A 55587-nucleotide genomic window follows, 5' to 3' on the forward strand; every position below is an offset into this window, starting at 1 on the left:
GTCATCACCTCCGACCGCGGCCTCGCAGGGTCCTACTCGGCGACCGTGCTCAAGCAGGCGGAAGGTCTCACCGAGCTGCTCCACGAAGAGGGCAAGGAAGTCAAGACGTACGTCATGGGCCGCAAGGCGCAGGCATACTTCGAGTTCCGTAACCGCCCCTACGAGCGGGTGTGGACCGGCAACACCGACGCACCGTTGTTCGAGACTGCGCGGGAGGTCGGCGAAGCCTTGCTGGCTGACTTCGCTACGGCTTACGAAGAGGGCGGCGTCGACGAGATCCACGTTGTCTACACCCGCTTCAAGTCCATGGTGACTCAGGAGCCGACGGTTATCCGCCTGCTCCCGCTTGAGGTCGTCGAAGAGCAGGCTGCTTCCGAGTCGGAACTCCTGCCGCTCTACGAATTCGAGCCGGAAGCGGAGCAGGTACTCGATGCCCTGCTGCCGCGCTACATCGAGTCACGCATCTTCGCCGCCATGTTGCAGGCAGCAGCTTCCGAGCTCGCAGCCCGCCAGCGTGCGATGAAGTCCGCCGGCGATAACGCCACGGACCTCATCAAGAAGTACACGCGTCTGCGCAACACTGCCCGCCAGGCTGAAATTACGCAGGAGCTTTCCGAAATCGTGGCAGGCGCCGACGCGTTGAACGCGTCCTAGCCGGCCCGCTACGGACCCAGCTGTACCTGCACCAAAGAACAAACTTAACCGCCCACGCCATCTACTGAGTGAAGTGAGAGAGATGACTGCCACTGCTACCGAACACGTAGCCGCAACGTCCGGTGCCACCGGCCGTATTGCACGTGTTATTGGCCCGGTTGTCGACGTCGAATTCCCGGCTGACGCAATCCCCTCGATTTACAACGCACTCACCACGGAGATTACTCTCAACGGTGAGACCAAGACCATCACCTTCGAAGTTGCGCTGCACCTTGGCGACAACCTCATCCGCGCCATCTCGCTGCAGGCGACCGACGGCCTGGTCCGCGGTACCAACGTGGTTGACACCGGTGCCCCGATCTCCGTCCCCGTCGGCGACGGCGTCAAGGGCCACATCTTCAACGTCCTGGGCCAGCCCCTGGACGTGGCCGAGTCCGAGCTGCAGATCAGCGAACGCTGGCCGATCCACCGCAAGGCTCCCGCGTTCGCGACCCTCGAGGGTTCCACCGAAATGCTGGAAACCGGCATCAAGGTGATCGACCTCCTCACCCCGTACATCAAGGGTGGCAAGATCGGCCTGTTCGGCGGCGCCGGCGTGGGCAAGACCGTGCTGATCCAGGAAATGATCACCCGTGTTGCCCGCAACTTCGGTGGCACCTCGGTGTTCGCCGGTGTCGGCGAGCGTACCCGTGAAGGCAACGACCTCTGGGTCGAAATGGAAGAGGCCGGCGTCCTCAAGGACACGGCGCTTGTCTTCGGCCAGATGGATGAGCCGCCGGGAACCCGTCTCCGCGTGGCCCTGTCCGCACTGACCATGGCGGAGTACTTCCGCGATGTGCAGAACCAGGACGTGCTGCTCTTCATCGACAACATCTTCCGCTTCACCCAGGCAGGCTCCGAGGTTTCCACCCTTCTCGGCCGCATGCCTTCGGCCGTGGGCTACCAGCCCAACCTGGCCGACGAGATGGGCCTCCTCCAGGAGCGCATCACGTCCACCAAGGGCCACTCCATCACCTCGATGCAGGCCATCTACGTTCCCGCAGATGACTACACCGACCCGGCTCCGGCCACGACCTTCGCACACCTCGACGCGACCACGGAACTTTCCCGTGAAATCGCTTCCCGTGGTCTGTACCCGGCCGTTGACCCGCTGACGTCGACCTCCCGCATCCTGGATCCGCAGTACATCGGACACGACCACTACAACACGGCCGTCCGCGTCAAGCAGATCCTGCAGAAGAACAAGGAACTCCAGGACATCATCGCCATCCTTGGTGTCGATGAGCTCTCCGAGGAAGACAAGATCGTCGTGTCGCGTGCACGCCGCATCCAGCAGTTCCTGTCGCAGAACACCTACACGGCCAAGCAGTTCACCGGCGTCGAAGGCTCCACCGTGTCCATCAAGGACACCGTGGAAGGCTTCACCGCCATCTGCGACGGCGACCTCGACCACATCGCAGAGCAGGCGTTCTTCAACGTCGGCGGCCTGGACGACGTCGAGCGCCAGTGGGCCAAGATCCAGGAACAGACCAAGTAATATGGCTGAGCTTGAGGTTGAGATTGTCGCAGCGGACCACTTCGTGTGGTCCGGAGCGGCCAAGATGGTCAAGGCCCGCACCAGCGATGGTGAAATCGGAATCCTGCCCGGCCACTCGCCCCTGCTGGCGATTCTGGCCGAAGGTGAACTGGCGATCGAGCCGGTGTCCGGTGACCGCATTGCTGTAGTTGTCGACGGCGGGTTCTTCTCCGTCGACAACAACAGGGTCGTCATTGTTGCTGACAACGCCCAAATGGGTGACGCGGCTACTGCGGGGATCCGCTAGCCCTACCTTGATGAACGTTACTGGTTTTCCGTTCATCGTCCTGGCAACCGTGTTCGCGTTGCTGGTCTTTGCACTGTGCCTTTCCGGGGTGCGCCGCTTCAATCTGCGGCGCGCCCTGGGCACAGTGGACGCCTCCATCTGCGTGGCTGGAAACAGCTGGCAGATGGGGGTTTGTCGTTATCAGGACAACGACCTTGAGTGGTTCCGGCTGGCCTCGCTCAGCGTGCGCCCCAAGCACACCTTCCGCCGGAGTTCGCTCGAACTCGTCGGCCGACGCGAACCCACCGAGTCCGAACTCGTCAAGGTGCAGCCCGAGTCCGTCATCGTCGAACTGCGCTACGAGGGCCAGGACGTCCTGCTGGCCATGAGGTTCGACGCCTACACCGGCCTCTCCTCCTGGCTCGAGGCCGGACCGGTCATCGGCGTCGGCACCTGGCGCTAGCCCCGGTGGACTTCATCGAGGACATCCGGCTCGTCGACGGGCCGGTGCTATGGACCGCCTGGGTGACCGGTATTGCCGGCCTTTCCTATCTGCTGTGGCGCAGCGGACGGCGCCATACAATCAGCGCCTCCGCCGTTGTCATCACCGCGGCGTTGATGCTCTCCGCCGGCCTCGTGGCCGGCGTCCACCTGCTGCTGATCTACGTCCTGTCAGTTTTCCCCGAGGAACTTCCCTGGGAGACCCTCGTCTGGAGCGTTCCGGCCGTCGCGGCGCTGCTGCTGTGGCTGCTGCGGCTTCATGGCATCTGGGGCCGGCGGCCGTTCCTCGCAAGCATCCCGCGCCCCACCCGGCCGGTGGTGCACCGCCTGCGCTCGACTACGGTGGCGGTGGGCGCCCTGCTGGGGGTTGTCGCGCTCTCTGCGGTCCAGATCAACATTTATTTCGGGCTGAACCAGACCGTCAGCGACCTTGCGGGCACAGCGGTGGCCCGGATCCAGCCGCTCGAGGCGAAACTCACCCGGGCTGCCGGCGGCCCGGGAGCCCGCGACCTGGCTGGCTGGAAAGCTCCGGGACCTCTGCCCGAGGGGACAATGCGCCGCGCCGGGATCCCCGGCACGAGCTCTGGATTCCAGAGCCGGGAGGCCTACATTTACCTGCCGCCGGCGTACCAGAGCTCCCCCCGCCCCGCCCTTCCCGTCCTGGTCCTGTTCTCCGGCCAGCCAGGCGGTCCGGCAGACTGGCTTGCCGGCGGCGCCCTCCGGAGCCGCCTGGACCGCTTCGCCTCGGCCCACGCCGGCGTCGCGCCGGTGGTCGTCGTCGTCGACCCGAACGGAACCCCCTCGGGCAACTCCCTGTGCATGGACAGCCGGATCGCGAAGGCGGACACTTTCCTCTCCCGCGACGTTCCGGACTGGATCAACAAGACGCTCGATGTCGATCCGGACCCGCACCAGTGGGCGGTTGGAGGCTTCTCCTACGGCGCCACCTGCGCGATGCAGATGGTGACGCGCCACCCCGACGTCTACGGATCCGCGCTGGCGTTCTCCAGCGAGAAGGAGCCCGCCCTAGCCAAGGAACGCGACAAGACGATCCAGGGTTCCTTCGGCGGCGACGTTGCCGCTTTCGAACGGCAGACGCCGCTGCACGTGATGAAGGAGCGCCGTTATAACGGCAACGGCGTCTACTTTGCGGCCGGCGAACGGGACCCGGAGTTCATCGGCTACATGGATCTGCTCTCGGCGGCGGCACGATCCGCCGGATTCGCCGTGGAGGCCCACCGGATTTCCAACGCGGGCCACTCCTGGGAAGCAGCATCCAAGGGCCTGCCGGGGGGCCTGGACTTCCTCGCCGCCCGCTGGGGGATCACGCCATGACGGGCCTGCGCGGCATTTGGAACCACTTCCGGCAGCTGCCCTTCACCCTGTCGGTCCTCGTCCTCTTCCTGGCCGCCGCAGTGTCCACGGGCAGCTTCCTGGACGGACCGCCGGAGTCGCTGCTGGACTTCGCCTCGGTCAGTGTCCAGGGTCTCCAGGCCGGCCGCTGGTGGACGATGTTCACCTCGCTGTTCTTCGCGACCAATCCCTTGGCCTACCTGGCCGCCTCACTGATGATTCTGGGCCTGCTGGGGGTCGCCGAACGGCAGCTGGGGTCGGTCCGCACCGCCGTGTTCTACTTCGCGGGGCAGTTTGCGGCGGTGACGATCTTCCTGCTCCTGACGCAGCTTGCCCGCTACGCCGGGGACGGCTGGCTCGGGCTGATGGTGGACGCCGAGCTGATCGGGCCCTATGCGGCCATCCTGGCGGTCACCCTGGCGGCCTGCGGGCTGCTGCCAACCCTGTGGCAGCGCCGGCTGCGGACCGCCGTGGTCTCCACCGCCCTCCTGCTGGTCCTCTACGTGGGGCATGCGGAGACCGTCGTGGGCCTGGCCGGTGCACTGGTCGGCCTGATGGCCGGCTGGTGGCTCCAGGGGGACAAGGGGACCCTGCACCGCCACCGCTCCACCGGCCGGGAGACCCGCAACCTGCTCGCGCTGACGGTGGCGATCTTCGCCGTCGGGCCCATCCTCACAGCCGCCGTGCGGACGCCCACCGGCCCGCTCGCGCTGTTGCGCGACGTCGTGCTGAACCCGCTGCCCACCCTGAACCAGCTGGAGCAGAATTGCGGCGGCACCGTCGACGTGAACTGCCTTGAAGCCGGACGGGCAGGCTTCGCCGGCCCGCTGGGACTGGCGCTGGCCGTGGTCCCCGTGGTGCTGCTGCTGATCTGCGCCGACGGCATGCGGCACGGGCGCCGGCTGGCCCTGCGCATTGCCATTCTTGTCCAGCTTGGGGTCACCGGCCTCTCCGCGGTCTACCTGGCGCTGTTTGCCAGGATCCCGCACTACCCGAACCGGCCGCACACGGCGGTGATGGGTTCGGGCTTCGTCCACGTCCTGCCCCTCGTTGCCGTGCCGCTGGCCCTGGTGCTGCTGCTCTTTGCCTTCCGGCGCCTGTTCCGGGTGGAGACCACTCGGCGTGCCCGCCTCATCCTCGCCATCGTGGTCGCAGGAACCTTTGTGGTGCTGGCCGGCAGCTACACCGCAGCCTGGTTTGCCGCCGGCGGCCTGGACCGCGACGGCGGCTGGCTGGGCCTCGCCGCCGAACTGGCCCGGCAGTACCTGCCGCTGCCCATCCCCGGCACGTACAACCGCGTCTTCCAGAACCGCAACGCCGTCGAGGCGTTCTTGTTCGCCTCCTCGGGGGTCGTGTTCTGGGTGGTAGCGCTGGCAGGGGTGTGGCTCGTGCTGCTCCGCCGGCACCACGGCACGGACGCGGGAACCGGGGACCGGGACGTGGCGCGCCGGCTGATCAGGCAGGGCGGCGACTCGCTGTCCTGGATGGCGCTGTGGGAACCGAACAAGTACTGGTTCAGCACGGGGCAGCGCGGGGGAGTGGCCTACCAGCAGCACGGCAACGTGGCGCTGACGCTGGCCGGCCCGCTCGGCCCGGCGGACAACCGGGAGGAGACAGCCGCGCAGTTCCTGGAGTACTGCGCCGAGCACGCCCTCATTCCCTGCTTCTATTCCTGCACCGACGAGCTCTGGCCCATGCTCCAGACGCGGGGTTACCGCCGGCTGGCCGTGGCTCAGGAGACCCGGCTGGGACTCGGCGAGCTCACCTTCAAGGGCAAGGAATGGCAAAACGTGCGGACAGCACTCAACCGGGCCGCCAAAACCGGGGTTAAGGCTGTCTGGGGCCGCTACAGCGAATTCTCGCCCTCGCTCCGCGCGCAATTGAGTGAGGTCTCGGAAGAATGGGCGGCCCAGAAATCCGTCCCGGAAATGGGATTCACCCTGGGCGGCCTCGACGAGCTCGAAGACGACGAGGTGCTGTGTTGCCTCGCCGTCGACGCCGAGGGCCGCGTGCACGGCGTCACCAGCTGGCTGCCGGTCTACGACGCCGGCACCCTGGTCAGCTGGACCTTGGACTTCATGCGCCGGCGCGCTGACGCCTTTCCCGGCGTCATGGAATTCCTGATCGCTTCCGCAGTGCTGGAGCTGCGTGACTCCGTGGAGGTCATCTCACTCTCGGGCTCCCCGCTGGCCAAGGACGAGACCCGAGGGGAACCCGGGGACGGACCGAAGGCGGGCGAGGGGCTCGCCGGAATCCTGGACGTGGTGGGCCGGGCGCTGGAACCGGTCTACGGTTTCCGCTCGCTGGCCACCTTCAAATCGCGGTTCAAACCGGAATACCGCACCCTCTATCTGTATTACCAGGATCCGCTGCAGCTGCCGGCCATGGGGCGCGCACTGAGCCGGGCGTATCTTCCGGACCTTTCGGTTCGACAGAGCGCGCGCCTGCTCCGGACGCTCGTGCGCTAAACAAATTCCGCACGGCTTTACCTTTAGCGGCAAGACGGAATAGGCATTCCGGCCGGCGCAATTCCCTCCCAGGGGGCGCCGGGGCGCGGGGGCGGAAACGCGCCGTGAACAAAACCAAAAAAATGATCCCCGGCGATATCGCCGGGGATCATTTTCTAGCGGGGGCGCCCTGGGGCAGCCCTGCCGGGGAGACTAGACCAGCGTGACGCCGGTAGCCTGGGGGCCCTTGGCGCCCTGGCCGATCTCGAACTGAACGCGCTGGTTCTCGTCGAGGGTCTTGAAGCCGCCGGTCTGGATTTCGGAGTAGTGAACGAAGACATCGCCATCGGAGTCATCCGGGGTGATGAAGCCGAAGCCCTTTTCAGCGTTGAACCACTTGACGGTTCCCTGTGCCATTTAATTCTCCTCATTGTGGATCTTTAAGAAGTCCGGCGCACTTTACATCGGACTTGGTCACTCTGCGAGAAGAACCTTGGCTTCCGCCCGGATTGTCCCGGGCCTTGGCAGGAGCTTCGCGCTCGCAACATGTCTTGCGAGCATGAAAAACACCTACACAAAGACTGGTACAAGAATTTCATGCCCCTCCCGTCAGGTCAACGGGCCCGGCGCATAATTGACCGAAATTTTATCTAAAGAGTGCATGAACGGCGCCGCCGCCGCGCAATGGACCGGCGCAATGGCGGAGTGCAATGGTGCCGGGCCACCAGTGTGAACCGGAGATTAGGAAAGCGGCGCCAGCCATTCCCCGCTTCGCATTACGCGGTAAAGGACGAGGTCGGAATTGACCACGACGGCGTCGGCGCGCAGCCCGGGGCGCAGCGAGCCAAGCTCGGCGCCGAGGCCCAGGACGGCGGCCGGAACCGCGGTGGCCGAGCGGACGGCGTCCGGCAGCGGCACGCCGGCGGCCACGGTGCAGCGCACGACGTCGAGCAGCGTGGCGGTGCCGCCGGCGAGGGTGCCGTCGGTGGCCAGGCGGGCAACGCCGTCGGCGACGGTGACGGCGGAGCGGCCCAGGGTGTAGCCGCCGTCGGGCAGTCCTGTTGCGGCCATGGAGTCGGTCACGAGCGCGATGTTGGCCGCTCCGGCCAGTTGGAACACCGTGGCCACGACCGCGGGATCCAGGTGCGTGCCGTCGGCGACGAGTTCCAGGACCGCTTCGCCGGCCGCCGCGCTGCGCAGGCACGCGGCGACCGGCCCCGGCGTCCGGTGGTGCAGGGGCGCCATGGCGTTGAAGAGGTGGGTCACGGTGGGCCGCCGGCTGCCGGGGGCCGCCCGCAGTGCCGCCCCGGCCGAGTGCAGCGCGGCGGCTGCCGTGGCGTCGTCGCAGTCGGTGTGGCCGAGGGAGGGGACCACACCGGAGCCGGCCAGGAGCCGGACCAAGACGTCCGCGCCGGCAAGCTCGGGGGCGAACGTCATGACGGCGAGGGTGCCGCGTGCGGCGGCGAGGAGTTCGGCCAGGAGCTCCGGATCAGGATCGCGCAGGAATGCGGGGTCCTGCGCCCCGCACCGGGCCGCCGAGAGGAACGGGCCCTCCAGGTGGATGCCGGCCACCAGGCCCTCCCGGCTCAGTCGGGCGTACAGCACGATCGCGTGCAACAGCGACTCCGGTGGGCCCGTGACCAGGCTCGCCAGCAGGGTGGTGGTGCCGGAGCGGTGCAGGAAATCGATCGCCCGCCGTGCCGGGGTTTCCTCGCCGCTCGGAAAATCGCCGCCGTACGCTCCGTGGCAGTGCAACTCCACCAGCCCGGGCAGGATCAGGGCGCCGGGCGGCAGTGGGATTGCCGGGGCGTCGGCGAAGCCGGCCGGGCCGCTCCTGAACCCGGCCGCGGGGCCGGCGTAGGCGATCCGGTCCCCGTCGACGGCCACGACCGCGCCCTCGAGCAGGGCGCCGTCGCTGACGACCGTGCCAAACAGGAGCTGCCGGCCGGGAGGTACGTGGTTCATTATCAGAGTCTAGGGCGCAGCGGCGGCCGGGCCTTGGAAGAACCGGGCCTTGGAAGAACCGGGCCTCAGAAGAGCCGGGACTCGCTGTCATCGACGCCTCGCATGGCGTCGTAGTCCAGTGTGACGCAGTCGATGCCGCGGTCGTTCGCGAGCACCTTCGCCTGCGGCTTGATCTGCTGGGCGGCAAAGATCCCGCGCACGGGCGCGAGCAGGGGATCTCGGTTCAGGAGCTCCAGGTAGCGGGTGAGCTGCTCGACGCCGTCGATGTCGCCCCGCCGCTTGAGTTCGATGGCGACGGTGCCGCCGTTGGCGTCGCGTGCCAGGATGTCCACCGGGCCGATCGCCGTGAAGTACTCGCGGCGGATCAGGGAGAAGCCGGCGCCGAGGGTTTCGATCTGCTCCGCGAGCAGCCGCTGCAGGTCCGCCTCGACCCCGTCCTTGATCAGGCCGGGGTCCTGGCCCAGCTCATGGGAGGTGTCGTGCAGCTGCTCATGGATATTGATGATCAGCCGGTCATCAGTCTTCGCGGACTGCACGGTCCACTGCTCGATCACGCCGACTTCGACGTCGACCTCGTCAGGGGTGGAGACGCTCAGACGCGCCGGCGGACTCATCCAGTTCAGCGGCTTGTAGGATCCGCCGTCCGAGTGGACCAGGACCGAACCGTCGGCCTTGACCAGCAGGAGCCGAGTGGCGAGCGGAAGATGGGCTTTGAGCCGGCCGACATAATCAACGGAGCAACGGGCTATGACTAAACGCACCCGGACAACACTACCGCCACTGCGGCGCTGCGCGGTGCTGTGCCGGCCTCGTGGTGGCGGGGGAGCGGCCCGGCTGGGGCAGAATGGAGTCATGCCGCGTTCCAACCGACCCCGCCGCGCCGTGTCCGGAAAAGCCCGGTCCGGTAAGGCCTCCTCCGGACAGGGGGCCGGACGGGCGGCCGGCGGCAAACACGCCGCAGGTCCCGCCCCGGAACTGGACCTGGAGCGCGCCCGCACCGGGATCGCGCGTCGGGAGAGCGCTCCCGACGGCGAATGGATGGTCCGCTCGATCTCCGCCAGCCGGGCCGGGAAGACCTACGTCTGCCCGGGCTGCTTCACCGCCGTGACGCCGGGCACCGCACACCTCGTGGTCTGGTCCGAGGACCACATCTTCGGTGCGGCCGCGGGCCTCGCCGAGCGGCGGCACTGGCACTCCAACTGCTGGACCTCGCGCAGTTACCGGTACCGCTGACCGGCTCCGCGCTCCGCCACCGCCGGCCGGTTTCGCTAAGCTGGAGGGCATGACTTTCGACCCGGCGTCCTACGTGTTCAGCCAGCCTTCCGAACCCACCGCAATCCGTGCCTCGACCGTTCTCCCGGCACGCCGCGAAAACGTGGAACTCCGCACCGAGGACGGGCACCGGCTGGTCGGCGAACTGGCGCTTCCCGAGTCCGGGGAGATCAGGGCCACCCTGATCACCCTGCATCCGCTGCCGACGCACGGCGGGTTCATGGACTCCCACGTCTACCGCAAGGCCTCCTACCGGCTGCCTGCCCTGGCCGGCATTGCGGTGCTCCGGTTCAACACGCGCGGGACCTCCTCGCCGCGTGGGACCAGCCAGGGCTCCTTCGAGGAGGGCATCGGCGAACGGCTCGACGTCGAGGCGGCGGTCCGCTTCGCCGTCGAACGCGGACTGCCCAACCGCTGGCTGGTGGGCTGGTCCTTCGGCACCGAGCTCGCCCTGATGTACGGCGCCACCGAGCCGGTCGCCGCCGAAACCGAGGGTGCCATCCTGCTTTCGCCGCCGCTGCACCGGGCCACGGACGTCCACCTCAAGGAATGGGCCGCCTCGGGCAAGCCGTTGAAGGTCCTGGTCCCCGAACACGACGACTACCTGCAGCCGGCGGCCGCCGCGGAACGCTTCAGCCTGGTGCCGCAGGCCGACGTCGTGGGCGTCGACGGCGCCAAGCACCTCTGGGTGGGCGAGAAGTACGCCGGGCGGGTGCTCAACGAGATCGTGGCCGAGGTGCTGCCGGGCGGCGCGGCCGCGGCGCTGCCCGAGGAATGGGACGGCCCGGTCGCCACCGCGCACTCGTGAGTCGTTAGTGCTTGTCCTGGCGCACGATGAAGATTTCCTTCACCAGCAGCATGATCGCGGCTGCCGTCGGGATGGCGATCAGGGCGCCGAGCACGCCGAGCAGGCTGCCGCCGGCGATGACCGAGATCACGGCCACCGCGCCGGGGACCGCCACGGCCTTCTGCATGATGCGCGGGGAGATGAAGTAGGCCTCGAACTGGAGGTAGGCGAAGTAGCAGATCGCGAAGACCACTGCCGTCTGCCAGCCCGCGGTGAGCGCGATCAGGGTGACCAGGACGCCCGCGATCATGCCGCCCACCAGGGGGATGAAGGCCAGCAGGGCCACAACGAAGGCGAGCAGGACCGCGAACGGGACACCCACGACCGACATCACAATGAAGGCGAAGGTTGCGTTCAGCAGCGCCACGCAGACCTGGCCGATGACGTAGTTGCCGACGGATCCGGTGATTTCCTCGGACAGCGCCTCGACCCGGGCTCGGCGTGACCGCGGCGCCAGCCGGTAGCCCCACTTCTTCATGGACGGCATGGCGGATAGGAAGTAGAGGCTCAGGACCAGGACGATCAGGGCGCCAAACAGGCCGTTGGCCACGGTGGAGCCGAAGCCCACAACGCCGCCGAAGATGCCACCCATGGCTTCGGGGTTGTTGACGAACTTCTCGAGTTCCTGGCTGATGCGTTCACGCACGCCGAACTGGTTGTCGAGCGTGCGGAAGAAATCGGAGTCGATGAAATCCTGGACCCAGTGCGGTGCTTCCTGCACGATCTGGGTCACCTGCTGGACGATCGTGGGGATCAGGGTGGCGAAGAAGCCCGTGACGGCCAGGGCCAGGACGGCGACTGAAACCAGGATGCCCGCCGGCCGCGGTACCTTCCGGCCTTCGAGCCAGCGGACCACCGGATCCAGGCCGAGGGCAATGAAGAGCGCGGTGACGATCCAGAGCAGCAACTGGGTGGTGTTCGAACCGATCCAGTAGACCAGCAGGGCCGCGCCGACGCCGACGGTGCCCATAAAGCCGACGTACAGCGGGTGCTGGGCGGACATCCGGGGACCAGGGTCGCCGAAGCGCGCGGTGTTCCCGCCGTCGGCGCTGGCCGCCTCCTCCTCTTGCTCGGGGGGCATCTCGAAACGCAACCGGGGCTGGGCTCCGGGCAACGGCTGGCGCAGGCGGCGCGCCATCGAGATCAGGAAGCCGGCTGCTGCCGCCCGCGGGGCGGAAGGTTGCGGGGCCGGCTCGAGCGGGCCGCGTGGCTGGCTACCGGATTCCTGGGTGGCTGCGTGTCCTGAAAGGGACGGATCCGTGGGTTCAGTCACTGCGTTAAATGCCCTTATTCTCTGGTATTTCCCTGCAAATCCGCGGTTGCGGGCCGGGTGTGACGATCACCGCAAACACTATCAGCAGCCTTGTTATACAGCGGGCCAGCGGGGCCGGGGGAGGCCTAACAGGGGGCGGGCGCGGCCGCCGATCTGACTCGCAGGTAACAAAACGGTTACTGTTAAAGCTACGTGTCCGCTGATGATAGGTATTATTTTGCGTTTCAAGACTGCAGTTGCACTAGTGCTGCTCGGCCTCCTGACACTGCTGGCCGGAATCGGCCAGAAGACCGTGTGGGCGCCGCCCGCCACCGTCACCGCCGTCGCGCCTGCCGGCGCAACCGCCGCCCCGCTGACCGTCATCGACGAGAAACTGCGGACCCTGCACGGCGGCACGGTGAAGATCACGGTCAAGGGCGAGGGCAGCTTCATGCTGGCGTCCGGCCGGCCGGACGACGTCAACGCGTGGGTCGGGAAGACCGCCCACAACACCGTTACCGGCGTCTCCGGGGACGGCAAGGCACTGCAGCTTGACCACGCCGACGGCGAAGCCACGGCTCCCACCCCGGCAGGCTCGGACCTCTGGGTGACGACCGAGAACGCCAACGGCGAGATGAACTACAACTGGACCCCGCCGGCTGACGGCGACTGGTCGCTGCTGTTGGCAGCGGACGGCACGAAGCCGGCCCCGTCCTCGATCTCCATGACGTTCCCCAATGACACGTCCACCCCATGGGCCATCCCGCTCATGGTGCTCGGCGGGCTCCTGATCCTGGCCGGCGCGGCCCTGCTGCTGCTCAAGCCCCGGCGGGGCGCCACGGACGACGACGACTCCGCCGGGACCGGCGGGACCGGCGGCAACCGCAAGGGCAGCCTCTTTGCCCGCCGCGCGCGTGCCCAGGCCGCCGCCAGGGCCCGGAACGCAGACGCGGCCCCGGAAGGCACCGTCGAACGCGGCGGCGCGGAGAGCCGGGTTGCAACCGCCGCCGCCCGCCGTGCCTCCGGCGCCGCAGTCGCCCTGCTGACCGCCGCCGCCGTCGCCGGTACCGGCGTCGCGGCGCACGCCAGCCAGGCTCCCTCACCGTCCCCGAGCGGTTCCTCCGCCGCGGCCAAGGGCGCCGGTGTCCCGGTGCTGCTCGATGCCCAGTTCCGCCGCATCCTCGAGCAGGTCGCCGGCGCGGTCGATGCCGGGGATGCCGCTAAGGACGCCGCCAAGCTGGCGCCCCGGGTAGCGGCGACCGAGCTGGACGTGCGCACGCAGAACTACAAGATCCGTTCCCAGGTGGGCAGCTACGAACCCCGCATGCCGGTGCGCGCCACGAAGCTCCTGACCACTGTGGTGAGCAGCAAGCGCGACTGGCCGCGGTCGGTCATGGCCGTGACACAGGGTGACGGCAACGTCGTCCCGGAGCTCCTGACCCTGGTCCAGGCTTCCCCGCGGGAGAACTACAAGCTCGTCGGGGCCACTCCGCTCCAGCCGGGCACCACCTTCCCGGCCATCAACCGCGGGGGCACCGAAACCCTGGCGGCTTCGGACAAGTCGGGGCTGCTCTACAGCGGCGAGGAAGCCCTCGCCGGGCTCGGCGACCGCCTGTCCTCCGCCGACTCGGCCTTCAAGGACAAGCTCGCCGAAGGGCAGTCCTCGCCGTACATCGCGGACACCCTGGCCTACCAGGCCGACGTGGTGAAGTCCGGCGCGAACGGCACCTTCGCCTTCAGCCACAAGGTGGTTCCCGAGAACACCGTGGTGTTCCGAACCGCCGACGGCGGCGCGCTGGTCCTGGGCCGGCTGACCTTTGGCTTCGACGGCACGCCTAAGAACTCGGGCGACAAGCTGACGATCGGCGACGACGCGGCGGCGCTGGCCGGCGGCAAGGACACCAGCACCGGCATGGTCCTGAACTTTGCCGAATCGGTGGCCGTCTACGTGCCCCCGGCCGGTTCCAAGGACCCGATGAAGCTGGTCGCCGCCACCCGCGGCCTGGTGGGGGCCAAGTTCAAGTAATCCCGCCGGAGGCCGCCCCGCCGGCGGCCGAACAGCTGACGCAGCAGGACAGACGACCGGGCCGCCACCGCGGTCCGGTCGTTGCTGCGTGGGGCGTAGTGGATAGAGTGGAGTCATGACTTCGCCAGCTTCCCGCCCGGTCCCTCCAGCTGCCGCCAATCCGCTCAACCTGCGGGGCGCCGTCGACCTTTCCTCGCTGAAGCAGCGTCCCGCCCCGCCTGCGGGCGCCGGTGCCGGCCAGCCCCCGGTCCCCGGAACCGCTCCCGGCGGCCCGGACGGCTCCGCCGCGGCGCCGCTGCGGGTGGACGTCACCGAGGCCAACTTCCAGGAACTCGTGGACCTCTCCGCCCAGGTTCCGGTGGTGATCGCCCTCTGGGCCGGCTACTCGCCCGGCTCCGCCCAGCTTGTTGATGTGCTGGAACGGATCGTGGAGAGCTACGGGGGCCAGCTGGTGCTCGGCGCCGCCGATATCGAGGCCTTTCCCCAGCTGGCGCAGGCGTTCCAGGTCCAGGCAGTTCCGACCGCCGTCGCCGTGGTCAAGGGCCAGCCCGTGCCGCTGTTCCAGGGCGGGGCGGACGAACAGCAGGTGCGCAGCCTGTTCGACGAACTCCTCAAGGTCGCGGCAGCCAACGGCGTGACAGGCCGGATCGGAGCCGGCGGACCCGGCGCGGCAGAGCCCGAGGCTCCGCCGCTGCCGCCGCTGCATCAGAAGGCCTTCGACGCCATCGAAGCCGGCGACTACGCCGGAGCCGCGGCGGCCTACCGGCAGGCGCTGACCGAGATGCCTGCCGACGCCGAGGCCAAAGCCGGCCTGGCCCAGGTGGAACTGATGGGCCGCCTGCAGGCATTGTCCGCAGCAGAAACTGAAGCCCTCCGCGGCCGTGCCGCCGACGATCCGGACAACCTCGAGGCCCAGCTGGCCGTCTCCGACCTGGACATCGCCGGCGGCCACGTCGAGGACGGCCTTGGCCGGATCGTGGCGTTCATTGGCCGGAACTTCGGGCCGGAACGCGAAACCGCCCGGGTGCGCCTGCTGGAGCTGTTCGACGTGGTGGGAACCTCGGACGACCGGGTCGCCAAGGCCCGGCAGAACCTCGCGCGGGTGCTGTTCTAGTGGGGTCGGCCCTGTTTAGCCCGCTGGAGCTGCGCTCGCTGCGGTTGGAGCACCGCGGCTGGGTGTCGCCGATGTGCCAGTACAGCTGCGAGCCGGAGACCGGCGAGGGCGTGCCCAATGACTGGCACCTGATGCATCTCGGCTCCTTTGCCACCGGGGGAGCCGCGCTGATCCTGACCGAGGCTGCCGCCGTCAACGCCGCGGGCCGGATCAGCCCGCGGGACGCGGGCCTCTACAACGATGCTCAGGCCGAGGCCTGGGAGCGGATCGTGGCTTTTGTGCACCGCCACGGCTCAGCCAATGCCAAGATCGGCACCCAGCTCGCGCATGCCGGACGCAAGGCGTCGTCCTACTGGCCGTTCTCCGGCAAGAGCGGCACGGTCCCGGCTTCCGACGGCGGCTGGAGCACCGTGGGCCCGGGCACCGGAGCCTTTGACGGCTACGCGCCGCCGTCGGCCATGACGGAGGAGGAGATCGACGGCGTGATCGCCGACTTCTCCGCCGCAGCCGTCCGCGCCGTCGGGGCCGGTTTCGACACGATCGAAATCCACGGTGCCCACGGCTACCTGCTGCACCAGTTCCAGAGCCCCTTGGTCAACGACCGCACGGACGGCTGGGGCGGCAATGAGCAGGGACGAAACCGGCTGACCCTGGCCGTCGTTGACGCGGTGCGGGCCGTGATCCCCGACTCGATGCCGCTGCTGCTGCGCATCTCCGCCTCCGACTGGGCCGAGGGCGGCATAGACGCCGAGGCTTCGGTGCGGCTGGCCCGGGCTGCGGGCGAACACGGGGTGGACCTCGTGGATGTCTCCAGTGGCGGGGCCGTGGCGCACCAGTCGATTCCGGTGGGCCCCGGATACCAGACGGGATTCAGCGCCCGGATCCGGCGCGAAGCAGGGGTCCGGACCGGCACCGTGGGGCTGCTGACCTCCGCGGGCCAGGCCGAGCACGCCGTCGCGACCGGCCAGGCCGACGGCGTCTTCATCGCCAGGGCCGCGCTCCGGGACCCGCACTGGTGGCTGCGGGCTGCCTTCGAGCTGGGCCACGAGTTGGCCTGGCCGCCGCAGTACGAAAGGGCCATCCCGCGTCATTCGTTCTAGGCGCCGCGGCGGTTAGTCTAACGACATGACATTCGTTCAACCGCCCGTTCCGGCGCTGGCCCTGCGCGGGCTGGCCAAACGCTTCGGCACCAAGATCGCCGTCGACGGCATCAGCCTTGACGTGCCGGCTGGGTCCTTCTACGGTATCGTCGGGCCCAACGGTGCCGGCAAAACGACCACGCTGTCGATGGCGACCGGGCTGCTGCGGCCGGACTTCGGCACCGCACTGGTCCACGGGGTGGATGTCTGGCAGCACCCGCTGCAGGCCAAGAAGCTGATGGGTGTGCTGCCGGACGGGGTGCGGCTCTTCGACCGGCTGACCGGCGAACAGCTGGTGAGCTACGCGGGCCTGCTGCGCGGCATGGAACGGGACGTCGTGGCGTCGCGGGTGGCGGAATTGCTGGCCGCCCTGGACCTCAGCCAGGACGCCGGCACGCTGGTGGTGGACTACTCCGCCGGCATGACCAAGAAAATCGCGCTGGCCTCGGCGCTGATCCACGCCCCGCGGCTGCTGGTGTTGGACGAGCCGTTCGAATCGGTGGATCCGGTCTCCGCGGCCAACATCCGTGACATCCTGGACCGCTACGTGGCCTCCGGGGGCACGGTCATCGTTTCCAGCCACGTTATGGACCTCGTGCAGCGGATGTGCGACCACGTCGCCGTGGTGGCGGGCGGCCGCGTGCTGGCAGCGGGCCGCCTCGACGATGTCCGCGACGGCCAGTCGCTGGAGGACCGCTTCGTCCAACTGGTGGGCGGCCGCAGCCACGCGGAAGGGCTGGAATGGTTGCGGACCTTCTGAGGCTCAAGCTGACACTGCTGCGCAACAGTCTCCGGCGCAGCCCCTGGCAGCTGGTGGGCCTGGGCATCGGGGCGCTGTACGCCCTTGGCATCGTGGGCGTCGGCGTCGCGGGGCTGCTGCTCCTGCGCCAGGCCGAGGTCGCCACGGCGCAGACGGTCGTGGTGCTGGGCGGCGCCGCCGCGGTGCTGGGCTGGGCCGTCATCCCGATTGTGGCCTCCGCGGCGGACCTGACACTGGACCCCGCCCGCTTCACGACCTTCGCCGTGCCGATGCCCCAGCTACTGGCCGGGCTGGCCCTGGCCGGGCTGATCGGCATCCCGGGAGCATCGACGGCGCTCGTCGCCCTCGCCACCGTGGGCACCTGGTCGCGGGGCCTTCCCGCCGTGGCCGGGGCGCTGGTCGGCGCGATCCTCGGCGTGCTGACCTGCGTGGTGCTCTCCAAGGTGGTGACGGCCGGCACAGTGGGTCTGGCCAGTTCCCGGCGCTTCAAGGACGTCAGCGGCGTGGCCCTCCTCATCCCGCTGGTGCTGATGGGCCCGATCGTGGCCGGCGTTGCCCGCGGGATCGCCGGCTCCGCCGGGTTCGTGGCGGAGCTCGCGCGCTTCCTGGAATGGACGCCCGCCGGGGCAGCCTGGGCCCTGGGCGGAGACCTTGCCGCCGGCCACTACGGGGCCGCCGCCCTCAAGCTGCTCATCGCCCTCGCCAGCCTGGCCGGGCTGGCGCTGTGCTGGAAGGTGCTGCTGCAGCGGGCACTCGTCACCCCGCCCTTCGCCGGCACCGCCAAGAAGAAGACCTCCGGCCTGGGAGTGTTCGGAATCGTCCCGGCCACGCCCACCGGGGCGATCGTGGCTCGCTCCCTGACGTACTGGCTGCGCGATCCGCGCTACGCCGGGGCGCTGGTCGTGGTTCCGCTGCTGCCCGTGCTGCTGCTGTTTCAGGCGAGCCGAACGGGGTTCTACGGCATCCTGCTGTTCGTCGGGCCGCTGGCCGCGTTCCTGCTCGCCTGGTCCATTTCATCGGACGTCTCCTACGACAGCACGGCCTTCGCGCTGCACGTCTCCGCCGGGGTGCGCGGCTTGCATGACCGGCTGGGACGGGCCGTGGCCTGCTTGGTCTTCGCGCTGCCGGTGGTGCTGGCCTTCAGCGTCATCCCGTTGTTCTTCATCGGGGAGTGGGCGCTCCTGCCCGGAATCCTGGGCCTGTCCCTGGGCGTGCTGTTCAGCGGCCTGGGCCTGTCCTCGGTGGTCTCGGCGCGCTACACCATGCCCGTGCCGCTGCCCGGCGAGAGCCCGTTCAAGAAGCCGCCGGGCAATGTGGCGCAGACCCTGGCCGTACAGTTCGGCGGGATGGCGGTCCTGCTGCTCCTGGTCAGCCCCGAGGTTGCCCTCGTGGCGCTGCAGCTCGCCGGCGGCGGTCCGGTGACCGGCTGGATCTGCCTGGGCGTGGGCCCGGTCCTGGGCATCGCCCTCTTCGCTGCCGGGGTGCGCCTGGGCGGCAAATGGTTCGATGCGCGCACTCCCGAACTCCTCGCGCAGCTGGCCGTCAACCGCTGACCGGGTCCGACGGCCCGGGCAGGGATGGCCGGAATGGGATAGCCTGCGGTTCATGGAAGTTGTGATCCTTCCGGGCGGCAGGCCAATCGCCGTCCTCGCCGCGGACGCGATAGAGGCCCTGCTGAGGAACAAGCCCGACGCCGTCCTGGGCTTGGCCACCGGATCCTCGCCGCTGCCGGTGTATGAGGAGCTCGAGCTGCGGCACCGGCGCGGCCTGGATTTCAGCCGGGTCCGGGCTTTCACCCTGGACGAGTACGTGGGGCTCCCTCCCGGCCACCCAGGGTCCTACCGCGAAGTGATCCGGCGCGAATTCACCGGGCGCGTCAACATCAGCCCGGAGAACGTCCATGGTCCGGACGGGGAGGCCTCGGACGTCCCCGCCACCTGCCGGGCCTTTGAGGAGGCCATCCGGGCCGCCGGGGGAGTGGACCTCCAGCTGCTGGGACTGGGGACCGACGGCCACATCGGTTTCAATGAGCCGGGCTCGTCGCTGGCCTCCCGGACCCGGATCAAAACCCTGGTGGAGCAGACGCGGCGCGACAACGCCCGCTTTTTCAGCAACCTCGCGGAGGTGCCCCACCATGTCATTACCCAGGGCCTGGGCACCATCCTCGAAGCCCGGCATGTGATCCTACTCGCCACCGGGGCGCAGAAGGCGCAGGCGGTCCGGGACCTGGTGGAGGGCCCGGTGGCCGCGATCTGCCCGGCCTCGGTGCTGCAACTGCATCCGCACGTCACGGTCCTGCTGGACGAGGCCGCGGCGTCCTCGCTGCGACTCGCCGACTACTACCGGCACAGCTACGACAGCAAGCCGCGCTGGCAGGGCCTGTAACGGCGCCGAAATGCCCGACGGCGGATGCCGCCGTCGCGATTCTGTCCGATCCAGCGGCTAAGATGGTTGGCATGACCAGCATGACGGATCCAGCCCTCGAAAATGACCCGGCAAACGACCCGATGCGTGAGCTCTCCGGAGCCGGGACGTCTACGGCCACCATTGAACGCGAGGAACTGCGGCAGGAAGTGGAGCCGGGCGACCGGGAGCGCTTCTCGCACTACGTCCGCAAGGAAAAGATCATGGAATCGGCCCTGTCGGGGGAGCCGGTTATCGCCCTCTGCGGCAAGGTGTGGACGCCCGGCCGCGACCCGAAGAAGTTCCCCGTCTGCCCCGAGTGCAAAGAGGTCTATGAGGGCCTCCGTCCGGGAAGCGACGGCGGAGACTCGGGCAAATAAGGCCTGCGAGCTAAGGTCCCCCGCGGCGCGGCTTTGATCCGTCGCGGGCAGAAACCGGCTGGGTTGCATCCCTGCTGTCCGGTTCATCCGAAAAAGATTGGTGTTTTTGTGCTTACTAGGGTTTCTCCGGAACCGGCTGACGTGCGCGGAAGGGAGGGGTCCTAGGTGACTGAGACACTCTTCGGCGGCCCAGTGCTGCCCCCGGCCTATCCCGAGCGGGCCGCCTGGGGGACCGCGCCCAAGCTCCGTGCCTGGCAGCAGGAAGCCCTGGACAGCTACTTCAGCACCCACCCCAAGGACTTCCTCGCGGTCGCCACCCCCGGCGCCGGTAAGACCACCTTCGCCCTCCGGGTGGCCTCGATGCTGATCGAGGCCGGGGTGGTGAACCGGGTGACCATCGTGGCCCCGACGGACCACCTGAAGCGCCAGTGGGCCGACGCCGCCGCCAAGGTCGGCATCGCCATCGATCCCAACTTTAAGAACGCGGACGGGGCGCACGGCCGCGGCTTCATCGGCGTCGCCGTCACGTACGCGCAGGTGGCCAGCAAGCCGATGCTGCACCGGGCCAAGACCGAGGCAGCGCGCACGCTGGTGATCCTCGACGAAATCCACCACGGCGGCGAGGCGCTGTCCTGGGGCGACGGGCTGCGCGAAGCCTTCGATCCCGCCACCCGGCGCCTCTCGCTGACCGGTACGCCGTTCCGCTCGGACACCTCGCCCATCCCGTTCGTCGAGTACGCCGAGGACCGCGACGGGATCCGCCGTTCCAAGGCCGACTACACCTACGGCTACGGAAAGGCCCTGCGCGACCACGTGGTCCGCCCGGTGATGTTTATGGCCTACTCCGGCCAGATGCGCTGGCGCACCAGTGCCGGCGACGAGATGGCCGCCTCCCTCGGTGAGGCCGCCGTGACCAAGGACATCGTGTCCCAGGCCTGGCGGACCGCGCTGAACCCGGCCGGCGAGTGGATCCCGGCCGTGCTGGCCGGCGCGGACAAGCGCCTCAGCGAGGTGCGGCGCACCGTGCCCGACGCCGGCGGCCTGGTCATTGCCACCGACCACGACGACGCGCGGGCCTACGCCGGCCAGTTGAAGAGGATCACCGGCGAGTCCCCCACGGTCATCCTCTCCGACGACGCGAAGGCCTCGTCCAAGATCGAGGAGTTCTCCGCCGGCGAGAAGCGCTGGATGGTCGCGGTCCGCATGGTGTCCGAAGGCGTGGACGTCCCGCGGCTTTCCGTCGGCGTCTACGCGACCTCCACGTCCACGCCGCTGTTCTTCGCCCAGGCCGTGGGCCGCTTCGTGCGTGCCCGCAAGCGCGGCGAGACGGCGTCGGTGTTCCTGCCCTCCGTGCCGCAGCTGATGGCGCTGGCGAACTCGATGGAGGCCGAACGCGACCACGCCCTGGACCGTCCGGAGAAGGAGGACTCCGACGGGCTGTTCAACCCGGAGGACTCGCTCATGGACGAGGCGAACCGCGAGGAAAAGGCCTCCGACACCCTGATGAAGGGCAAGTTCGAGGCGCTCGACTCGCAGGCCTCCTTCGACCGCGTCCTGTTCGACGGCGGCGAATTCGGCACCGGCGGCGAAGTGGGCTCCGAGGACGAGCTCGACTTCCTCGGTATCCCGGGCCTGCTCGACGCCGAACAGGTGGGCACCCTGCTGCGCCAGCGCCAGCACGAACAGCTCAACCGCAAGAACAAGCGCGCGCCGCAGGGAGCGGCCTCCGGGCCGGCGCCCGCAGTGCCGGACCACCGGATGCTGATGGACCTGCGTACCGAACTGGCCAAGAACGTCGCGGCCTGGTCCGCGCGCACGGGCACCCCGCACGGCGTCATCCACACCAAGCTCCGGACCGTGTGCGGCGGCCCGGCCGTGGCGCAGGCCAACGAGGAGCAGCTGCAGACGCGGCTGCGGAAGCTCCAGGACTGGTTCATCGGCCGGAAGTAGGGCCGGCGCAGAACGCAGGCATGAAAAAGGGACCGGGTGACCGGTCCCTATTTCGTGCGCTGGTACGGCCGCCGTTACTGGGCGGCGCCGCAGGCCTGGGAGAAGGTCTGGCCGGCCGAGGTGTACTTGGCCTTCAGATCCTCCAGCTTGGCCGAATCCGGGTCCTTCTTCGCGGACTCGTCGAGGTAGTCGACAATCGACTGCAGCGGGGCCTGGAGCTCTTCGGAGGCGTTCGCCTCGATGGGCCGGATCTGGTTCGCCAGCCGGGTCATGCCGAACTTGTCGGAGCTGGAGGTCGGCGAGGCGGTGATGGTCTTGATGCGCGCGCAGGTTTCCTCGCTCGTCATTTTCGGGGCCGAGCAGGCGGCAGCGCCGAGCAGGGTCCCGGCAGCGATCAGGACGGTCAGGATCTTCTTCATGGTGTACTCCGGGGCTTTACGGGTCAGACGTTTACTGGCAAGCATTCCGAGTCTACTGTGCGGGCGGACGCCGCGACGAGCTCAGGCGATGTCGACGCCGCCGAGTTCCATCTCGGCCAGGGCGTCGTCGAGGTCTTCCGCGATGCCCACGGTGAGCCCGCGCAGCACGGTGACGGAGTATCCGGCCTGGACGGCGTCAAGCGCGGTGGCCCTGACGCAGTGGTCGGTGGCGATTCCCACCACCACAACCTCCTCGACGTCGTGGCTCTGCAGCCAGTCGTCCAGGCCGATGGCATCCTCGCCGGCGGCGAAAGCCTCGGCGGCATCGGCGCCCCCGACGGGCAGCGAGCCGGGCGTGCGGTCGCCGGTGGGGACGGCGTCGTCCGGGGCGAGCAGGCCCTCGAAACCCGAGTAGGCCGCGGTGAACTGTCCCTTGCGGAAGTAGGCCTGGATGTATTCCGTGTCGAGGTCCGGGTGGAGCTCGGCCCCCCGGGTTCCGGCGACGCAGTGCCTGGGCCAGCTGTCGACGAAGTCCGGCTCGTCCGAGAAATGCGCGCCGGGCTCGATGTGCCAGTCCTGGGTGGCGACAATGTGGTCGAACTGCCCGTGGTGGGCGTCGACGTATTCGCTGATTTCGGCGGCCAGGGCGGCCCCGCCCTCGACCGGGAGCGTCCCGCCCTCACAGAAATCGTTCTGCACGTCAACAATGATCAAGGCGCGTGACATTCAGTCCTCCTCGTAGATGGTGGGGATGGCTGCTTCGCCGCGCTGGAGCCGGTTGACCACGGCCGGAAGCTCCCGCATGCTGTCCGCGTGGCGCTGCCGTGCCCGCACCACACCTTCGGGCCCGGTCCATCCTGGCAGCAGCTCGCCGTTCTTGATGAACTGCTGCAGCAGCGGCCGGTCGTTGCCGTCGTCGTTCGGGCGGTGCCCGATCCCGACGATCTCCTGGCTGGCAGTGCCGCGTTCGTTGAGCCTGCGAAGGGCGTACTTCCGGCCGCCCTTGCTGGTCTTGTTCTTCGCCGCCTTGGCCACCGCAACAAAGTCGCCGTTGTCGTCGGTGCGGCTGACCAGCTTGTAGACCATGCTGGCCGTCGGCGCGCCGGAGCCCGTCACCAGCGAAGTGCCGACGCCGTAGGAGTCCACCGGGGCGGACTGCAGCGCGGCAATGGCGAATTCGTCCAGGTCCGAGGTGACGATGATCCGGGTGTTCTCGTTGCCGAGTTCGTCGAGGAGCTGCCGGACCCACTGCGCCTGGGCGACGAGGTCGCCGGAGTCCAGGCGGACGGCGCCCAGCTTGGCGCCGGCCAGTTCGACGGCGGCGCGCACCGCCGCCTCGACGTCGTAGGTGTCCACGAGCAGCGCGGTGCCGGCGCCCATCGAGGCGATCTGCGCCTCGAACGCCTCGCGCTCGGTGTCGTGCAGCAGGGTGAAAGAGTGGGCCGCCGTGCCCACGGTCTTGATCCCGTAGCGGCGGCCGGCCTCGAGGTTGGAGGTGCTGTCGAAGCCCGCGATCACGGCGGCCCGGGCGGCAGCGACGGCGGATTCCTCCTGGGTCCGGCGGGAGCCCATCTCGACGCAGGGCCGGGTGCCGGCGGCGGTGATCATGCGGGAGGCCGCGGAGGCGATGGCGCTGTCGTGGTTGAGGATCGAGAGGATGTACGTCTCGAGGATGCACGCCTCGGCGAAAGTGGATTCGACGATCAGGATGGGGGAGTTGGGGAAGTACGCCTCGCCCTCCGCGTAGCCCCAGATGTCACCGGAGAAGGAGAAGTTCGCCAGGTACTCCAGGGTTTCTTCGTTGACCACCTTGGTGCGGCGCAGGAAGTCGAGCTCGGGCTCGCCGAAGCGGAAGTCGGCGATCCCTTCCAGCAGCCGGCCGGTTCCGGCCACGATGCCGTAGCGGCGTCCGTCCGGCAGTCGCCGGGCGAAGGCCTCGAACACCGACTTGCGGTGCGCGGCGCCGGAGTGCAGCGCGGCCTGCAGCATGGTCAGCTCGTAATGGTCGGTGTAGAGGGACGTGCGGGGATGGTCCCAGCCGGCGGAGGTACTCACAAATTCACTCTAGTCCCCACCGGCTCCCTCGTCTCGCTTCGCTTCGCCGCGGGGCCCTCGCCGGTGTGGGCCCACCCACCGGCTCCCTCGTCTCGCTTCGCTTCGCCGCGGGGCCCTCGCCGGTGTGGGCCCACCCACCGGCTCCCTCGTCTCGCTTCGCTTCGCCGCGGGGCCCTCGCCGGTGTGGGCCCACCCACCGGCTCCCTCGTCTCGCTTCGCTTCGCCGCGGGGCCCTCGCCGGTGTGGGCCCACCCACCGGCCCCCTCGTCTCGCTTCGCTTCGCCGCGGGGCCCTCGCCGGTGTGGGCCCACCCACCGGCCCCCTCGTCTCGCTTCGCTTCGCCGCGGGGCCCTCGCCGGTGTGGGCCCACCCACCGGCTCCCTCGTCTCGCTTCGCTTCGCCGCGGGGCCCTCGCCGGTGTGGGCCCACCCACCGGCTCCCTCGTCTCGCTTCGCTTCGCCGCGGGGCCCTCGCCGGCGTGGGCCCACCGCCCCATAGAATGGACAGATGACCCTTAGCGTTGCGCTCGGCCCTGACACCCAGGAGAGCACCCAGACCGGAACAGCGGCGTCCACCGACGTCCTGACCGCCCCGGACATCCCCTGGAACCTCGTGATCTGGAATGATCCAGTGAACCTGATGAGCTATGTGAGCTACGTCTTCCGCAGCTACTTCGGCTACTCCGAGGCGAAGGCCAACAAGCTCATGCTCGAGGTGCACAAGAAAGGCCGCTCCATCGTGGCGCACGGCAGCAAGGAGCAGGTGGAGCAGCACGCGGTCGCCATGCACGGCTACGGCCTCTGGGCCACCGTGGAGAAGGCAACCGGCGGCCACGGCCGCGGCACCGGATCAGGCAAGGGCAAGGGTAAGCGTGGCTAAGGCATTCAAGTACGGGCTCAAGGGCATCACAGGCTTCCTGGAGCCGGCCGAACGGGATCTGCTGCGCAGCCTCTTCGATGACGTCATTTCCATGCTGGAACCGGAGGAACGCCCCAACCAGGATCCCCTGGCCGCGCTCGTCGGGCTCGACAGCGAGGCCCGCGAACCGTCTGACCGGGCCCTGCGGCGCCTGCTGCCCAACGTGATGAAGGACGACGACGAGGCCTCCCTCGAGTTCCGCCGTTACACCGAGCGCTCGCTGCGCGAGAACAAGATCGGCGCGCTGAAGGCGGCGGCCCTCGGCCTGGACAAGGACGAGCTGGTGCTCACGCCCGCGGACGCCCGGCACTGGTCCACGGCGCTCAACGACGTCCGGCTGGTGCTCGCCGAACGCCTCGACATCCGGGACGACGCCGACGCCGAGCATGTCCACCGGATGCAGGACTGGTCCCAGGCGGAGGACGTCGAAAGCTACCTGGCCCTGGTGTACAACTTCACCACCTGGCTGCAGGAGTCTTTGGTCCAGGCGATGCTGGCCTCGCTCGAGGCCTAGCGGTCCGCTGAAGGCTAGGCGACGGTGGTGACGCCAGCGACTGGCACCGAGAGAATCTGGGGAAGCGCCTCGAAGGCCGGCTTCGCGAACCAATATCCCTGAAACAGGCGGATCCCCGCCCGCCTCAGGACCAGGAACTCTGCCTCAGTCTCGATGCCCTCTGCGAGCACCGTGATGTCGAGCTCCCTTCCGATGCCGACGATGCCGGCGATCACGGCCTGACGGGCCGGGCTCGTGTCGATTCCCCGGATGAGCTTCATATCGATCTTGATCAGGTCCGGCTGGAAGTCGACCAGGAGCCCCAGGCCCGCATGCCCGGCACCAAAGTCGTCGATGGCGGTGGTGAAGCCGTGCTTGCGGTACTCGGTGATGATGTTCGTGAGGTGGGCGGTGTCCGAAACCTCTTCGTTCTCGGTGAACTCGAACATGATTGACGACGTCGGAAAGCTGCAGCGCCTGGCTGCCAGCAGCGTCGCACGCAGGCACGCCGCCGGTTCGTAGACCGCATTCGGCATGAAATTGATGGAAAGAATCAAGTCCTCACCGGCGGGAAACAGCCGCGAGGCCAGCTCGATTGCCTTGACCCGGCAGTCCTGGTCGAAGCGGTACTTCTGCTCCGGGGCGACTCGTGAGAGGACGCTGAAGGCGCCCTCTCCCGCCGAGCCCCTGACCAGTGCCTCGTAGCCCCAGACGCGGCCGGCAGCTGCGTCGTAGATCGGCTGGAAAGCCATGCTGAAATCGAAGTCGAGTTTTGACGACGTCGTGCAGCCATCGCATGCCATTGTGCGGTCCCTTCCCCCTGGTTGCGCCCACCGTGGGGCACGACGGTCGCCGTCGACAACTCGACGGAGCCAAAAGCATATCGGCCGGTGCAGCGGCAGGCCGTCACCGACGAACACCGGCCCTCCGCGCGTCGCTCTGCCGGAGGAGCGCGGTGTGACCCATTAGACACGAGTTGCGCGACACAATGTGATGGCCGCACCTGTAGTGAAGCCCTATCCTCGAATAATCATGACTTCAGCATCGAGCACGGATCCGGCAGCGCCAGCTGCGGCGGAGACCGCAGCGGGCAGCACCGGAAATGCCGGGCTGGGGGAGCGCCCGATCGGCGTCTTCGACTCCGGCGTCGGCGGCCTCACGGTCGCACGGTCCATCATTGACCAGCTGCCCAACGAATCCATCCTGTATGTCGGCGACACCGCGCATGGGCCCTACGGTCCGCTGCCCATCGCCGAGGTCCGCGCCAACGCACTCGGCGTGATGGACGAGCTGGTGGATTCCGGCGTCAAGCTGCTCACCATCGCCTGCAACTCCGCGTCCGCCGCCGTGCTCCGCGACGCCCGGGAACGCTACACCGCCCGGTACGGCATTCCGGTCATTGAAGTGATCCAGCCGGCCGTCCGGCGCGCGGTTGCCGCCACCCGCAGCGGCAGGGTCGGCGTGATCGGCACCTCGGCCACGGTCGGCTCCCGCGCTTACGAGGACACCTTCGCGGCGGCGCCGGACCTGCACATCACCTCCGTGGCCTGCCCGGCCTTCGTGCCCTACGTGGAGGCGGGCATCACCACGGGCCCGGAGCTGCTCGCCGTCGCCCGCGAATACCTTGAGCCGCTGAAGGCCGCCGGGGTGGACACCGTGGTGCTCGGCTGCACCCACTACCCGCTGCTCACCGGAGTGATCTCCTACGTCATGGGCGAGGATGTCACGTTAGTGTCCAGTGCGGAGGAGACCGCCAAGGACGTTTACCGTGCGCTCGCCTCCCGCGGCCTGGAACGCACCGGGACCTCCGCTCCGGAGTACCACTTCATCGCCACCGGCGACGCCGCGCAGTTCGAGCACCTCGCCCGGCGTTTCCTCGGCCCGGAGGTTCTCAGCGTCCGCCACGTCGACCACGTCGCGGCGCAGTACCCCACCGGCAGCCTGGCCCGGATCACCCCGGAAATGCTGGCCGCCGCCCAGGCCGGCGCGAATCGGCCGCGCCTCTCCAACTTTGTCTCCCCCGATGTTGTCTCCGCCGACGGGGCGCCGCTGAACGGCCTCCGGGGGTCCGGCCTGTGAAGCTGACCATTGTGGGGTGTACCGGGTCCTTTCCCGGTCCCGGCTCGCCGGCGTCGTGCTATCTGCTGACCGCGCACGACGGCGAGCGGAGCTGGAAGATCGTGCTGGACCTTGGCAGCGGCGCCCTCGGCGCGATCCAGCGCTACACCGACCTTGAGGACATCGACGGGATTTTCCTCACCCACCTGCATCCGGACCACTGCATGGACCTGTGCGGACTGCACGTCGCGGTGCGCTGGAAGCCCGGCGGCTGGGGGCGCGGCAGGATCCCGGTCTGGGGGCCGGCCGCGACCGCGGACCGGATGGCCACCGCCTACGGCCTGGACCTGGATCCGGGCATGCACGAGGAATTCGACTTCAGTAACTGGTCCGAGCGCAAACCGGTCACCATGGGCCCGTTCACCGTTACCCCGTTCGCGGTGAACCACCCGGTCGAGGAGGCCTACGCCCTGCGGGTGGAGGTGACCGAGCCGGGCAAGGACGGCACCCCGCTCACCCGCGTGCTGAGCTACTCGGGGGACACCGACTCCTGCGGCGGCCTGGAGGACGCCGCCCGGGACGCCGACCTGTTCCTGTGCGAGGCGGCGTTCGAAGAGGGCCGCGACGACGGCATCAAGGACGTCCATCTGACCGGCAAGCGTGCCGCCGAGGCCGCAGTGGCTGCCGGGGCGCGCCGGCTGCTGCTGACCCACATCCCGGTGTGGACGTCCCCGACCACCGTGATGGCGGAAGCCAAGGAGGTCTTCGGCCAGCACGTGGCCGTTGCCGTGGCGGGCGTGCACTACACCGTCTGAACGTACACCGCCTGAAAAGCGGGCCCGGGGAGAAGCCCCGCGCCGAGTCGATATGCTGGAAGGCATGACTTCCGAAGCCCTCACTGCCCCCGTCATCCGTGCCGATGGCCGCACCCCCGACCAGCTCCGCCCGATCAGCATTACCCGCGGCTGGTCCAAGCAGGCCGAAGGCTCGGCGCTCATCGAGTTCGGCAACACCCGGGTACTCTGCACGGCGTCGCTGACCGAGGGGGTGCCGCGCTGGCTCAAGGGTGAGGGCCGGGGCTGGGTCACGGCCGAATACGCCATGCTGCCGCGGGCCACGAACACCCGCTCCGCCCGCGAGTCCGTCAAGGGCAAGATCGGCGGCCGCACCCACGAGATTTCCCGACTGATCGGCCGCTCGCTGCGCTCCATCATCGACACGAAGGCCCTCGGCGAGAACACGATCGTGCTGGACTGCGACGTCCTGCAGGCCGACGGCGGCACCCGCACCGCGGCGATCACCGGCGCCTACGTCGCCCTCGCCGAAGCGATCCGCTACGCCCGGGAGAACAAGCTGATCGCCCGCAACGCGCAGCCGCTGGTGGACACCATCGCAGCCGTCTCGGTGGGCATCATCGACGGCGTGCCGATGCTGGACCTGCCGTACGTGGAGGATGTCCGGGCCGAGACCGACATGAACGTCGTGGTCACCGGTTCGGGCAAGTTCGTCGAGGTCCAGGGCACCGCCGAGGGGGCCCCCTTCGACCGCGACGAGCTCAACAAACTGCTGGACCTGGCCCTGCTGGGCACGGAACAGCTCGCCGCGATCCAGCGCGAAACCCTGGCCGAGGCCCCATGAGCGGCGCTGCGTCCGCTCAGCCGGAGGCCCGCCCGGTGCTGGTACTCGCGACCCACAACCAGGGCAAGCTGCGGGAATTGCGGGAGCTGCTGCGCGGGCAGCTGCCCGGTCTCGACGTCGACACGCAGGTGGTGGACGCAGGCGCCGTTGGTGCCCCCGACGTCGCCGAAACCGGGGTGACGTTCGCGGAAAACTCGCTGCTCAAGGCCCGGGCCGTGGCAGAAGCCACCGGCCTGGTCGCGATCGCCGACGACTCCGGCCTGGCCGTGGACGTCCTGGGCGGCGCCCCCGGCATCTTCTCGGCGCGCTGGGCGGGACGGCACGGGGACGACGCCGCGAACCTGCGGCTGCTGCTGGACCAGCTTTCCGACGTGCCGGACGAATTCCGCGGCGCGGCGTTTGTCTGTGCCGCCGCGCTGGCCGTGCCCGAACAGGCCGGCGGGGTGGCACGTGAGGTGGTCGAGTACGGCCAGCTGGAAGGTACCTTGCTGCGGGAGCCGCGCGGCGCCGGCGGCTTCGGCTACGACCCGGTGCTCCAGCCCAGCGGCCTGGACCGCAGTTGCGCCGAGCTGAGTCCCGAGGAGAAGAACGCCATCAGCCACCGCGGCCACGCCTTCCGGGCGCTCCTTCCGGCGATCGTGGAGGCGCTGGCGGGAAAGTAGCCAGCGCCGTTCCTGAAGCTTAGGGCGTCTTGCGCTCCTCTTCGGGCTCGTGCTCCTCAAGGAACTCTTCCACGACATCGGTTCCGTACTTCTCTGCCTGGCGCCGGGCGATGAAACCGCGGACCAGCTCAATGCCGATCGGAATGACGGAGAGCAGGACGATCGCGATGAAGATGATGTCCAGGTTGTTGCGCACCCACGGCACGCTGTCGCCCAGCAGGTAGCCGAGCAGAGTGACGCCGCCGCCCCACAGCACGGCGCCGATCACGTTGTAGATGAAGAACTTGCGCTTGCTCATCTGGGCCACGCCGACAATCACCGGGACAAAGGTCCGGATGATGGGGACGAAGCGGGCCAGGATGAGTGCCTTGCCGCCGTGCTTCTCGAAGAACGCGTGGGCGCTTTCCACGTTCTCCCGCTTGAACAGCTTGGAGTCGGGCTTGTTGAAGATGGCAGGACCGGCCTTGGAACCGATCAGGTAGCCGGCCTGGTTGCCAATGATCGCGGACACGACAATCAGGGCGGCGAACGCCCAGATGTTGAACTTGATCGTGTCCGTCGCCACGAGCAGTCCGGCCGTGAACAGCATTGAATCGCCGGGCAGGAAGAAGCCGATCAGCAGGCCGGTCTCGGCGAAGATGATGCCGCAGACCAGCACGACAACCCATGGCGCCAGGGCCGGGTCCGCCAGGAAGACCTGGGGATTGAGCCAGTCGGGCAGGAACGAGGACAGGTGCGGTTGGACCGGTCCGGCGCCCGCAAGCGTGGTCACGGCGACGTCGTGCAGAGTATAAAGGTTCACCTATCTAGGGTACTTGACGGGCCAGGGCCGGTTCCGACGCTAAAGTTGGAGCGTGGGTTTGGACTTTACGGCGATCGACTTCGAGACCGCGAACGGCTTCCGCGGCTCGCCGTGCGCCGTCGGCCTGAGCAAGGTGCGCGGCGGCGTCGTCGTCGAGGAAGCCTCCTGGCTGATGCGCCCGCCTGCCAACCACGACGCCTTCGACCACCACAACGTCCGCATCCACGGGATCCGGCCCGAGCAGGTGGCCGGCCTGCCCCGATTCGGTGAGCTGTTCCCGGAGATCGGCGCTTTCATCGGCGACGACGTGCTGGCCGCCCACAACGCCGCCTTTGACCTGGGCGTGATCCGCTCCGGCCTGGAGGTGTCCGGATTGCCTGGTCCCGCCTACGACTACGTCTGCACCGTCATGCTCTCCCGGCGCTGCTACTCGCTGGTGTCCAACTCGCTGCCCTACGCCGCCGCCGAAGCCGGGGTTCCGCTGCTGAACCACCACGACGCTGCCGAGGACGCGCGCGCCTGCGCCGGCATCCTGATCGACATCGCCGCCCGCAACGGCGCCGCCAGCATTGCCGAGCTCTACCTCTCGCTGGGGCTGGCCGTGTCCCGGCAGCCGGCCTTCGACCCGCGCCGCGACCCGCTCTCCAAGGCCACCCAGTCGGCCCTCGAAGCGCTGGCAGCGGGCCAGGGCCCGGCTGCCGCGACCCGCCCGTTCCGGCCCGGCTGGCCGGAGGAGGGGGCCAACCCGGTGCCCAACGCTGCGGCCGAACCGGACCACCCGCTGTTCGGGCAGACCGTGGTGTTTACCGGGGAACTGGCGATTCCGAGACCCGAGGCGAAGCTGCGCTCGGCCGAACTGGGGGCACGGCCCGAAAGCCGCGTCACGGCCCGCACCACGGTCCTGGTGGTGGGGGACGGCTTTGTCGCGTCGGACCTGCGGTCGGGCCGGCTGACCGGCAAGGCGCGCCGGGTGCTTGAACTGCATGAGCGCGGCCAGCGGATCGAAGTCGTCTCCGAGGGGGAGTTCCTCCAGATGGTTGGCGGCCACGTGGCGGCGGCGAGCTGAGCCGGGGTCACACAGCGCAACAATCATTTCGTCCCGGCCCCGGCCGCTCCTAGCCTTGAATGATGAGCAAACTGATCTCGGCACAGGCCCGCCCGGGGGAAAACACCGTTGGGGAGACCATCTCCGAGGAGAACAGAACAGCACAGGCTCCCGCCGCTGACCCGCGGGGCGGCATCGACTGGGGCAAGGTGTTTGCCTTCCCCAACCCGGTGAACGAGTACTCTGCGCGGATCACCGCAGCCCTCGTGGTGCTGCTCTCCCTCGTGACGCTGCTGACCGGCTTCGGCTGGGGGCTGGCGGTCATCGCGGCCGGCTTCTGGCTGCGGGTGCTGTTCGGCCCCCGGATCTCGCCCTTCGGTGTGCTCTCGGTCAAGGTCCTGACGCCGTGGCTGGGCAAGAAGAGGCTGGTCCCCGGCCCGCCGAAGCGCTTCGCTCAGGGCATCGGCGCGGCCCTGTCCACGACGGCCGCCATCCTCCTCGCCGTGGGTTTGGCCCCGGCCGCTTGGATCCTGCTCGCGCTCCTGATCGTTGCCGCCTCGCTGGAGGCCTTTGCCGGCTTCTGCCTCGGCTGCGCGATTTTCGGGATGCTGCAGCGCCGCGGACTCATCCCCGAGGATGTCTGCGAAGCCTGCAACAACATTTCCCTTAGGCGCCCGTAACCGCCGCCAGCCGCTCGGCCATGCCGCGGATGACCTCCGGCGCCTCGAGCGCCGACAGCCAGTCCGCCGGCAGGCAGTCCTCGCCGTAGTAGGCGCCCAGGATGTTGCCCGCGATCGAGGCGGTGGAGTCGCTGTCCCCGCTGTGGTTCACAGCCACCGCGATCGCCGCCCGGAAATGGTCCTCCGGCCCGGCGGACGTCGACGTCGTCGTTGTGGGGGCGGTGGCCAGTACAGCGTAAAGCCCGACGGCGAGTGCCTCCTCGGCCACCCAGCCCTCACCGAGTTCGCGGACGAGCTCCTCGGCGCCCAGCAGGCCGCCGTCGCCGGCAGCGGCGAGCCGGACGGACGCCGCCAGCCGCTCCAGCAGCACCGGATCGGGTTCCTCGCCCCGTGGCAGCCGGCCCGCCTGCAGCCGGGAGAGCGCGAAGCCGGCCGCCTCGTCCAGGCTTCCGCCGTTGGCCAGGGAGTGGATCAGCAGGCTGAACACGCCGGCGCTCTGCCGTGCCGAAGGGTGCCCGTGGGTCAGCGACGCCGCGTCCGCACTGAGCTTGTAGACCGATTCCGCCTCGATGTGCGGGATCAGCCCGAACGGGGCCGACCGCATCACCGTGCCGCAGCCCTTGGAATCCGGGTTGACCGGGCGGTACACGGTTCCCATTTCCCCGGTGGCGAGGCCGCTGAGGCAGGCGTTGCCCGGCGCGCGGCGGTGCCGGAGCACCTCGTGGCCGTCGATCCAGCGCGGCGGCTGGAACGGCGCGGAATCGGGTATCGGCACGCCCTGGCTGCCGAGCCAGCGCAGGTAGGCGAGCCAGAGGCAGGCGTTCGTGTCCGCCGCCACGCCCGAGTTGGCCCACTCGAGCGCCTCCAGCAGGCCGTCCACGGTGTACAGCGTCATCTGGGTATCGTCGGAGAAGTGGCTGCCGGCGCCCAGCTCCGCGAAGTCGCGCAGCCCTTCGGGCCCGAACGTGGCGCGGATCGAATCGATTTTCTCGAATTCCACGGCGTAGCCCAGCGAATCGCCGAGTGCGCCGCCCAGCAGGCAGCCGTGGATGCGGGATGCGTGGGACGGCGCGGGGGCTGCCGCGGGGGTTGCGGCGTCGGTGCCGCCGGGCTCAGTGCTCATGCTTTCAAATTTACCCCGCAGCCCGGCCCGTGCGGGAACGCGGCGCCGGCTGGGGCGGGTAGGGTGCTGGTGGTGCCAGGTTCGTCATGGTGCCGCGGCCTCGGACAAAGGACGGACAAGGGAGAGTGATGCGCGAACCAGCGTGGCGGAAGACAGGCAGCACGCCCGACTACAGGTTTACGCTGGCCAACGAGCGGACCTTCCTGGCCTGGGTACGGACCTCGCTGGCCCTGATCGCCGGGGCCCTCGCCATCGACCAGCTGGCACCCAACATCGCACCCGGTCCCGTGCGCATCGTCATCTGCGTCGTGCTGGCGGTCCTCGGCGCCGGACTGGCAGCACTGGCCTACCACCGCTGGGGCCGGATGGAAGCCGCGATGCGCAACAACCGGGAGCTGCCCTACTCCGGGCTGATGCTGGTCATGACCGTCGGCGTGGCCATCGCCGCGCTCACCATCGCCATCCTGATCTTGATCGCACGGTGACCGCGCCGCCGCGGGACCCGGGGCTGCAGCCGGAACGCACCACGTTGGCCTGGGGCCGGACCCTGCTGGCCCTTGTCGTCGCGGATCTGTTCATCTGGCGCACCTGGGCGGTCTCCGGAGCGGGGGATCACGCCGCCGACCGCTTCGACTACCTGGGTCTCTGTGCCGCTGCGGCCCTCGGATCCACCGTGGTCCTCTTTGTCTGCGTCCGGGTGCGCTCGCGGCAGCTTCGCAGCTGCACCGCAGCGGTCCCGGCCGCGCTGATGTTCAGTGCAACTGCGGCTGTCCTGGCGCTGGCCGTGAGCACGGTGGCCGCGATCGCCCTCGGGACCTAGGGCACCGCGCGGCCCGGCGGGCCTCCAGCGAACATCCAGCCTCCGCTGGCAGACTCCAACCAGACTATGACCCCCAACCAAAGGATTTCAGGCAATGACCATGCCAGTGCCAGCCTCCGGGCACGGCGGCGCCAAGCCGTCCACCGACCTCGACGACCGGCAGCCCGGCCTCATCGCCCGGCTGTCCGCCGAGGCTCTCGGGACCCTGTTCGTCGTGGCCGTTGGCCTGGGCGTGCCGCTGTTCGCCGTGCCGCAGTACAACCCGCTGTCCGCGTCGCTGGCGGCGGGCTTGGCGCTTACCGCGGCCATGCTTGCCTTCGGCTACCTTTCAGGAGGCCACTACAACCCCGCCGTGACGCTGGGGAACCTGATCGCCGGGCGGATCCGTCCGGTCGAGGCCGCGGCCTACCTCGGCGCGCAGCTGGTGGGTGCCCTGCTTGGCGCGTTGACGCTGTTTGGCATCCTGCGCACCGTCCCGAAGCTCAACGGAACCCGCGCGGCATTCGACACGGTGGCAGCCGGCTTTGACGCGCGCTCGGTCATCCAGGCCCCGATGCCCGGCGTCCTGCTGGTCGAGGTACTCGGCGCCGCGCTGCTCGTGGCGGTGTATCTCGGCACCACCGCGGGACGCAATCCGGCGAGGGCCGCCGCGCCGTTCGCCGTCGGCCTGAGCATGGCCGTGCTGCTCCAGCTGGGACAGAGCATCGGGAACGCCCCGTTCAACCCGGCGCGCGCGACGGCGTCGGCCGTGTTCAGCAGCCCTGACGCCCTGGGCCAGCTCTGGCTCTTCTGGGTGGCGCCGCTGGTCGGTGCCGCCGCGGCCGGCCTGGTGTTCCGTGGCTTTGCCCACACCTCGGCGCCGCTGGCGGTCGTTACCGCGGACCCGGACGAACGAGACGGATTCGCCGACGCCGACGACCTCGGGGACAGCGAGGACCCGGCCGACCTGGAGGATCGTGGCGACACGGCGCCTGCCGCGCCCGCCCGCACCCTCGCTCCGGCGCCGGCCGACGAGGCCCGCGAGTTCTTCGACAAGCCCACCCCGTAGCGGCCGGCGCCGACGGCGCCGGCCCGGTGCGCAGAACTGTCGGTGGCAGCCGCTAGCGTAGTGGCATGCGGTTATTGCACACCTCGGACTGGCATTTGGGCCGGTCATTCCACGGCGTCGGGATGCTCGAGGCCCAGCGCGCCTTCGTCGACCAGCTCGTAGACGTGGTCCGCGAACAGTCGGTCGACGTCGTCCTCATCGCCGGAGATGTCTACGACCGCGCGCTGCCCGGGGTCGACGTCGTCGGCCTGCTGGATGACGCGCTGGTGCGGCTGAGCGGGGCCGGAGCCAAGGTGGTGCTGACCAGCGGAAACCACGACTCGGCCATCCGGCTCGGGTTCGCCTCCCGGCTGCTCGAACGCGGGGGAGTGCACCTGCGCACCCGGCTCGCCGAACTGGACACGCCGCTGCTGCTGCCGCTGTCGGATGACGCCGGCGCTGGGCCGGTGCTCGCCATTTACGGCATCCCCTGGCTGGAACCGCGGCTGGTCGCCGCGCAGCTGGGCGTCGAGACCGCCAGCCACTTCGAGGTCACCCGCGCCGCCACCGAACTGATCCGCGCCGATATCGCGGCCCGGGCCAAGACGCGGACGGTGCATTCCGTGGTGCTGGCACACACCTTCGCCAGCGGCGGGATCAGCTCGGACAGCGAACGGGACCTGAGCATCGGCGGAGTCGGTGCCGTGCCGCTGGATCTCTTCGACGGCTTCAGCTACACCGCCCTGGGACACCTGCACGGACGGCAGACGCTTTCGGCCGCCGTCCGCTATTCCGGCTCCCCGCTGGCCTACTCGTTCTCCGAAGCGAAGCACCGGAAGGGCGGCTGGCTGATCGACGTGGATGCCACCGGGGTTACTGACGTCACCGAGGTGCTCTGGGACGCGCCGCGCCAGCTCGCCGTGCTCCGGGGCACCCTCGAGGAGCTGCTGGCCGCCGAGGAGTTTGGCTGGGCCGAGGGCGCCTACTGCCAGATCACGCTGACCGATCCGCAGCGCCCGTCCCAGGCAATGGAACGCCTGCGGGCCCGTTTCCCCGACACGCTCGTGCTCGGCTTCGACCCGCAGGGCGCCGAGGCGTCGGCCAAGACCAGCTACAGCAGCAGGTTGGCCCAGGCCGGGGATGACCTCTCGATTTGCTGCGGTTTCCTGGAACACGTCCGGGGCCGCGCTGCCGATGAAGCCGAATCCGGTGTCCTGGCCGAAGCGCTCGAAGCCGTCCGACTGGAAGGGGTGTCCCGGTGAGGATCCACCGCCTGGAAATCTCCGCGTTCGGTCCGTTCCCCGGCACGGAGGTCATCGACTTTGACCGGCTTAGCGCGCACGGGCTCTTCCTGCTCAACGGCGCAACCGGAGCCGGGAAAACCAGCGTCCTGGACGCCATTTGCTTCGCCCTCTACGGCTCCGTGCCCGGTGCCCGCCAGGACGGCAAGCGGCTGCGCAGCGACCACGCCGATGCCGCCGCAGAGCCGCGCGTCACCTGCGAGTTTTCCGCCAAGGGCAGGCACTTCGAGGTTTCCCGGACGCCGGCCTGGAACAAGCCCAGCGCCCGGGGCAAAAACGGCTTCACCGAACAGAAGGCGAACACCCTGCTGCGCGAGCGGGTAGACGGCGAATGGCTGGAAAAGTCCGGCCGCAACGACGAGGCCGGCGCCGAGATCACTGCCCTGCTGGGCATGGACCGGGAGCAGTTCACCCGGGTGGTGATGCTGCCGCAGGGCGACTTCGCCGCCTTCCTGCGCTCGAAGGCCTCCGACCGGCTGGTGCTGCTCCAAAGCCTCTTCGGCACCCAGCGCTTCGAAGCGGTGGAACAGGAACTTGGGCGGCGGGCCGCGGAGGCCCGTGCGGAGGTGGAAAGCCTCAACAACCAGCTCATGCTGCTGCTGGCCCAGGCTGAGGCCGAAACAGCAGGACTCGGCCTCGAATTGGACGGTGCGCCGGCCCGGGAGGACGCCGACAGATTGCTGGCCTGGCTCGGGGACGCTGCGGCGGCGGCGGCGTCCGACCGGCAGGCCGCGGCGGCCGAGGCCGAGCGGCAGGGCCGCGAATTGTCCGCCCGGCTGGAGGGAACGGCCGCCCGCGCCGAGCGGCAGGCCAAACTCGCGGCGGCTGAACAGCGCCGCGCCGACGCCGAGGCGGCGGCCCCCGAGCTGCGGGACGCGGCAGAACGGCTGCAGCGGCACCGGAAGGCCGAAGTGCTCGGCGGTCAGTTGCAGGCCGTGGACAGCGCCGAGACCGCGGAGGAGCGCGCTGCCGCTGCCGCCGCCGGCGCGGCCACGGAACTGCGGGCCGCGGCCCTCACCGACCCGGAACTTGCCGCACTGCCGGCCGCCCCGCCGGATCTGCCACCGGCCGACGGCGGCCCGGCCGCCGCGCCGCTCTTTGCGAGCACGGTGCTGCGGGGCGAACTCGGCCGGCTGCGTTCGCTCCGGGCGGTCCTGGAGGAGCGGCTGCCGGACGAGGACCGGCTGGCCGCCCTGATGGCCCGTGGCACCGAACTGCAGCTCAGCCTCGACGGCCTGCACGAGGCACACCGCTCCGGCGCCGCGGCCCTGGCTGCCCTGCGCGCCGAGTCCGCGGCGCTCCTGGCGGCCCTGGCCCCGCTCGAGGAGTTGGCCGCGGAAGTCCAGCTGCGCACCAAGGAGGCCGCCGCCGCGGACGAACTGGTCGCCATGGTGGGCCGATACGCCCAGGCCGCGGAAAGCTGTGCCGGGATCGCCGAGCGGCACCGGCTGGCCCGGGACACTCATCAGGACCGACGGCAGCGCTGGCTGGACCTCCGGGAAGAGCGGCTCGCCAATGCCGCCGCGGAACTCGCGGCCCAGCTGCTCCCGGATGAACCGTGTCCGGTCTGCGGCAGCGCCGAGCACCCGGCTCCGGCTCCGGCCGCGGCCTCCGCCCTGGCCATCGCCGACGCCGAGAAGACCGCACAGGAGGCCGCCGATGCCGCCGAGGCAGTGCTGGCTGCGCTGGAGCGAGAGCTGGGCGAGGCGCAGCAGAACCTGGCCGTCCTGGCCGCGCAGGGCGGCGACACGGCGCCGGATGTTGCCCGGAGCGACGCCGCCCTTGCGAAGGAGCGGGCTGCCGAAGCGACCCATGCCGCAGAGGAACTCGCTGCCAACCGGGCGCGGCGCGGCGAGCTGGAGGCAGAGATTGCGGCCGCGGAACAAGGCCAAATGGCGGCCGCCGCCGGGATCGCCCAGACCGAATCCACCCTCAGCGCGGTCCGGGGGCAGGCTGACGAACTCGAGGCCGCCCTGGCGGGGCTGCGTTCCGGGCACCCGAGCCTCGGGACGCGCCTGAACGCGGTCCGCGGAACGACAGCACTGCTCGAACGCGCCGATGCCGCTGCCGGCAGCCTCGAACAGGCCCGGGCACGGATTGCGGAGGCCCGCGCCCAGCTGGACCAGGCACTCCCCGCCGCCGGCTTCGAGTCGGCCGCCGCAGCCCGCTCGGTGCTGCTGCCGGCCCACGACGCCGCCGGCCTGGAAGCCGCCGTCCGTGCCGGGCAGGACGAGGCCGCCCGGCTCGAGGAACTCTTTGCCGGCGAGGAACTCGCCCTGGCCGCCCGGGAGCTGGCGACTGACGGCGCCGTGGACCTGGCCGTGCTCGCCCAGCTCCGGGAGGACGCCGCCGCGGCCGACCGCGCCACCCGGGAGTCCGTGCTGGCCGCGGGGCTGGCCGGGAACTCGGTGCGGGCCCTTGGCCGGATCTCCGCCAACTACGCGGAACAGGCAGCAGCCGGCCGGGAGCCGCGGGAACGTGCGGCGCTGTGGAGCGCCGTCGCCGAGGCCGCCCGCGGCGGCGGCGACAACACGTACCGCATGAGCCTGAACAGCTACGTGCTCGCGGCCCGGCTGGAGCAGGTGGCGGCCGCGGCCTCGGAGCGGCTGATCGGCATGAGCGACGGCCGGTACACCCTGCAGCACACCGACGCGCGGGCGGCCCGGGGGCAGAAATCCGGGCTCGGACTGGAAGTCGTGGACCAGTGGACCGGCCAGCGCCGGGACACGGCCACGCTCTCCGGCGGGGAGTCCTTTATGGCCTCCCTGGCCCTGGCCCTCGGCCTCGCGGACGTGGTGCAGATGGAATCCGGCGGGGTGGACATTGAGACGCTTTTCGTGGACGAGGGGTTCGGCAGTCTCGACGAGCAGTCGCTCGAGCAGGTCATGGATGCGCTTGAGGGACTCCGCGACGGCGGCCGGGTGGTGGGCCTGGTGAGCCACGTGGCGGAAATGAAGCAGCGGATCACCACCCAGCTGCAGGTGGTCAAGGGCCGCAACGGTTCGACGCTGCATATCTCGGACGATGCCCCGGCCTGAGGCCAGGCTGCTCGGGTATAATTTGATCGTTACCGGGTCGCGCGCATCGGGAGGAGGGACGATGTGCACCATCGAACGAACCCGGAAACATGACTTCCTCTCCGTCTTCCCAGGCGCCTGCCTCTGCGGCGCCCGTCTCCACCGAGACAACAACCACCGAGACAACAACCACCGCCACGCCATCGCCTGACACCGCAGCGGCAGGCCGTGGCGGCCGCTTTGCCCGGCTTCCCCTGCTGGCCGGCCGCAGTTTCATCCCGCTGGGCCTGTTCGCCCGCCTCCCGCTGGCCATGCTCACCGTCGGCGCCCTGACGCTCGTCACCGCCGTCACGGATTCCTACGCCGTCGGCGGGGCCGCGGCCGGCGCTGTCGGCATCGGCTCGGCGCTCGGCGCCCCTGTGCTGGGCGCGCTGGCGGACCGGCGGGGCCAACGCCCGGTCCTCCTCGTTTCCGCCGTTTTCAACACTTTGGCCGTGAGCGCCCTCATCCTCGCCGCGTACCTGGTTCCGGTGGGCCGGGAGCTGGCCGCCGCGGTGCCGGTGCTCGCCGCGGCGTTTGTCGCCGGCGCCAGCTGCCCGCAGGTTGGCCCGCTGGCCCGGGTCCGCTGGATGGCCCTGAGCTCCCGGAGCGGGGGCGGACGCGCCGAAGACCTGGACACCGCCCTGTCCTACGAGAGCACCGCCGATGAGCTGACCTTTGTGCTGGGCCCGGCGTTGGTGGGAATCCTGGCCAGCCTTATCAGCCCCTGGCTGCCGCTCGCCCTTGCCGCCGCGCTGACCCTCACCTTGGTCCCCGCCTTCGCTGTGCACCCGACGCACCGTGCCGTGCCGCGCACCCCGGCGCGGAGCCGGACAGCCTCGGCCGCCGAGCGGCAGCGGCGGAAGGCCCTGACGTCCGGGCAGCGCGCGGCCGGCTTTGCCGCCGTCGGACTGCCGGTGCTGGCCATGGTCTGCATGGGAACATTCTTCGGCTCGACGCAGACTTCCCTGAGCTCCTTCGCGGCCAGCTTCGCCACCTCGGAACTGGCGGGTCTGTTGTACGCGGTGATGGGCCTGAGCTCGGCCGCCGCGGCGCTGTCGGTGGCCTACTGGCCCCGTCGGTTCAGCGTCAACGTCCGGTGGCTGGCCTGCGCCGCGCTGATGGCAGGACTCGCGGCCCTGCTGCTCCTGCCCTCGACGGCGCCGCCCATGATCCTGCTACTCCTGGTCCTGGGCCTGCCGGTGGGTCCGCTGATGGTCACCGTGTTCGCCATCGGCGGCCTTGTGGCCCCGGCGGGCAAACTCGGTACGGTGATGACGGCGCTGGCCAGCGGCATCGTCGCCGGCACCGCGGTGGGCTCGTCCATCGCCGGCCAGCTGGCGCAAAACCTCGGCTACTCGGCCGGGTTCCTGGTTCCGGTCTGTGCCGCGGCGGCGCTCTTCCTGCTCGGCGCGGCAGCCGCCGTCGTCCTCCACCGAGGTACGACGACGGCGGCCGCATAGCCCCGCGCTAGAGCTGCGAGCCGAGCTTGAAGCCGCGCTCCTCGCCCGGTTCCCGGGTGTAGGCGAAACCGTCGGCGCCGACCGTCACCGCCATTTCGCTGCTGTCCGTGCGGATCACGAGCGGCTGCGGCTTTCCGTCCAGGTCCAGGACCAGGGAGGCCTCGGTGTACCAGCTCGGAACCACCGGGTTGCCCCACCAGTCGCGGCGCTGGTTGTCGTGCACGTCCCAGGTCACCGTGGGGTTGTCCGGATCGCCCGTGTAGTAGTCCTGGGTGTAGATCTCCACCCGGTGGCCGTCCGGATCCAGGATGTAGAGGTAGAAGGCGTTGGACACGCCGTGCCGGCCGGGGCCGCGCTCGATCCGGTCCGAGATCCGCAGGGCGCCCATCTTGTCGCAGATCTGGATGATGTTGTGCTTCTCGTGGGTGGAGAAGGCGATGTGGTGCATCCGCGGGCCGTCGCCGCCGGTGAGGGCGGTGTCGTGGACGGTCTGCTTGCGGTGCATCCAGGCCGCGTACGTGACGCCGTCGGAGTCCTTGATGTCCTCGGACACCCGGAAGCCCAGGTCCTCGAGGTATTTCCGGCCGCGCGGCACGTCGGGCGTGACCTGGTTGAAGTGGTCCAGCCGGACCAGCTCGCCGGCGCTGTAGAGGTCGTAGCGCTGGGTCAGGCGCTCCACGTGCTCCACCTCGTAGAAGAACTCGTAGGGGAAGCCCAGCGGATCCTCCACGCGGACCGAGTCGCCGATCCCGCGGGCGAAGCCGTCCTTACGGCGCTCCCTGCGGCAGCCCATTTCGGCGAAGTAAGCCTCGGCCTTGTCGACGTCGTCGGGGGTGCGGACCCGGTACGCGAACGCCGCGGCCGCGGCCACCGGACCCTTGCGCAGCACCAGGTTGTGGTGGATGAACTCCTCGAAGGAGCGCAGGTAGATCGCGTCCTCATCCTCGTAGGTGACGTGCAGGCCCAGCAGGTCCACGTAGAAGGCGCGGGACTTTTCCAGGTCGGTGACCACGAGGTCCATATAGGCGCAGCGGACGATGTCCGGCGCCGGGACCGTGGGGGTGATGATGTGGTTCATGGAATTCTCTCTTCGTTGAGGAGGGGAAGCGTCTCAGCGCTCCGCCGTGGCACCGAATTTCGGGGTGTGGACGCTGCCCAGGGTGATGTGGACGGCCTGCTGGTCGGTGTAGAAGTCGATTGACCGGTAGCCGCCCTCGTGGCCGAGGCCCGAGGCCTTGACCCCGCCGAACGGAGTGCGCAGGTCCCGGACGTTGTGGCTGTTGAGCCAGACCATGCCCGCTTCGAGGCTCTGCGAGAAGGTGTGCGCCCTGGTCAGGTCGTTGGTCCAGACGTAGCCGGCCAGTCCGTAGCGGGTGTTGTTCGCCAGGGCCAGCGCCTCGGCGTCGTCCTCGAACGGGGTGATCGCCACGACCGGCCCGAAGATCTCCTCCTGGAAGATCCGGGCGTCCGGCTTGACGTCGGCGAACACCGTCGGGGCAATGTAATTGCCGGTAGGAAGTCCCTCCGGACGCCCGCCGCCGGCCAGCAGCCGGCCCTCGGACTTGCCGATCTCGACGTAGCGCGCGACCTTCTCGTAGTGCTCCGGGTGCACCAGCGCGCCGACCTCGGTCTTCGGGTCGTGCGGGTCGCCGACGACGATGTTCTTGGCGCGGGCGGCGTACTTCTCGCAGAATTCCTCGTAGATGCCGCGCTGGACCAGGATCCGGGAGCCGGCCGTGCAGCGCTCGCCGTTGAGCGAGAAGACGCCGAAGAGGGTCGAGTCGATCGCGGCGTCGAGGTCGGCGTCGTCGAAGATGATCGCCGGGCTCTTGCCACCGAGTTCCATCGAGAGGCCCTTGAGGTTCTCCGCGGCGTTGCGGAAGATCGTCTTGCCTGTGGTCGTTTCGCCGGTGAAGGAGATCAGCGGCACGTCCGGGTGCTTCACTAGGGCGTCCCCGGCCTCCTCACCGAGGCCGTTGACCAGGTTGAAGACGCCGTCGGGCAGGCCCGCGTCCTTGAAAATCTTCGCCCAGAGCGAGGCTGAGAGCGGGGTGAACTCGGCCGGCTTGAGCACCACGCAGTTGCCGGTGGCCAGCGCCGGGGCGAGCTTCCAGGACTCCAGCATGAACGGCGTGTTCCACGGCGTGATGAGACCGGCGACGCCGATCGGCTTGCGGTTGACGTAGTTGATCTGTGCGCCGGGGACCTTCATGGCGTCGTCGAACTGCGCCACGATCAGGTCGGCGAAGAAGCGGAAGTTTTCCGCCGCCCGCAGCGCCTGGCCCTTGGCCTGGGTGATCGGCAGCCCGGTGTCGAACGTCTCCAGCTGCGCGAGCCGGGTCTCCTGGGCCTCGACGGCGTCGGCGATCCGGTTCAGCACGCGGGCGCGTTCGCGCGGCTTCATCCGCGGCCACGGGCCCTCGGTGAAGGCCGTGCGGGCTGCGGCGACGCCGAGGTCGATGTCCTCTTTCTGCCCGGCGGCCGCGGTGGCATAGGTCTCGTTGGAGACCGGATCCAGGACGTCAAAGGTCCGGCCGCTGACGGAGTCGACGAATTCGCCGTTGATGTAATGCCGGATCCGGGTGGGGAGGTCGTCCGGAATGTAGTGCTCGGCCATGGGGATCAATCCTTTGCTTCGGCGGTGAAGTTGCGGTGTGCAGCTGTTACTTGGCGATCCGGAAGCCGTCCACCGGGGTGAGGTACTCCCGGCCGGCTTCCATCAGTTCGTTGATCTTCTTGAGCCCGGCGTCGGTGGGGGTGATGAGCGGCGGGCGGACGTAGTCGGAGGAGATGAGGCCGGCCTCGGCCATGAGCCACTTGCTCGGTGCCGGGTTGGTCTCGACGAACAAGAGGTCCACCAGCGGGTGCACGCCGTAGTGGATCTCCCGGGCGGTCTCGAAGTCCCCCTCGACCCAGGCCTTGTACATGTCGGCGGAGGCTTTCGGGGCGATGTTCGCCAGCGCGGAGATGAAGCCGACGCCGCCAATCGCCATCAGCGGCAGGCACAGCAGCTCGATGCCGGACCAGACCAGGAGGTCCTTGCCGGCCAGGTGCATCACGCGGGAAAAGTGCTCGAAGTCCTTGGTGGTCTCCTTGATTCCGACGATGTTGTCGAAGTCGCGGAACAGCCGGGCCACGGTTTCCGGCGCCATGTCCACCGCGGTCCGGGACGGCACGTTGTAGATGACGAACGGCATGTCCGGGAACTCGGCGGCGATCGTGGCGTACCAGCGGTACAGGGCTTCCTGCGTAGGCCGGGAGTAGTACGGGGTGATGATCATCGACGCGTCCGCGCCGGCGTCGACGGCGGCCTGGGTCAGTTCCAGTGTTTCCTGCAGTTTCGCGGTGCCGGTGCCTGCCATAAAGGGGACGCGGTCGCCGATGGCCTCGGCGGTGGCGCGGATCGCGGCCGCGCGCTCCTCCACGGACTGGGCGCTGGGCTCGCCGGTGGACCCGCCGATCGTGATGCCGGAGGAGCCGCTGGCGATCTGCCATTCGACCATGTTCCGCAGGCTGCCGTGGTCGACGTCACCGGTACTGGTGAAGGGGGTGAACATCGCGGCGAGGGAGCCTTTGAGGTGCTGCTGGGGGTCGGAACGGAACTTCATTGTTTTTCCTTGTCGCTCGGGGCGGGGGAGCCGTGGGCTGTGGCTGTCGCGGTCGGGTGGCTGTGGCTGTGGCAGTGGTCAGGGAGTGGGCGCCCGGTGGGCGAGGTAGGCGTCGAGGGTGGCATTACGGTGTGCGCGGGCAGCGCGTTCGACGTCGTCCGCCGGCGCGCCCGCCTCGAGCAGCCCCAACAGCGCCTCGTGTTCCTCGACCGACTGCCGGGCCCTGCCGGGCACGTAGCTGAAGGTGGAGGAGCGCAGTGCCTGCAGCCGGTTCCAGCCGCGGTGCACGAGGTCGAGGATGTGCGGGTTGGGGCAGTGTTCGAACAGGACGCTGTGGAAGTCACGGTTCAGGCTCGTGAAGCGGACCGGGTCGAAGTTCGCCAGGCATTCGCGCATCAGCTCGTTGACCGCGCGGGCCCTTTCGATGTCCGCCGCGGAGATCAGCGGCGCGGACAGCGCCGTCGCGGCGCCTTCGACGATCCCGAGGGTCTGCATGGTGTAGAGGTATTCGGTCGGATCGATTCCGGCCACCGTGGCGCCGACGTTGCGCTCGAACACGACGAGGTTCTCAGCCTCGAGCCGGCGGATGGCCTCACGGACCGGGACCACGCTGAAACCCAGATCCTCGGCGATCTTGGCCAGCACCAGCCGGTAACCGGGGGAGTACTCGCCGCTCAGGATGCCCGCCTTGATCGCGGCGTAGGCCTGCTCGGACTTGCTCGCAGTGCCGATGCCGACGCCGGCGCCGGTGCTGTCGCTGACGCCCTCGGTACGGGCCACGGCGCTGGTCATGGCCGGGACTGCGCGCGGTCCGCGGCCCATGCCCGGTACTTTTCCTGCCACTGCGCGTTCATCGGGTACAGGCCGTCCACGCTGTGCCCGGCGGCGACCATCTCGGCGATGAACGTCTCTTCGGCCTCCTGGACCAGCGCGTCGTTAGCCACTTCTTCCGCGAGGGCCGGCGGAATCACGAGGAGGCCGTCGGCGTCGCCCACAATGATGTCCCCGGGCTGAACCGTGGCGCCGCCGCAGGAAATGGTCAGGTCAACGTCCCACGGGATGTGGCGCCGGCCCAGGACCGCGGGGTGGGCGTTGGCGAAGAAGGTGGGCATCTCCAGCGCACCGACCGCGGTGACGTCGCGGACGCCGCCGTCGGTGATGACGGCGACGGCGCCGTTGACCTGGGCGCGCAGGGCCAGGATGTCCCCGACCGTGCCGGTGCCCTTTTCGCCCCGGGCCTCCATCACCAGGATCTCGCCTTCCCGGAGCGAGTCGATGGCGCGTTTCTGGGCGTTGAAGCCGCCGCCGTGGGTCTTGAACAGATCCTCGCGGTTGGGCACGTAACGCAGGGTCCGGGCGACGCCGACGACGGTGCGGTCAGGCCGGGTGGAATGCAGGCCGTCGATGCTGACGTTGTTGAGGCCGCGCTTGCGCAGCTGGGAGCTCAGCGTTGCCGTGGCGACGGATTCGAGCTTGGCCTTCAGCTCCGGGGTCAGTGCACTCTTGGCTGCGGCCGGTGCAGCGGCCGCCGCGGCCGCTGGCGTGCCGTAGGCCTCCGCACGCTGGGCGTCGTCGCTGCGCGGCCGTGCGCCGTAGTCGGCGAGTGGCACGGTGCCCTGGGCCGCCGTCGTCGTCAGCCTGCCGGTGCTGAGTCCGGACGCCGGGGCGTCGACTTCGACTTCCATCATGTCGCCGGGCTGCGCCACCGAGGCGCCGGCCGGGGTACCGGTCAGGATCATGTCGCCCGGCTCCAGGGTCAGGAGCTGGGAGAGGTCAGCGACGAGCCGGGCGAAGGGGAAGAGCAATGTGCCGGTCGTGTCCTCCTGGACGAGCTCACCGTTGAGCCAGGTTCGGACGCGGAGGCCCGCCGGGTCGAGCTCGGCGGCCGGGATGAGGGCCGGCCCCACGGGGGTGAAGCCGTCCCCGCCCTTGGAACGGAGGTTGGAACCCTTGTCCGCGTAGCGCAGGTCGTAGAGGCCGAGGTCGTTGGAAGCGGTGACGAAGCCGACGTGGCGCCAGGCGTCCTCGGGGGAGACCCGGCGGGCCCGGGTGCCGATCACGAGGGCCACCTCGCCTTCGAAGGCCAGCAGTTCGCAGCCGACCGGGCGTTCCACCGTGCCGCCGGAGAGGCTCAGGGAGGAGGAGGGCTTGAGGAAGTAGGAGGGCTGCTTCGGGGTGCGGCCGCGCTGGGCGGCACGGCTCGGGTAGTTGATGTGCACGGCGATGACCTTGCCGGTGGCGGCCAGGGCGTCCTGCGAGAGCTGCTCCATCGCATTCTCCTCATTGAGTATGAAATCGTATACGATACTAAACTGCCCGAGCCCGGGGAGATTGTCAAGGCACTGCGCCCGGCGCCGCCGGCTCAGCCCAGCTGTGCTTCGATGCGCGCGGCGCTCGCCGAGAGGGCGGCCGCAACCTCCGCCGGATCCTGCGCGTCGCGGATATAGACCACCGCCAGGGCCGCCGGCCGGCCGCCCGGCACCCTCACCGGCACGGCCAGCGAGGAGACACCGGGGATAACTTCTTCGTGGCTGGCCGCGAAGCCGCGCCGGCGTGCCTCGGCGGCTTCGGCACGGTAGGGGATAGCGGGGGCAAGGCTGTGCCATTCCTGCTCCGAAAGGGCCGACTGGATCGCGATGCCCGGGGCGCCGGCGCTGACCGGGTGCCGGGACCCGGGGTGCTGGACCACGGCGGCGCCCGTGTGACGCGGATCGACAGTGACGAGCGTGACGCAGTCCTCGCGGTCCCAGACCGCCACGAAAGCGCTCATGTTCAGGGCGTTGGCCAGCTGGGTGAGCTCCGGAAGAGCTGCGGTCTGCAGGTTGCGGGCCACCCCGCGGGCGAGGACGGCCAGGCCGGGGCCGGGCTGGACCCTGCCGGCGTCGTCCCGGACCAGCAGCGAGTGGTCCTCGAGGGTGCGCAGGATGCGGTAGGCGACCGAGCGGTGGACGCCCATGGCGTCGGCGAGCTCGGCGATGGTGAGCGGCTCCGGGGCGTCGGCGAGGATCTCCAGGGCGCGGATGCCTCGGGACAGCGTCTGGGACGGGGAGGCCTGGGCGCTGCCGGCGGTCGGGGTCATGGGATCCATCCTAGGGCCGGGGGGTGCGGCGCCGGGGGCGGCGCGGCAAGACTCTTGTGTTCGGGATCACGGTCCAGTACCGTTCTATATCGGAACTGAGTGTTCGATTATAGAACATGAATGCGGCCCCTACAAGGCCTCGGCGAGCCGCGGCCCGACGCGGGCTGCCAGTGAACCGCTGGCCCCGGCCGGATGGGCCCGGCGTCACATTTTGGGTCCCAACCAGCAATTTTGCCCCGAATGTGTGCCTGATCACATTTTCCATAGTAAGATCGCAGATACTAACTGACCGTTCGATCAGTAATTCAAGAGGCATTCAGTTATTCACTTCGCACCCACCCCGGGCAGCACCTCTGCCCCCAGCAACGGAGTTCCAATGACCGCAACTTCAACCGTCGATTCAGAGACGGGCCCCAGCAGCAAGCATGAGGAACGCAAGGTCCTCGCCGGGACGCTGGTCGGTACCACCATCGAGTGGTACGACTTCTTCATCTTCGCCCAACTGACAGCAACGCTGCTCTCACCGCTCTTCCTGGCGCCGCTGAACGCCTCCAACCCCGGCCTGGCGCAGATCCTGTCTTTCGCGCTGATCGGCATCAGCTTCCTGTTCCGCCCGCTCGGCGCCATCATCGCCGGACACCTCGGCGACCGCCTCGGCCGCAAGGCGATGCTGGTCTTCACCCTGGTCATGATGGGTGCCGCGACGGCCCTCATCGGCATGCTGCCCACCTACGCCCAGATCGGCGTCTGGGCTCCGATCCTGCTGATCACGCTGCGCGTTATCCAGGGTTTCTCCGCCGGCGGTGAATGGGGCGGCGCTGCCCTGATGGCCGTCGAACACGCTCCGATGAGCAAGCGCGGCCTGTTCGGCGCCTACCCGCAGATCGGCGTCCCCGTGGGCATGATCCTCGCCACCGGCCTGCTGTACTTCCTCAACACCGGCATGTCCAAGGAAGACTTCGCGTCCTGGGGCTGGCGGGTGCCGTTCCTGCTGTCCATCGTGCTGATCGTGGTCGGTTACCTGATCCGCCGTGCCGTGGCCGAAAGCCCGGTCTTCCAGGAGATGCAGGAGCGCAAGAAGGAAAGCAAGGCGCCCCTGGGCGAGCTGGTCCGCAAGCACAAGAAGGCCGTCCTCTACTCGACGATGATCTTCATCGGCAACAACGCCGCCGGCTACCTGCTGATCGCCTTCTTCATCTCCTACGCCACCAAGTCGCTGAAGATGCCCACCCCGCAGATCCTGCTGGCAACCACGCTGGCTTCCTTCGGCTGGCTCATCTTCACCCTGGTCGGCGGCTGGCTCTCTGACAAGATCGGCCGCGTCAAGACCTTTCTGATCGGATACGGCATCGTCTTCGCCTGGATGATCCCGATGTTCGCCCTGATCGACACTAAGGACATCGTGCTCTACGGCGTGGCGCTGTTCGTCCTGACGATCGGCCTTGGCCTGTCCTACGGCCCGATGTCCGCCATGTACGCCGAGATGTTCCCGGCGAACGTCCGCTACTCGGGCATCTCGATCGGCTACGCCTTCGGCGCCATCCTCGGCGGCGCCTTCGCGGCAACCATCGCGGAAGCCCTGCTGCAGGGCACGCACTGGACCGGCTCCATCGGCATCTACATCATGATCCTCTGCGTCATCTCCGCCGTCGGCGTCATCCTGGCGAAGGAAACCAAGGGACGCCCGCTCGGCGTCAGTCGCCACCACTAGGCACCCCAAACAACAACGCGGGGTCACTTGTCGCCCATCCGGAACCCCCGGACCGGCGGTAAGTGACCCCGCGTTGCTGTTTAAGCGAGGGCTCAGGCGCCCAGGAACTCGATGGCGCCCTGCTTGAAGGCGCGGCTGGTGATGGCGTTGGTGTGGTTCCGGGCCGGGAGGATGAGCTGTTCCACCATCGCCCCGGCCTTGGCGCCCAGCGTGGCGAGTTCGGGCATGGACGCGGCCCGCTCGTCCTTCTCCCCGGCCACCAGCATCATCGGCATCGGCGGCACGGCCTCGGCGGGGTCGAACGGTTCGTCCTTGATCGCCTCGACGAGGGACAGCAGGGCAAAAATGTTGTTGCTCGGCAGCAGCTGCGCCATCTTCAGCAGCCCGGCGGTGGACGCATCGGCGATCGGCGTGCCGTCGGCCAGGTAGCGCTGCGCGGCCACCAGGTCGAACTCCGCCAACGGATCCGCCACGTTGGGGCCGCCCAGCACCAGCCGGTGGACCAGCTCGTGCTGCGTGGCACCGAATTCCCAGGCCAGCCGGGAGCCCAGGGAGTAGCCGATCACGTCCAGTCCGCTGGCCGGGTCGCCGTCGCGCAGCGGGCGGGCGCCGGCGTCGAACGCGATCTGAAGCAGGTCCGCGCGGATCCGGCTGGGGGAGTAGGAGTCCCGGTCCTCGGGGGCGCCGCTGCGGCCGTGGCCGGGCAGGTCCACCGTGATGACGCGGCGTCCGGCCTCGGTCAGGGCCGTGATCCAGCCGGTGTCCTCCCAGTTGAGCTTGGAGGAGGAGGAGAAGCCATGCAGCAGCAGCACCGGACGCAGGCCGGCGTCGTCCTTGGGATCGTGCACCCCTACGTACAGCTGGGGGTCGGTGCCCTCGACGGTGTGGGAATGCTGTTCGCCGGTGTGCCTGCCGCTCATGGTGTCAGTCCTCATCAAGTACGGCGCTCAGGCGGACCCGGCGCTTCGGTGCCTCTTCCTTCGGGACCGTGCCCACGATGCCTGCGATGTTGTCCGGCACCTCGAACACGATCAGCGGCTCGCCGACGTTGATCTTGTCGCCGGGCCCGCCGTGGATACGCACTACCTTACCCGCCTGCGGGCTCGGCAATTCGACGGCCGACTTGGTGGTTTCAACTTCCACCAGCGGCTGGTTGCGCTCCACCTGGTCACCCGGCGAGACCAGCCATTCCAACACAGTCGCCTCGATCAGGCCTTCGCCGAGGTCCGGTAGCGGGAAGGAAATTTCAGCCACGTTTGTACTCCAATACTCGCTGGATGCCGAAGAGGATCCGGTCAATGTTCGGGATGTATTCGTCTTCGAGGTCTCCCGAGGGGTAGGGGACGTCGAAGCCGGTGACCCGCTCCACCGGCGCCTTGAGGGTGTCGAAGCAGCTCTGCGTGATCAGCTGTGCCACCTCGGCGCCGAGACCCGACGTCAGCGGCGCCTCATGGACGACGACGGCGCGGCGCGTCTTGCGCACGGACGCGGCCAGCGCCGCGGCGTCGATCGGTTTGAGCCAGCGCAGGTCCAGGACCTCGAGGTCGATCCCGTCCTCGGCCGCGAGTTCGGCCACCTGGAGGCAGCGGGCCACCATCGCGCCCCACGCCACGAGGGTCAGGTGCCGGCCCTCCCGCATGACCTTGGCGCCGGTGGGGGAGCCGCCGTCGGCGTCGTGCCGGGTGGGGTCCACCTCGCCCTTCTGCCAGTAGCGGGACTTCGGCTCCATGAAGATCACCGGGTCCGGCCGGGTGGCGGCGTACTTGAGCAGGTGGTACGCCTCGTGCGGATTCGACGGCGAGACCACCTTCAGCCCCGGCACGTGGGCGAAGAGCGCCTCGAGGCTTTCGCCGTGGTGTTCGGGGGCGCGGATGCCGCCGAAGCTGGGCACGCGGAGGGTGATCGGCATCGGCAGCGTGCCGCGGCTGCGGTAGTTCATCCGGCCGATCTGGCAGACGATCTGGTTGATGGCCGGGTAGGCAAAACCGTCGAACTGGACCTCCGGGATGGGGTGGAAGCCGGCCATGGCCAGGCCTACGGACATGCCGAGGATGCCGGATTCGGCCAGCGGTGTGTCAAAGACGCGCTGCGCGCCGTGTTTGGCCTGCAGCCCGTCGGTGATCCGGAAGACCCCGCCCAGCCGGCCGCAGTCCTCGCCGAAGATGACGGCCTTGGGGTTTTCCGCGAGTACTTCGTCCAGGGCGCGGTTGAGCGCCTGTTGCATGGACATCACGGTGCCGGAAGCGGGAGTAATAGCCGTCTCGCTTTCAAGGATCGAGTTAGACATGTTCGGACTCCTCGCGCCAGTTGGCGGCCTGGGCCTGCAGGGCAGGGGTGGTTTCCTGGAAGACCAGGTCAAACATTTCGGCTCCGGGGCGCGGGCCGAGGGCCTGGATGCCGGTGCGGATCTGCTCCTCCTCGGCCTTGGCGGCGGCCAGCGCGTCGGCGAAGAACGCCTCGTCCGCAATCCCGTCCGCCAGCAGCCGTTGCTTGAGCCGCTCCAGCGGGTCCTCGCCGGCGCCGTCGCGCTCTTCGTCGAGGGAGCGGTAGCGGCCGGGGTCATCGGAAGTGGAGTGCGGACCGCGGCGGTAGGTCATGGCCTCGATCAGGACCGGGCCGTTGCCGGAGCGGGCGTGCGCGAAGGCGCGGCGGGTCGCCTCGACGACGGCGACGACGTCGTTGCCGTCGATCTGCAGCGCAGGCATGCCGTAGCCGGCCGCGCGGGCGGCGACGGAGCCGCCGGCCACCTGGCGTTCGGTCGGAACCGAGATGGCCCAGCCGTTGTTCTGCACGAAGAAGACCACGGGCGCCTTCATCACGGCGGCGAAGTTCAGCGCCTCGTGGACATCGCCCTGCGAGGACGCTCCGTCGCCAAAGTAGGTCAGCGCGACGCCGTCTTTGTTTTCGAGCGTCTGGCCGTGGGCCCAGCCGACGGCGTGCAGCACGGATCCGGCGACGACGGCCTGGATCGGGGCGAGCCGGGACTCCAGCGGGTCGTACAGGCCGCCGTGCCAGGTGGCCTTGTGGGTGGACATGTAGCCCACCATGTCCACGCCCATGGTCCGGGCGACGCCCATCTCGCGGTAGGTGGGGAAGACGAAGTCGCGGGTGGTGTCGACGGCGTAGCCGCTGCCCACCTGGGCCGCCTCCTGGCCGAGTTCAGGGGCGTAGCCGGGAATGATGCCCTGCCGTTGCCAGGCGATCGCGGAGGTGTCCAGGTGCCGCACCGCGACCATCAGCGAATACAGCTCGCGCAGCTGGGCGGAAGTGAGCGGGCTGGCTTCGTCGCCGGTAACCGCGAGGGGGAGTGTGTCCATGCCTGTGACCCTAGTCACGGGCCAACGGTTAGGCAATCAGTCAAGCAAAGGCTGACCACTCTGCGCAAAGCTTCCGGGTCCGGCCTCGATGTAGTTGGCAATTTGTATAGGGCTGGTCTGCGGGTCAGTTCGGGCGCCGGGCGCTGATCCGTGCGCCAATCCAGCATGCGGCGGCGATGCCCGCGATCAACGCCATGGTGCTGAAGAGCTGTCTGCTGCTGTCAGGGCTGCTGAAGCCGACGGCGAAGATCAGGGCGAGCAGGACCAGGCCGAAAATGGTCAGCCCGGGGAACCCCTTCATCCGCAGCGGCAGTTCGGTGCCGGCGCGGTCCGCCCGGCGCCGCAGGACCAACTGGGACACCAGCGCCGAGCCCCACACCACGAGGCAGGTCGAACCCACCAGCTGGAACAGGGCCGGGAGGATCCGCTCCGGGAACAGCAGTTCAAGCACCGCGGCCAGGAAGCCGAACGCCACCGAAATGCCGACGGCGATGACCGGAACGCGGGCCCCGTTCAGCCGCGACAGGAACCTCGGGGCCTCGTCGCGCTCTGACAAGGAGTAGGCCATCCGGGAGGCGCCGTACAGGTTCGCGTTCAGGGCCGAGAGCAGGGCGACGACGGCGACCAGCGTGATTGCCGCCCCGGCGCCCGGAATACGGGCCAGATCCAGCACGCCCGCGAACGGTGACTTGAGCGCCGCCGACGTCGAGGGCAGCACGGCGGCGATGACGAAGACGGAGCCGATGTAGAACACCAGGATGCGCCAGACAACGGTGCGGATCGCGTGGCCGACGCTGCGTTCGGGGTTCTCGGTCTCGGCCGCGGCGACGCTGACGATTTCGGTGCCGCCGAAGGCGAAGATCACCACGAACAGGGCGGTGGCGATGCCGCCCAGGCCCGCGGGGGCGAAGTCGGCGGTGAAGTTGTGAAACCCCGGGCTGGGCACGTCCGGCAGCCAGCCTAGGAGCAGCGCGGCACTGATGGCCAGAAACAGCAGGATGGCGGCAACCTTGAGGATCGCGAACCAGAATTCGAACTCGCCGAAGTTCTTCACCCCGGCGAGGTTGATGGCGGTGAAGAGCACCATGAAAACCAGGGCCAGCCCCCACGCCGGGATCACCGGCCAGACCGTAAAGAGCAGTCCGGCCGCGCCGAGCGCCTCGGCGGCGATGACGACGACGAGCTGCAGCCACCAGAGCCAGCCCACGGTGGCGCCGGCAGTCCTGCCCAGGGCACGTTCGGCGTAGACGGAGAACGCGCCGCTGTTCGGGTTGGCCGCGGCCATCTCACCGAGGGCCCACATCACGATGATGATCAGGGTGCCGGCGACCAGATAGGAGATCAGGACGGCCGGGCCGGCGGCCTGGATCCCGGCCCCCGATCCGAGGAACAGGCCCGCGCCGATGGCGCTCCCGAGTCCCATCATGGTGAGCTGGCGGGGCTTCATGCTGTGGCCGAGTTTCAGGGCCGGGCGCTCCGCGGGGGACATCGTTGTCATGCTGGCGAACCTTCTTACGGTGGTGGTGGCGTCCTTTTGGGACCATACGAATTTACCGCCCCGGCGGGGCCAGTTGGCGCGGGCGGCGTGAGAGCATGGTTGCAGTTTGTTCATCGCCCGGCCCGGATCGCGACGATGTGTGCTGTTGAAACCCTGCAGGCAAGGAAGCTGAAGTGAACGTCGACCCGCTGGATGCCAAAATTGTCCGATTCTTCACGGACTCCCCGCGGTCCTCCGTCCTGGAGGCATCCCGGGTGCTGAAGGTCGCCCGCGCCACCGTACAGTCGCGGCTGGACCGGATGCAGGACAGCGGCGTCATCGGCTCGTGGGTGCCGCAGCCGGACCCGGCCCGCTTCGGCTATCCGGTCGTGGCTTTCTGCTCCCTGACCATCAACCAGGACCTCGGGCACGACGCCGTCGTGGAGGCCCTCGCCCGGATTCCGGAGCTGATCGAGATCCATACGGTGTCCGGCGGATCGGACCTGATGGCCCGCATCGCCGCACGCTCCAACTCGGACCTGCAGCGCGTGCTGGACGCCATGATCGCAACCCGCACCGTACTGCGCTCCTCCTCGGTGATCGTGCTCAACACCCATTTTCAGGGCCGCACCCTGCCGCTGCTGGAGGCTGCCGCCCAGCAGCAATAGCCGCCGCCGTGCGGCGCCGGGCTGAAACATTTTGCCCCTGGTCGCCGGCGTCGTAGAATTAGTTCTAGTCAACTTGACTATAACTACTCCGGCGGTCGGGCCGGAACCGTCCGGGCGGTCCGCAGGGACCGGCCAGGACCCCGGAACGCGGGGGTCGATCACCGTCTACACCTCACCAGCCAACGTCTCCGAGCGCCAGCTCGCGCCGCCGTCGCTGGCCATCTCCACGGTGATTTTCGCCTTGCGCCCCAGTGAACGCACCGGCCGCCCCACCCTGTGGATCCCGCTGGTGCGCCGGATCC

At 69.1% G+C, this 55587-nt stretch carries 54 protein-coding genes (2 of these 54 cut by a window edge); 33 read left to right on the forward strand and 21 right to left on the reverse strand.

Features of this window, described 5'->3' with window-relative positions; genetic code table 11:
* The 6 genes from ACZ5Z0_RS15225 to ACZ5Z0_RS15250 form a co-directional block, all read left to right on the forward strand.
* Positions 1 to 654: the 3' portion of a F0F1 ATP synthase subunit gamma gene (locus tag ACZ5Z0_RS15225; RefSeq protein ID WP_138768902.1), read on the forward strand. The gene continues 240 nt to the left of window position 1, outside the view; 654 of the gene's 894 nt are visible here — the last part of the coding sequence; the start codon falls outside the window, past its left edge; it ends in the stop codon at positions 652 to 654.
* 82 nt (positions 655 to 736) lie between these two features.
* Positions 737 to 2191: a F0F1 ATP synthase subunit beta gene (gene atpD, locus ACZ5Z0_RS15230; protein WP_464109146.1), complete on the forward strand. Its 1455-nt coding sequence runs from the start codon at positions 737 to 739 to the stop codon at positions 2189 to 2191.
* Position 2192: 1 nt separating this feature from the next.
* Positions 2193 to 2477, forward strand: coding sequence for a F0F1 ATP synthase subunit epsilon (locus ACZ5Z0_RS15235; protein ID WP_104172348.1), 285 nt, complete (start codon positions 2193 to 2195; stop codon positions 2475 to 2477).
* 10 nt (positions 2478 to 2487) lie between these two features.
* On the forward strand, positions 2488 to 2919 hold the full coding sequence (locus ACZ5Z0_RS15240) for a DUF2550 domain-containing protein (RefSeq protein ID WP_464109147.1): 432 nt from the start codon (positions 2488 to 2490) through the stop codon (positions 2917 to 2919).
* Positions 2920 to 2924: 5 nt separating this feature from the next.
* Positions 2925 to 4292 (forward strand): alpha/beta hydrolase, encoded by a 1368-nt coding sequence (locus tag ACZ5Z0_RS15245; protein WP_464109148.1) that lies wholly within the window; start codon positions 2925 to 2927, stop codon positions 4290 to 4292.
* Complete coding sequence (locus tag ACZ5Z0_RS15250) at positions 4289 to 6778, forward strand: rhomboid family intramembrane serine protease (RefSeq protein ID WP_464109149.1); 2490 nt, start codon at positions 4289 to 4291, stop codon at positions 6776 to 6778. Before ACZ5Z0_RS15245 ends, ACZ5Z0_RS15250 begins: the two co-directional genes overlap by 4 nt.
* Positions 6779 to 6970: 192 nt before the next feature.
* Here the strand turns inward: ACZ5Z0_RS15250 and ACZ5Z0_RS15255 are convergent, their stop codons facing one another.
* The 3 genes from ACZ5Z0_RS15255 to nucS all read right to left on the reverse strand — a co-directional run bounded on the left by ACZ5Z0_RS15255 (position 6971) and on the right by nucS (position 9483).
* Positions 6971 to 7174, reverse strand: a complete 204-nt coding sequence (locus ACZ5Z0_RS15255; protein WP_011692441.1) for a cold-shock protein — start codon at positions 7172 to 7174, stop codon at positions 6971 to 6973.
* Between the two features lie 324 nt (positions 7175 to 7498).
* The gene (locus tag ACZ5Z0_RS15260) at positions 7499 to 8722 is read right to left on the reverse strand and encodes an N-acetylglucosamine-6-phosphate deacetylase (RefSeq protein ID WP_464109150.1); all 1224 of its coding nucleotides are present in this window, start codon (positions 8720 to 8722) and stop codon (positions 7499 to 7501) included.
* A gap of 65 nt (positions 8723 to 8787) precedes the next feature.
* Positions 8788 to 9483 (reverse strand): endonuclease NucS, encoded by a 696-nt coding sequence (gene nucS, locus ACZ5Z0_RS15265; protein WP_138768908.1) that lies wholly within the window; start codon positions 9481 to 9483, stop codon positions 8788 to 8790.
* Between the two features lie 91 nt (positions 9484 to 9574).
* Here nucS and ACZ5Z0_RS15270 point away from each other — a divergent pair, with 91 nt between their 5' ends.
* Positions 9575 to 9955: an ATP/GTP-binding protein gene (locus ACZ5Z0_RS15270; RefSeq protein ID WP_138768909.1), complete on the forward strand. Its 381-nt coding sequence runs from the start codon at positions 9575 to 9577 to the stop codon at positions 9953 to 9955.
* Between the two features lie 49 nt (positions 9956 to 10004).
* Complete coding sequence (locus tag ACZ5Z0_RS15275) at positions 10005 to 10802, forward strand: alpha/beta hydrolase (RefSeq protein ID WP_464109151.1); 798 nt, start codon at positions 10005 to 10007, stop codon at positions 10800 to 10802.
* Between the two features lie 4 nt (positions 10803 to 10806).
* Here ACZ5Z0_RS15275 and ACZ5Z0_RS15280 read toward each other — a convergent pair whose 3' ends face one another.
* Positions 10807 to 12114 carry an AI-2E family transporter gene (locus ACZ5Z0_RS15280; RefSeq protein WP_464109152.1) on the reverse strand — a complete coding sequence of 436 codons (1308 nt, stop codon included), beginning with the start codon at positions 12112 to 12114 and terminating at the stop codon, positions 10807 to 10809.
* Positions 12115 to 12316: 202 nt separating this feature from the next.
* Here ACZ5Z0_RS15280 and ACZ5Z0_RS15285 point away from each other — a divergent pair, with 202 nt between their 5' ends.
* From ACZ5Z0_RS15285 to ACZ5Z0_RS15320, 8 genes are all read left to right on the forward strand, one after another.
* Positions 12317 to 14119: a hypothetical protein gene (locus ACZ5Z0_RS15285; protein WP_464109153.1), complete on the forward strand. Its 1803-nt coding sequence runs from the start codon at positions 12317 to 12319 to the stop codon at positions 14117 to 14119.
* 115 nt (positions 14120 to 14234) lie between these two features.
* Positions 14235 to 15233, forward strand: a complete 999-nt coding sequence (locus tag ACZ5Z0_RS15290) for a co-chaperone YbbN (protein WP_464109154.1) — start codon at positions 14235 to 14237, stop codon at positions 15231 to 15233.
* Positions 15233 to 16333, forward strand: coding sequence for an NADH:flavin oxidoreductase/NADH oxidase (locus ACZ5Z0_RS15295; RefSeq protein ID WP_464109155.1), 1101 nt, complete (start codon positions 15233 to 15235; stop codon positions 16331 to 16333). Before ACZ5Z0_RS15290 ends, ACZ5Z0_RS15295 begins: the two co-directional genes overlap by 1 nt.
* Positions 16334 to 16358: 25 nt before the next feature.
* Positions 16359 to 17132, forward strand: coding sequence for an ABC transporter ATP-binding protein (locus ACZ5Z0_RS15300; RefSeq protein WP_464109156.1), 774 nt, complete (start codon positions 16359 to 16361; stop codon positions 17130 to 17132).
* Positions 17114 to 18685 carry a transporter gene (locus ACZ5Z0_RS15305; RefSeq protein ID WP_464109157.1) on the forward strand — a complete coding sequence of 524 codons (1572 nt, stop codon included), beginning with the start codon at positions 17114 to 17116 and terminating at the stop codon, positions 18683 to 18685. Before ACZ5Z0_RS15300 ends, ACZ5Z0_RS15305 begins: the two co-directional genes overlap by 19 nt.
* Before the next feature lie 52 nt (positions 18686 to 18737).
* The gene (gene nagB, locus ACZ5Z0_RS15310) at positions 18738 to 19517 is read left to right on the forward strand and encodes a glucosamine-6-phosphate deaminase (RefSeq protein WP_464109158.1); all 780 of its coding nucleotides are present in this window, start codon (positions 18738 to 18740) and stop codon (positions 19515 to 19517) included.
* Positions 19518 to 19579: 62 nt separating this feature from the next.
* Positions 19580 to 19915 carry a DUF3039 domain-containing protein gene (locus ACZ5Z0_RS15315; protein WP_186372141.1) on the forward strand — a complete coding sequence of 112 codons (336 nt, stop codon included), beginning with the start codon at positions 19580 to 19582 and terminating at the stop codon, positions 19913 to 19915.
* A gap of 165 nt (positions 19916 to 20080) precedes the next feature.
* Positions 20081 to 21865 (forward strand): DEAD/DEAH box helicase, encoded by a 1785-nt coding sequence (locus ACZ5Z0_RS15320; protein WP_464109159.1) that lies wholly within the window; start codon positions 20081 to 20083, stop codon positions 21863 to 21865.
* Between the two features lie 74 nt (positions 21866 to 21939).
* On the opposite strand, the gene ACZ5Z0_RS15325 is transcribed toward ACZ5Z0_RS15320, so the two are convergent.
* The 3 genes from ACZ5Z0_RS15325 to ACZ5Z0_RS15335 are packed head-to-tail and all read right to left on the reverse strand — an operon-like array spanning position 21940 to position 24339.
* Positions 21940 to 22329, reverse strand: coding sequence for a hypothetical protein (locus ACZ5Z0_RS15325; protein WP_464109160.1), 390 nt, complete (start codon positions 22327 to 22329; stop codon positions 21940 to 21942).
* A 36-nt stretch (positions 22330 to 22365) separates the two neighbouring features.
* Complete coding sequence (locus ACZ5Z0_RS15330) at positions 22366 to 23010, reverse strand: isochorismatase family protein (RefSeq protein WP_464109161.1); 645 nt, start codon at positions 23008 to 23010, stop codon at positions 22366 to 22368.
* Positions 23011 to 24339 (reverse strand): nicotinate phosphoribosyltransferase, encoded by a 1329-nt coding sequence (locus ACZ5Z0_RS15335; protein ID WP_464109162.1) that lies wholly within the window; start codon positions 24337 to 24339, stop codon positions 23011 to 23013.
* A gap of 507 nt (positions 24340 to 24846) precedes the next feature.
* Between ACZ5Z0_RS15335 and clpS the strand changes: the two genes are divergently transcribed.
* The gene (clpS, locus tag ACZ5Z0_RS15340; protein ID WP_464109163.1) at positions 24847 to 25218 is read left to right on the forward strand and encodes an ATP-dependent Clp protease adapter ClpS; all 372 of its coding nucleotides are present in this window, start codon (positions 24847 to 24849) and stop codon (positions 25216 to 25218) included.
* Entirely contained in the window at positions 25211 to 25771 is a 561-nt protein-coding gene (locus tag ACZ5Z0_RS15345; protein WP_464109164.1) for a DUF2017 domain-containing protein, read from the forward strand. The genes clpS and ACZ5Z0_RS15345 overlap by 8 nt, the downstream gene beginning before the upstream one ends.
* Positions 25772 to 25785: 14 nt before the next feature.
* On the opposite strand, the gene ACZ5Z0_RS15350 is transcribed toward ACZ5Z0_RS15345, so the two are convergent.
* Positions 25786 to 26502, reverse strand: a complete 717-nt coding sequence (locus ACZ5Z0_RS15350) for an EAL domain-containing protein (RefSeq protein ID WP_464109165.1) — start codon at positions 26500 to 26502, stop codon at positions 25786 to 25788.
* Between the two features lie 280 nt (positions 26503 to 26782).
* On the opposite strand from ACZ5Z0_RS15350, the gene murI reads away from it, so the two are divergent.
* The 4 genes from murI (at position 26783) to rdgB (ending at position 30108) form a co-directional block, all read left to right on the forward strand.
* Entirely contained in the window at positions 26783 to 27829 is a 1047-nt protein-coding gene (gene murI, locus ACZ5Z0_RS15355; RefSeq protein ID WP_464109166.1) for a glutamate racemase, read from the forward strand.
* On the forward strand, positions 27826 to 28623 hold the full coding sequence (locus tag ACZ5Z0_RS15360) for an MBL fold metallo-hydrolase (protein ID WP_138768924.1): 798 nt from the start codon (positions 27826 to 27828) through the stop codon (positions 28621 to 28623). Before murI ends, ACZ5Z0_RS15360 begins: the two co-directional genes overlap by 4 nt.
* 64 nt (positions 28624 to 28687) lie before the next feature.
* Positions 28688 to 29446 carry a ribonuclease PH gene (gene rph, locus ACZ5Z0_RS15365; RefSeq protein ID WP_138768925.1) on the forward strand — a complete coding sequence of 253 codons (759 nt, stop codon included), beginning with the start codon at positions 28688 to 28690 and terminating at the stop codon, positions 29444 to 29446.
* Complete coding sequence (rdgB, locus tag ACZ5Z0_RS15370) at positions 29443 to 30108, forward strand: RdgB/HAM1 family non-canonical purine NTP pyrophosphatase (RefSeq protein WP_464109167.1); 666 nt, start codon at positions 29443 to 29445, stop codon at positions 30106 to 30108. The genes rph and rdgB overlap by 4 nt, the downstream gene beginning before the upstream one ends.
* Positions 30109 to 30127: 19 nt before the next feature.
* Here rdgB and ACZ5Z0_RS15375 read toward each other — a convergent pair whose 3' ends face one another.
* Entirely contained in the window at positions 30128 to 30895 is a 768-nt protein-coding gene (locus ACZ5Z0_RS15375; protein ID WP_464110801.1) for a VTT domain-containing protein, read from the reverse strand.
* Positions 30896 to 30962: 67 nt separating this feature from the next.
* On the opposite strand from ACZ5Z0_RS15375, the gene ACZ5Z0_RS15380 reads away from it, so the two are divergent.
* Both ACZ5Z0_RS15380 and ACZ5Z0_RS15385 read left to right on the forward strand, forming a co-directional pair.
* The gene (locus tag ACZ5Z0_RS15380) at positions 30963 to 31976 is read left to right on the forward strand and encodes a 3'-5' exonuclease (RefSeq protein ID WP_464109168.1); all 1014 of its coding nucleotides are present in this window, start codon (positions 30963 to 30965) and stop codon (positions 31974 to 31976) included.
* 62 nt (positions 31977 to 32038) lie between these two features.
* A complete protein-coding gene (locus ACZ5Z0_RS15385) occupies positions 32039 to 32635 on the forward strand; it encodes a DUF4395 domain-containing protein (RefSeq protein WP_464109169.1) in 597 nt (198 codons plus the stop codon).
* Here the strand turns inward: ACZ5Z0_RS15385 and ACZ5Z0_RS15390 are convergent.
* Positions 32622 to 33758 (reverse strand): ADP-ribosylglycohydrolase family protein, encoded by a 1137-nt coding sequence (locus ACZ5Z0_RS15390; RefSeq protein ID WP_464109170.1) that lies wholly within the window; start codon positions 33756 to 33758, stop codon positions 32622 to 32624. The two genes, ACZ5Z0_RS15385 and ACZ5Z0_RS15390, sit on opposite strands and share 14 nt — an antisense overlap.
* A 128-nt stretch (positions 33759 to 33886) precedes the next feature.
* Here ACZ5Z0_RS15390 and ACZ5Z0_RS15395 point away from each other — a divergent pair, with 128 nt between their 5' ends.
* The 6 genes from ACZ5Z0_RS15395 to ACZ5Z0_RS15420 all read left to right on the forward strand — a co-directional run bounded on the left by ACZ5Z0_RS15395 (position 33887) and on the right by ACZ5Z0_RS15420 (position 41425).
* Positions 33887 to 34243, forward strand: coding sequence for a YidH family protein (locus ACZ5Z0_RS15395; protein WP_138768929.1), 357 nt, complete (start codon positions 33887 to 33889; stop codon positions 34241 to 34243).
* Complete coding sequence (locus ACZ5Z0_RS15400; RefSeq protein WP_464109171.1) at positions 34240 to 34578, forward strand: DUF202 domain-containing protein; 339 nt, start codon at positions 34240 to 34242, stop codon at positions 34576 to 34578. Before ACZ5Z0_RS15395 ends, ACZ5Z0_RS15400 begins: the two co-directional genes overlap by 4 nt.
* Before the next feature lie 94 nt (positions 34579 to 34672).
* Entirely contained in the window at positions 34673 to 35626 is a 954-nt protein-coding gene (locus ACZ5Z0_RS15405; protein ID WP_464109172.1) for an MIP/aquaporin family protein, read from the forward strand.
* 65 nt (positions 35627 to 35691) lie between these two features.
* Positions 35692 to 36867, forward strand: a complete 1176-nt coding sequence (locus tag ACZ5Z0_RS15410) for an exonuclease SbcCD subunit D (RefSeq protein WP_464109173.1) — start codon at positions 35692 to 35694, stop codon at positions 36865 to 36867.
* Positions 36864 to 39944 carry an AAA family ATPase gene (locus ACZ5Z0_RS15415; protein WP_464109174.1) on the forward strand — a complete coding sequence of 1027 codons (3081 nt, stop codon included), beginning with the start codon at positions 36864 to 36866 and terminating at the stop codon, positions 39942 to 39944. Before ACZ5Z0_RS15410 ends, ACZ5Z0_RS15415 begins: the two co-directional genes overlap by 4 nt.
* Before the next feature lie 89 nt (positions 39945 to 40033).
* The gene (locus ACZ5Z0_RS15420; RefSeq protein WP_464109175.1) at positions 40034 to 41425 is read left to right on the forward strand and encodes an MFS transporter; all 1392 of its coding nucleotides are present in this window, start codon (positions 40034 to 40036) and stop codon (positions 41423 to 41425) included.
* 7 nt (positions 41426 to 41432) lie between these two features.
* Here ACZ5Z0_RS15420 and hpaD read toward each other — a convergent pair whose 3' ends face one another.
* From hpaD to ACZ5Z0_RS15450, 6 genes are all read right to left on the reverse strand, one after another.
* Positions 41433 to 42503: a 3,4-dihydroxyphenylacetate 2,3-dioxygenase gene (gene hpaD, locus ACZ5Z0_RS15425; RefSeq protein ID WP_464109176.1), complete on the reverse strand. Its 1071-nt coding sequence runs from the start codon at positions 42501 to 42503 to the stop codon at positions 41433 to 41435.
* 33 nt (positions 42504 to 42536) lie between these two features.
* Positions 42537 to 44042: a 5-carboxymethyl-2-hydroxymuconate semialdehyde dehydrogenase gene (gene hpaE / locus ACZ5Z0_RS15430; protein WP_464109177.1), complete on the reverse strand. Its 1506-nt coding sequence runs from the start codon at positions 44040 to 44042 to the stop codon at positions 42537 to 42539.
* Positions 44043 to 44088: 46 nt separating this feature from the next.
* A complete protein-coding gene (dapA, locus tag ACZ5Z0_RS15435) occupies positions 44089 to 45033 on the reverse strand; it encodes a 4-hydroxy-tetrahydrodipicolinate synthase (protein ID WP_464109178.1) in 945 nt (314 codons plus the stop codon).
* Positions 45034 to 45111: 78 nt separating this feature from the next.
* Positions 45112 to 45855, reverse strand: a complete 744-nt coding sequence (locus ACZ5Z0_RS15440) for a GntR family transcriptional regulator (RefSeq protein WP_464109179.1) — start codon at positions 45853 to 45855, stop codon at positions 45112 to 45114.
* Entirely contained in the window at positions 45822 to 47303 is a 1482-nt protein-coding gene (locus ACZ5Z0_RS15445; protein ID WP_464109180.1) for a fumarylacetoacetate hydrolase family protein, read from the reverse strand. Before ACZ5Z0_RS15445 ends, ACZ5Z0_RS15440 begins: the two co-directional genes overlap by 34 nt.
* A gap of 92 nt (positions 47304 to 47395) precedes the next feature.
* A complete protein-coding gene (locus ACZ5Z0_RS15450; RefSeq protein WP_464109181.1) occupies positions 47396 to 48112 on the reverse strand; it encodes an IclR family transcriptional regulator in 717 nt (238 codons plus the stop codon).
* Positions 48113 to 48488: 376 nt separating this feature from the next.
* Here ACZ5Z0_RS15450 and ACZ5Z0_RS15455 point away from each other — a divergent pair, with 376 nt between their 5' ends.
* Entirely contained in the window at positions 48489 to 49823 is a 1335-nt protein-coding gene (locus ACZ5Z0_RS15455; protein WP_464109182.1) for an MFS transporter, read from the forward strand.
* 92 nt (positions 49824 to 49915) lie between these two features.
* On the opposite strand, the gene ACZ5Z0_RS15460 is transcribed toward ACZ5Z0_RS15455, so the two are convergent.
* From ACZ5Z0_RS15460 to ACZ5Z0_RS15480, 5 genes are all read right to left on the reverse strand, one after another.
* Complete coding sequence (locus tag ACZ5Z0_RS15460) at positions 49916 to 50743, reverse strand: alpha/beta fold hydrolase (RefSeq protein WP_464109183.1); 828 nt, start codon at positions 50741 to 50743, stop codon at positions 49916 to 49918.
* Positions 50744 to 50747: 4 nt separating this feature from the next.
* Entirely contained in the window at positions 50748 to 51077 is a 330-nt protein-coding gene (locus tag ACZ5Z0_RS15465; protein WP_464109184.1) for a biotin/lipoyl-containing protein, read from the reverse strand.
* Entirely contained in the window at positions 51070 to 52110 is a 1041-nt protein-coding gene (locus ACZ5Z0_RS15470; RefSeq protein ID WP_464109185.1) for an alpha-ketoacid dehydrogenase subunit beta, read from the reverse strand. The genes ACZ5Z0_RS15465 and ACZ5Z0_RS15470 overlap by 8 nt, the downstream gene beginning before the upstream one ends.
* A complete protein-coding gene (locus ACZ5Z0_RS15475; RefSeq protein WP_464109186.1) occupies positions 52103 to 53140 on the reverse strand; it encodes a thiamine pyrophosphate-dependent enzyme in 1038 nt (345 codons plus the stop codon). Before ACZ5Z0_RS15475 ends, ACZ5Z0_RS15470 begins: the two co-directional genes overlap by 8 nt.
* Positions 53141 to 53264: 124 nt before the next feature.
* Complete coding sequence (locus ACZ5Z0_RS15480; protein ID WP_464109187.1) at positions 53265 to 54638, reverse strand: amino acid permease; 1374 nt, start codon at positions 54636 to 54638, stop codon at positions 53265 to 53267.
* Between the two features lie 173 nt (positions 54639 to 54811).
* Here ACZ5Z0_RS15480 and ACZ5Z0_RS15485 point away from each other — a divergent pair, with 173 nt between their 5' ends.
* On the forward strand, positions 54812 to 55285 hold the full coding sequence (locus ACZ5Z0_RS15485; RefSeq protein WP_138768944.1) for an Lrp/AsnC family transcriptional regulator: 474 nt from the start codon (positions 54812 to 54814) through the stop codon (positions 55283 to 55285).
* A 157-nt stretch (positions 55286 to 55442) separates the two neighbouring features.
* Positions 55443 to 55587 carry the start of an NUDIX hydrolase gene (locus ACZ5Z0_RS15490; protein ID WP_464110802.1) on the forward strand. It continues 572 nt past the right edge of the window, so the window shows 145 of its 717 coding nt (coding positions 1–145); it begins with the start codon at positions 55443 to 55445; its stop codon lies off the right edge, out of view.

The sequence above is a fragment of the Arthrobacter sp. T2-23 genome, assembly GCF_055398325.1.

What these genes read in the sequence shown, in the direction of transcription:
- ACZ5Z0_RS15390 (WP_464109170.1), bottom strand. Translation starts at nt 33,758, where the DNA reads ATGAGCACTGAGCCCGGCGGCACCGACGCCGCAACCCCCGCGGCAGCC.
- ACZ5Z0_RS15460 (WP_464109183.1), bottom strand. Translation starts at nt 50,743, where the DNA reads ATGAGCGGCAGGCACACCGGCGAACAGCATTCCCACACCGTCGAGGGC.
- ACZ5Z0_RS15405 (WP_464109172.1), top strand. Translation starts at nt 34,673, where the DNA reads ATGACCATGCCAGTGCCAGCCTCCGGGCACGGCGGCGCCAAGCCGTCC.
- ACZ5Z0_RS15445 (WP_464109180.1), bottom strand. Translation starts at nt 47,303, where the DNA reads ATGGAGCAGCTCTCGCAGGACGCCCTGGCCGCCACCGGCAAGGTCATC.
- ACZ5Z0_RS15480 (WP_464109187.1), bottom strand. Translation starts at nt 54,638, where the DNA reads ATGACAACGATGTCCCCCGCGGAGCGCCCGGCCCTGAAACTCGGCCAC.
- ACZ5Z0_RS15330 (WP_464109161.1), bottom strand. Translation starts at nt 23,010, where the DNA reads ATGTCACGCGCCTTGATCATTGTTGACGTGCAGAACGATTTCTGTGAG.
- ACZ5Z0_RS15350 (WP_464109165.1), bottom strand. Translation starts at nt 26,502, where the DNA reads ATGGCTTTCCAGCCGATCTACGACGCAGCTGCCGGCCGCGTCTGGGGC.
- ACZ5Z0_RS15260 (WP_464109150.1), bottom strand. Translation starts at nt 8,722, where the DNA reads ATGAACCACGTACCTCCCGGCCGGCAGCTCCTGTTTGGCACGGTCGTC.
- ACZ5Z0_RS15270 (WP_138768909.1), top strand. Translation starts at nt 9,575, where the DNA reads ATGCCGCGTTCCAACCGACCCCGCCGCGCCGTGTCCGGAAAAGCCCGG.
- ACZ5Z0_RS15300 (WP_464109156.1), top strand. Translation starts at nt 16,359, where the DNA reads ATGACATTCGTTCAACCGCCCGTTCCGGCGCTGGCCCTGCGCGGGCTG.
- ACZ5Z0_RS15255 (WP_011692441.1), bottom strand. Translation starts at nt 7,174, where the DNA reads ATGGCACAGGGAACCGTCAAGTGGTTCAACGCTGAAAAGGGCTTCGGC.
- ACZ5Z0_RS15395 (WP_138768929.1), top strand. Translation starts at nt 33,887, where the DNA reads ATGCGCGAACCAGCGTGGCGGAAGACAGGCAGCACGCCCGACTACAGG.
- ACZ5Z0_RS15385 (WP_464109169.1), top strand. Translation starts at nt 32,039, where the DNA reads ATGAGCAAACTGATCTCGGCACAGGCCCGCCCGGGGGAAAACACCGTT.
- ACZ5Z0_RS15450 (WP_464109181.1), bottom strand. Translation starts at nt 48,112, where the DNA reads ATGACCCCGACCGCCGGCAGCGCCCAGGCCTCCCCGTCCCAGACGCTG.
- ACZ5Z0_RS15275 (WP_464109151.1), top strand. Translation starts at nt 10,005, where the DNA reads ATGACTTTCGACCCGGCGTCCTACGTGTTCAGCCAGCCTTCCGAACCC.
- ACZ5Z0_RS15235 (WP_104172348.1), top strand. Translation starts at nt 2,193, where the DNA reads ATGGCTGAGCTTGAGGTTGAGATTGTCGCAGCGGACCACTTCGTGTGG.
- nagB (WP_464109158.1), top strand. Translation starts at nt 18,738, where the DNA reads ATGGAAGTTGTGATCCTTCCGGGCGGCAGGCCAATCGCCGTCCTCGCC.
- ACZ5Z0_RS15325 (WP_464109160.1), bottom strand. Translation starts at nt 22,329, where the DNA reads ATGCTTGCCAGTAAACGTCTGACCCGTAAAGCCCCGGAGTACACCATG.
- dapA (WP_464109178.1), bottom strand. Translation starts at nt 45,033, where the DNA reads ATGAAGTTCCGTTCCGACCCCCAGCAGCACCTCAAAGGCTCCCTCGCC.
- ACZ5Z0_RS15455 (WP_464109182.1), top strand. Translation starts at nt 48,489, where the DNA reads ATGACCGCAACTTCAACCGTCGATTCAGAGACGGGCCCCAGCAGCAAG.
- ACZ5Z0_RS15250 (WP_464109149.1), top strand. Translation starts at nt 4,289, where the DNA reads ATGACGGGCCTGCGCGGCATTTGGAACCACTTCCGGCAGCTGCCCTTC.
- rdgB (WP_464109167.1), top strand. Translation starts at nt 29,443, where the DNA reads ATGAGCGGCGCTGCGTCCGCTCAGCCGGAGGCCCGCCCGGTGCTGGTA.
- ACZ5Z0_RS15315 (WP_186372141.1), top strand. Translation starts at nt 19,580, where the DNA reads ATGGTTGGCATGACCAGCATGACGGATCCAGCCCTCGAAAATGACCCG.
- hpaE (WP_464109177.1), bottom strand. Translation starts at nt 44,042, where the DNA reads ATGGCCGAGCACTACATTCCGGACGACCTCCCCACCCGGATCCGGCAT.
- ACZ5Z0_RS15470 (WP_464109185.1), bottom strand. Translation starts at nt 52,110, where the DNA reads ATGTCTAACTCGATCCTTGAAAGCGAGACGGCTATTACTCCCGCTTCC.
- rph (WP_138768925.1), top strand. Translation starts at nt 28,688, where the DNA reads ATGACTTCCGAAGCCCTCACTGCCCCCGTCATCCGTGCCGATGGCCGC.
- hpaD (WP_464109176.1), bottom strand. Translation starts at nt 42,503, where the DNA reads ATGAACCACATCATCACCCCCACGGTCCCGGCGCCGGACATCGTCCGC.
- ACZ5Z0_RS15290 (WP_464109154.1), top strand. Translation starts at nt 14,235, where the DNA reads ATGACTTCGCCAGCTTCCCGCCCGGTCCCTCCAGCTGCCGCCAATCCG.
- ACZ5Z0_RS15240 (WP_464109147.1), top strand. Translation starts at nt 2,488, where the DNA reads ATGAACGTTACTGGTTTTCCGTTCATCGTCCTGGCAACCGTGTTCGCG.
- ACZ5Z0_RS15410 (WP_464109173.1), top strand. Translation starts at nt 35,692, where the DNA reads ATGCGGTTATTGCACACCTCGGACTGGCATTTGGGCCGGTCATTCCAC.
- atpD (WP_464109146.1), top strand. Translation starts at nt 737, where the DNA reads ATGACTGCCACTGCTACCGAACACGTAGCCGCAACGTCCGGTGCCACC.
- murI (WP_464109166.1), top strand. Translation starts at nt 26,783, where the DNA reads ATGACTTCAGCATCGAGCACGGATCCGGCAGCGCCAGCTGCGGCGGAG.
- ACZ5Z0_RS15420 (WP_464109175.1), top strand. Translation starts at nt 40,034, where the DNA reads ATGACTTCCTCTCCGTCTTCCCAGGCGCCTGCCTCTGCGGCGCCCGTC.
- clpS (WP_464109163.1), top strand. Translation starts at nt 24,847, where the DNA reads ATGACCCTTAGCGTTGCGCTCGGCCCTGACACCCAGGAGAGCACCCAG.
- ACZ5Z0_RS15440 (WP_464109179.1), bottom strand. Translation starts at nt 45,855, where the DNA reads ATGGGCCGCGGACCGCGCGCAGTCCCGGCCATGACCAGCGCCGTGGCC.
- ACZ5Z0_RS15475 (WP_464109186.1), bottom strand. Translation starts at nt 53,140, where the DNA reads ATGGACACACTCCCCCTCGCGGTTACCGGCGACGAAGCCAGCCCGCTC.
- ACZ5Z0_RS15305 (WP_464109157.1), top strand. Translation starts at nt 17,114, where the DNA reads ATGGTTGCGGACCTTCTGAGGCTCAAGCTGACACTGCTGCGCAACAGT.
- ACZ5Z0_RS15285 (WP_464109153.1), top strand. Translation starts at nt 12,317, where the DNA reads ATGATAGGTATTATTTTGCGTTTCAAGACTGCAGTTGCACTAGTGCTG.